General features: G+C 72.9%; 61 protein-coding genes and 1 pseudogene. 24 read left to right on the top strand and 38 right to left on the bottom strand.

From position 1 onward, the window contains the following. Both mobF and ACFVVA_RS37140 read right to left on the bottom strand, forming a co-directional pair. On the bottom strand, positions 1-3,986 hold a 3,986-nt coding region (mobF, locus tag ACFVVA_RS37145; protein WP_387695121.1), incomplete at its 3' end, for a MobF family relaxase. Positions 3,987-4,087: 101 nt separating this feature from the next. Beyond that, entirely contained in the window at positions 4,088-4,447 is a 360-nt protein-coding gene (locus ACFVVA_RS37140; protein ID WP_387695120.1) for a hypothetical protein, read from the bottom strand. 350 nt (positions 4,448-4,797) lie between these two features. On the opposite strand from ACFVVA_RS37140, the gene ACFVVA_RS37135 reads away from it, so the two are divergent. The 3 genes from ACFVVA_RS37135 to ACFVVA_RS37125 all read left to right on the top strand — a co-directional run bounded on the left by ACFVVA_RS37135 (position 4,798) and on the right by ACFVVA_RS37125 (position 6,833). Further along, positions 4,798-5,292, top strand: a complete 495-nt coding sequence (locus ACFVVA_RS37135) for a hypothetical protein (protein ID WP_387695119.1) — start codon at positions 4,798-4,800, stop codon at positions 5,290-5,292. A gap of 105 nt (positions 5,293-5,397) precedes the next feature. Continuing rightward, positions 5,398-5,928: a hypothetical protein gene (locus tag ACFVVA_RS37130; RefSeq protein WP_387695118.1), complete on the top strand. Its 531-nt coding sequence runs from the start codon at positions 5,398-5,400 to the stop codon at positions 5,926-5,928. 92 nt (positions 5,929-6,020) lie between these two features. After that, the gene (locus ACFVVA_RS37125; RefSeq protein ID WP_387695117.1) at positions 6,021-6,833 is read left to right on the top strand and encodes a hypothetical protein; all 813 of its coding nucleotides are present in this window, start codon (positions 6,021-6,023) and stop codon (positions 6,831-6,833) included. A 366-nt stretch (positions 6,834-7,199) separates the two neighbouring features. On the opposite strand, the gene ACFVVA_RS37120 is transcribed toward ACFVVA_RS37125, so the two are convergent. From ACFVVA_RS37120 to ACFVVA_RS37100, 5 genes are all read right to left on the bottom strand, one after another. Further along, positions 7,200-7,796, bottom strand: coding sequence for a hypothetical protein (locus ACFVVA_RS37120; RefSeq protein ID WP_387695116.1), 597 nt, complete (start codon positions 7,794-7,796; stop codon positions 7,200-7,202). A 273-nt stretch (positions 7,797-8,069) separates the two neighbouring features. After that, positions 8,070-8,963, bottom strand: a complete 894-nt coding sequence (locus ACFVVA_RS37115; protein WP_387695115.1) for a CopG family transcriptional regulator — start codon at positions 8,961-8,963, stop codon at positions 8,070-8,072. Positions 8,964-9,296: 333 nt separating this feature from the next. Next, on the bottom strand, positions 9,297-9,482 hold the full coding sequence (locus ACFVVA_RS37110; protein WP_387695114.1) for a hypothetical protein: 186 nt from the start codon (positions 9,480-9,482) through the stop codon (positions 9,297-9,299). A 20-nt stretch (positions 9,483-9,502) separates the two neighbouring features. Further along, positions 9,503-10,066 carry a hypothetical protein gene (locus tag ACFVVA_RS37105; protein ID WP_387695113.1) on the bottom strand — a complete coding sequence of 188 codons (564 nt, stop codon included), beginning with the start codon at positions 10,064-10,066 and terminating at the stop codon, positions 9,503-9,505. A gap of 78 nt (positions 10,067-10,144) precedes the next feature. Next, positions 10,145-10,987, bottom strand: coding sequence for a hypothetical protein (locus ACFVVA_RS37100; RefSeq protein ID WP_387695112.1), 843 nt, complete (start codon positions 10,985-10,987; stop codon positions 10,145-10,147). Positions 10,988-11,146: 159 nt separating this feature from the next. Here ACFVVA_RS37100 and ACFVVA_RS37095 point away from each other — a divergent pair, with 159 nt between their 5' ends. The 13 genes from ACFVVA_RS37095 (at position 11,147) to ACFVVA_RS37035 (ending at position 18,189) form a co-directional block, all read left to right on the top strand. Then, complete coding sequence (locus tag ACFVVA_RS37095; protein ID WP_387695111.1) at positions 11,147-11,806, top strand: hypothetical protein; 660 nt, start codon at positions 11,147-11,149, stop codon at positions 11,804-11,806. An 85-nt stretch (positions 11,807-11,891) separates the two neighbouring features. Then, a complete protein-coding gene (locus ACFVVA_RS37090) occupies positions 11,892-12,125 on the top strand; it encodes a hypothetical protein (RefSeq protein ID WP_387695110.1) in 234 nt (77 codons plus the stop codon). Positions 12,126-12,338: 213 nt separating this feature from the next. Continuing rightward, complete coding sequence (locus tag ACFVVA_RS37085; protein ID WP_387695109.1) at positions 12,339-13,151, top strand: hypothetical protein; 813 nt, start codon at positions 12,339-12,341, stop codon at positions 13,149-13,151. Between the two features lie 156 nt (positions 13,152-13,307). Then, entirely contained in the window at positions 13,308-13,622 is a 315-nt protein-coding gene (locus ACFVVA_RS37080) for a hypothetical protein (protein ID WP_387695108.1), read from the top strand. Between the two features lie 10 nt (positions 13,623-13,632). Next, complete coding sequence (locus ACFVVA_RS37075; RefSeq protein WP_387695107.1) at positions 13,633-13,911, top strand: hypothetical protein; 279 nt, start codon at positions 13,633-13,635, stop codon at positions 13,909-13,911. Further along, positions 13,911-14,246 carry a hypothetical protein gene (locus tag ACFVVA_RS37070; protein WP_387695106.1) on the top strand — a complete coding sequence of 112 codons (336 nt, stop codon included), beginning with the start codon at positions 13,911-13,913 and terminating at the stop codon, positions 14,244-14,246. The genes ACFVVA_RS37075 and ACFVVA_RS37070 overlap by 1 nt, the downstream gene beginning before the upstream one ends. Then, positions 14,239-14,496, top strand: coding sequence for a hypothetical protein (locus ACFVVA_RS37065; RefSeq protein WP_387695105.1), 258 nt, complete (start codon positions 14,239-14,241; stop codon positions 14,494-14,496). The genes ACFVVA_RS37070 and ACFVVA_RS37065 overlap by 8 nt, the downstream gene beginning before the upstream one ends. Then, positions 14,493-15,041 carry a hypothetical protein gene (locus ACFVVA_RS37060; RefSeq protein WP_387695104.1) on the top strand — a complete coding sequence of 183 codons (549 nt, stop codon included), beginning with the start codon at positions 14,493-14,495 and terminating at the stop codon, positions 15,039-15,041. The genes ACFVVA_RS37065 and ACFVVA_RS37060 overlap by 4 nt, the downstream gene beginning before the upstream one ends. Beyond that, positions 15,038-15,907: a hypothetical protein gene (locus tag ACFVVA_RS37055; protein ID WP_387695103.1), complete on the top strand. Its 870-nt coding sequence runs from the start codon at positions 15,038-15,040 to the stop codon at positions 15,905-15,907. The genes ACFVVA_RS37060 and ACFVVA_RS37055 overlap by 4 nt, the downstream gene beginning before the upstream one ends. Next, positions 15,904-16,116, top strand: a complete 213-nt coding sequence (locus tag ACFVVA_RS37050; protein ID WP_387695102.1) for a hypothetical protein — start codon at positions 15,904-15,906, stop codon at positions 16,114-16,116. Before ACFVVA_RS37055 ends, ACFVVA_RS37050 begins: the two co-directional genes overlap by 4 nt. Further along, entirely contained in the window at positions 16,113-16,361 is a 249-nt protein-coding gene (locus ACFVVA_RS37045) for a hypothetical protein (protein WP_387695101.1), read from the top strand. Before ACFVVA_RS37050 ends, ACFVVA_RS37045 begins: the two co-directional genes overlap by 4 nt. Continuing rightward, positions 16,358-16,894: a hypothetical protein gene (locus ACFVVA_RS37040; protein ID WP_387695100.1), complete on the top strand. Its 537-nt coding sequence runs from the start codon at positions 16,358-16,360 to the stop codon at positions 16,892-16,894. The genes ACFVVA_RS37045 and ACFVVA_RS37040 overlap by 4 nt, the downstream gene beginning before the upstream one ends. Continuing rightward, positions 16,891-18,189 (top strand): hypothetical protein, encoded by a 1,299-nt coding sequence (locus ACFVVA_RS37035; RefSeq protein ID WP_387695099.1) that lies wholly within the window; start codon positions 16,891-16,893, stop codon positions 18,187-18,189. Before ACFVVA_RS37040 ends, ACFVVA_RS37035 begins: the two co-directional genes overlap by 4 nt. A 42-nt stretch (positions 18,190-18,231) precedes the next feature. Here ACFVVA_RS37035 and ACFVVA_RS37030 read toward each other — a convergent pair whose 3' ends face one another. Next, positions 18,232-19,989: a hypothetical protein gene (locus ACFVVA_RS37030; protein WP_387695098.1), complete on the bottom strand. Its 1,758-nt coding sequence runs from the start codon at positions 19,987-19,989 to the stop codon at positions 18,232-18,234. Positions 19,990-20,671: 682 nt separating this feature from the next. Here ACFVVA_RS37030 and ACFVVA_RS37025 point away from each other — a divergent pair. Then, on the top strand, positions 20,672-20,866 hold the full coding sequence (locus tag ACFVVA_RS37025; protein WP_387695097.1) for a DnaJ domain-containing protein: 195 nt from the start codon (positions 20,672-20,674) through the stop codon (positions 20,864-20,866). Positions 20,867-20,882: 16 nt separating this feature from the next. Here the strand turns inward: ACFVVA_RS37025 and ACFVVA_RS37020 are convergent, their stop codons facing one another. From ACFVVA_RS37020 to ACFVVA_RS36920, 21 genes are all read right to left on the bottom strand, one after another. Continuing rightward, entirely contained in the window at positions 20,883-21,191 is a 309-nt protein-coding gene (locus ACFVVA_RS37020; RefSeq protein ID WP_387695096.1) for a hypothetical protein, read from the bottom strand. Positions 21,192-21,309: 118 nt separating this feature from the next. Then, positions 21,310-22,932 carry a hypothetical protein gene (locus ACFVVA_RS37015; protein WP_387695095.1) on the bottom strand — a complete coding sequence of 541 codons (1,623 nt, stop codon included), beginning with the start codon at positions 22,930-22,932 and terminating at the stop codon, positions 21,310-21,312. Positions 22,933-23,920: 988 nt separating this feature from the next. Continuing rightward, a complete protein-coding gene (locus tag ACFVVA_RS37010) occupies positions 23,921-25,102 on the bottom strand; it encodes a hypothetical protein (protein WP_387695094.1) in 1,182 nt (393 codons plus the stop codon). A 43-nt stretch (positions 25,103-25,145) separates the two neighbouring features. Beyond that, positions 25,146-26,027, bottom strand: a complete 882-nt coding sequence (locus ACFVVA_RS37005) for a hypothetical protein (RefSeq protein WP_387695093.1) — start codon at positions 26,025-26,027, stop codon at positions 25,146-25,148. Beyond that, positions 26,015-26,329, bottom strand: a complete 315-nt coding sequence (locus ACFVVA_RS37000) for a DUF6211 family protein (protein WP_387695092.1) — start codon at positions 26,327-26,329, stop codon at positions 26,015-26,017. The genes ACFVVA_RS37005 and ACFVVA_RS37000 overlap by 13 nt, the downstream gene beginning before the upstream one ends. 170 nt (positions 26,330-26,499) lie before the next feature. After that, complete coding sequence (locus ACFVVA_RS36995) at positions 26,500-28,548, bottom strand: hypothetical protein (protein WP_387695091.1); 2,049 nt, start codon at positions 28,546-28,548, stop codon at positions 26,500-26,502. 78 nt (positions 28,549-28,626) lie between these two features. Beyond that, positions 28,627-28,794: a hypothetical protein gene (locus ACFVVA_RS36990; protein ID WP_387695090.1), complete on the bottom strand. Its 168-nt coding sequence runs from the start codon at positions 28,792-28,794 to the stop codon at positions 28,627-28,629. Positions 28,795-29,073: 279 nt separating this feature from the next. Next, positions 29,074-29,754 (bottom strand): hypothetical protein, encoded by a 681-nt coding sequence (locus tag ACFVVA_RS36985; RefSeq protein WP_387695089.1) that lies wholly within the window; start codon positions 29,752-29,754, stop codon positions 29,074-29,076. A gap of 221 nt (positions 29,755-29,975) precedes the next feature. After that, complete coding sequence (locus ACFVVA_RS36980) at positions 29,976-30,704, bottom strand: hypothetical protein (protein WP_387695088.1); 729 nt, start codon at positions 30,702-30,704, stop codon at positions 29,976-29,978. A 183-nt stretch (positions 30,705-30,887) separates the two neighbouring features. Then, positions 30,888-31,637, bottom strand: coding sequence for a hypothetical protein (locus ACFVVA_RS36975; protein WP_387695087.1), 750 nt, complete (start codon positions 31,635-31,637; stop codon positions 30,888-30,890). 217 nt (positions 31,638-31,854) lie between these two features. Next, positions 31,855-32,166 carry a hypothetical protein gene (locus ACFVVA_RS36970; RefSeq protein WP_387695086.1) on the bottom strand — a complete coding sequence of 104 codons (312 nt, stop codon included), beginning with the start codon at positions 32,164-32,166 and terminating at the stop codon, positions 31,855-31,857. A gap of 104 nt (positions 32,167-32,270) precedes the next feature. Then, on the bottom strand, positions 32,271-33,320 hold the full coding sequence (locus ACFVVA_RS36965; protein ID WP_387695085.1) for a hypothetical protein: 1,050 nt from the start codon (positions 33,318-33,320) through the stop codon (positions 32,271-32,273). A 657-nt stretch (positions 33,321-33,977) separates the two neighbouring features. Beyond that, positions 33,978-34,727 (bottom strand): hypothetical protein, encoded by a 750-nt coding sequence (locus ACFVVA_RS36960; protein WP_387695084.1) that lies wholly within the window; start codon positions 34,725-34,727, stop codon positions 33,978-33,980. 147 nt (positions 34,728-34,874) lie between these two features. Further along, complete coding sequence (locus ACFVVA_RS36955; protein ID WP_387695083.1) at positions 34,875-35,225, bottom strand: hypothetical protein; 351 nt, start codon at positions 35,223-35,225, stop codon at positions 34,875-34,877. Positions 35,226-35,313: 88 nt separating this feature from the next. Continuing rightward, complete coding sequence (locus ACFVVA_RS36950) at positions 35,314-36,048, bottom strand: hypothetical protein (protein ID WP_387695082.1); 735 nt, start codon at positions 36,046-36,048, stop codon at positions 35,314-35,316. A gap of 223 nt (positions 36,049-36,271) precedes the next feature. After that, positions 36,272-36,967, bottom strand: coding sequence for a hypothetical protein (locus ACFVVA_RS36945; protein WP_387695081.1), 696 nt, complete (start codon positions 36,965-36,967; stop codon positions 36,272-36,274). Between the two features lie 88 nt (positions 36,968-37,055). Then, the gene (locus tag ACFVVA_RS36940; RefSeq protein WP_387695080.1) at positions 37,056-37,265 is read right to left on the bottom strand and encodes a hypothetical protein; all 210 of its coding nucleotides are present in this window, start codon (positions 37,263-37,265) and stop codon (positions 37,056-37,058) included. A 14-nt stretch (positions 37,266-37,279) separates the two neighbouring features. Beyond that, entirely contained in the window at positions 37,280-37,648 is a 369-nt protein-coding gene (locus ACFVVA_RS36935) for a hypothetical protein (protein WP_387695079.1), read from the bottom strand. A 94-nt stretch (positions 37,649-37,742) separates the two neighbouring features. Continuing rightward, the gene (locus ACFVVA_RS36930) at positions 37,743-38,030 is read right to left on the bottom strand and encodes a hypothetical protein (RefSeq protein WP_387695078.1); all 288 of its coding nucleotides are present in this window, start codon (positions 38,028-38,030) and stop codon (positions 37,743-37,745) included. Between the two features lie 130 nt (positions 38,031-38,160). Next, the gene (locus tag ACFVVA_RS36925) at positions 38,161-38,307 is read right to left on the bottom strand and encodes a hypothetical protein (RefSeq protein ID WP_387695077.1); all 147 of its coding nucleotides are present in this window, start codon (positions 38,305-38,307) and stop codon (positions 38,161-38,163) included. A gap of 54 nt (positions 38,308-38,361) precedes the next feature. Next, positions 38,362-40,092 carry a ParB N-terminal domain-containing protein gene (locus ACFVVA_RS36920; RefSeq protein ID WP_387695076.1) on the bottom strand — a complete coding sequence of 577 codons (1,731 nt, stop codon included), beginning with the start codon at positions 40,090-40,092 and terminating at the stop codon, positions 38,362-38,364. 536 nt (positions 40,093-40,628) lie between these two features. Here ACFVVA_RS36920 and ACFVVA_RS36915 point away from each other — a divergent pair. Continuing rightward, positions 40,629-41,042, top strand: coding sequence for a hypothetical protein (locus ACFVVA_RS36915; protein ID WP_387695074.1), 414 nt, complete (start codon positions 40,629-40,631; stop codon positions 41,040-41,042). Positions 41,043-41,213: 171 nt separating this feature from the next. Here ACFVVA_RS36915 and ACFVVA_RS36910 read toward each other — a convergent pair whose 3' ends face one another. Beyond that, the gene (locus ACFVVA_RS36910) at positions 41,214-41,567 is read right to left on the bottom strand and encodes a hypothetical protein (protein ID WP_387695072.1); all 354 of its coding nucleotides are present in this window, start codon (positions 41,565-41,567) and stop codon (positions 41,214-41,216) included. 187 nt (positions 41,568-41,754) lie between these two features. Here ACFVVA_RS36910 and ACFVVA_RS36905 point away from each other — a divergent pair, with 187 nt between their 5' ends. The 4 genes from ACFVVA_RS36905 to ACFVVA_RS36890 all read left to right on the top strand — a co-directional run bounded on the left by ACFVVA_RS36905 (position 41,755) and on the right by ACFVVA_RS36890 (position 44,815). Next, complete coding sequence (locus tag ACFVVA_RS36905; protein WP_387695071.1) at positions 41,755-42,051, top strand: hypothetical protein; 297 nt, start codon at positions 41,755-41,757, stop codon at positions 42,049-42,051. Positions 42,052-42,097: 46 nt separating this feature from the next. Next, positions 42,098-42,691 carry a hypothetical protein gene (locus tag ACFVVA_RS36900; RefSeq protein ID WP_387695070.1) on the top strand — a complete coding sequence of 198 codons (594 nt, stop codon included), beginning with the start codon at positions 42,098-42,100 and terminating at the stop codon, positions 42,689-42,691. Between the two features lie 143 nt (positions 42,692-42,834). Further along, entirely contained in the window at positions 42,835-44,256 is a 1,422-nt protein-coding gene (locus tag ACFVVA_RS36895) for an exonuclease domain-containing protein (RefSeq protein ID WP_387695069.1), read from the top strand. 22 nt (positions 44,257-44,278) lie between these two features. Beyond that, positions 44,279-44,815, top strand: coding sequence for a hypothetical protein (locus tag ACFVVA_RS36890; protein ID WP_387695068.1), 537 nt, complete (start codon positions 44,279-44,281; stop codon positions 44,813-44,815). Between the two features lie 232 nt (positions 44,816-45,047). Here the strand turns inward: ACFVVA_RS36890 and ACFVVA_RS36885 are convergent, their stop codons facing one another. From ACFVVA_RS36885 to ACFVVA_RS36855, 7 genes are all read right to left on the bottom strand, one after another. Next, positions 45,048-45,539 (bottom strand): Pycsar system effector family protein, encoded by a 492-nt coding sequence (locus ACFVVA_RS36885; protein ID WP_387695067.1) that lies wholly within the window; start codon positions 45,537-45,539, stop codon positions 45,048-45,050. Further along, positions 45,536-45,982 (bottom strand): hypothetical protein, encoded by a 447-nt coding sequence (locus ACFVVA_RS36880; RefSeq protein WP_387695066.1) that lies wholly within the window; start codon positions 45,980-45,982, stop codon positions 45,536-45,538. The genes ACFVVA_RS36885 and ACFVVA_RS36880 overlap by 4 nt, the downstream gene beginning before the upstream one ends. Next, positions 45,979-46,263 (bottom strand): hypothetical protein, encoded by a 285-nt coding sequence (locus ACFVVA_RS36875; RefSeq protein WP_387695065.1) that lies wholly within the window; start codon positions 46,261-46,263, stop codon positions 45,979-45,981. The genes ACFVVA_RS36880 and ACFVVA_RS36875 overlap by 4 nt, the downstream gene beginning before the upstream one ends. Then, positions 46,260-47,177 (bottom strand): protein-L-isoaspartate O-methyltransferase, encoded by a 918-nt coding sequence (locus ACFVVA_RS36870; RefSeq protein ID WP_387695064.1) that lies wholly within the window; start codon positions 47,175-47,177, stop codon positions 46,260-46,262. The genes ACFVVA_RS36875 and ACFVVA_RS36870 overlap by 4 nt, the downstream gene beginning before the upstream one ends. Then, entirely contained in the window at positions 47,174-47,626 is a 453-nt protein-coding gene (locus ACFVVA_RS36865; protein ID WP_387695063.1) for a hypothetical protein, read from the bottom strand. Before ACFVVA_RS36865 ends, ACFVVA_RS36870 begins: the two co-directional genes overlap by 4 nt. Beyond that, positions 47,623-48,015 carry a hypothetical protein gene (locus tag ACFVVA_RS36860; RefSeq protein ID WP_387695062.1) on the bottom strand — a complete coding sequence of 131 codons (393 nt, stop codon included), beginning with the start codon at positions 48,013-48,015 and terminating at the stop codon, positions 47,623-47,625. The genes ACFVVA_RS36865 and ACFVVA_RS36860 overlap by 4 nt, the downstream gene beginning before the upstream one ends. A gap of 120 nt (positions 48,016-48,135) precedes the next feature. Further along, complete coding sequence (locus ACFVVA_RS36855; RefSeq protein ID WP_387695061.1) at positions 48,136-48,597, bottom strand: ATP-binding protein; 462 nt, start codon at positions 48,595-48,597, stop codon at positions 48,136-48,138. Between the two features lie 208 nt (positions 48,598-48,805). On the opposite strand from ACFVVA_RS36855, the gene ACFVVA_RS36850 reads away from it, so the two are divergent. Further along, positions 48,806-49,672, top strand: a complete 867-nt coding sequence (locus tag ACFVVA_RS36850; RefSeq protein ID WP_387695060.1) for a helix-turn-helix domain-containing protein — start codon at positions 48,806-48,808, stop codon at positions 49,670-49,672. Next, on the top strand, positions 49,669-49,884 hold the full coding sequence (locus ACFVVA_RS36845) for a DUF397 domain-containing protein (protein ID WP_387695059.1): 216 nt from the start codon (positions 49,669-49,671) through the stop codon (positions 49,882-49,884). The genes ACFVVA_RS36850 and ACFVVA_RS36845 overlap by 4 nt, the downstream gene beginning before the upstream one ends. Before the next feature lie 248 nt (positions 49,885-50,132). Here ACFVVA_RS36845 and ACFVVA_RS36840 read toward each other — a convergent pair. Then, a pseudogene (locus ACFVVA_RS36840) lies at positions 50,133-50,565 on the bottom strand (hypothetical protein); the annotation flags it as partial.

Genomic DNA, 50,565 nt, shown 5'->3' with positions numbered 1-50,565 from the left:
ACGACCGGGGCCGGGTCGACGTCGACGGCGGCGCCGTCCACCACCACCTCGTCCACCTCGGCGCCCGCCTCGGCGAACTCCGCCCCGGCCTCCTGCTCCTGGTCCTCGGCCTCCGCCGCGGCCTGGGCCAGGGCGTGCGCGACCGCCCGCAGATCGTCGTCCGCGAGCTCGACGCCGGGCCGCTCACCACGCACCGGCCGGCGCTCGACCGGGGCCGGGTCGACGTCGACGGCGGCGCCGTCCACCACCACCTCGTCCACCTCGGCGCCCGCCTCGGCGAACTCCGCCCCGGCCTCCTGCCCCTGGTCCTCACCAGCACGGAAGGCGGCGAGCGCGGCGGCTTCCCGCTCGCCCTCCACGATGCGATCCACTCGCCACGCGAGCAGCACGGGCAGGTGCTCGGCGTCCGTCAGGGAGCGGGCGGACACGGCGCGGTCCAGCACCGTGGCCGGGTCCAGCCCGGCCGCGGCGGCGTCTGCCAGGGCCTCGTCCAGCGCCGGGTAAGCGGGGTGTGTCAGCACGGCGTACGCGTCCACCGCGTGCGCGGCCAGGACGTCGCGCACGGCTTCGGCGAACGTCGGCGCGACGGTGGCCACCGGCTCGGTGGGCACCGGCTGACGTGCCCCTGGTACTGGTCGGGTGGCGGCTGTGGGCACCGGCTCGGCTGGGCTTCCGGGCGGCGGGATGAGCGGGTCCAGCGTTTCGCCAAGCTCGGTGACAATCAGTCCTTCCTGACCGTCGTTGGCGTTCAGCTGGGCGGAGTACGCGGCCAGTGCGCGGTCCATCGCCTCGGCGTCCGATGCCGGAGCGCCGAGGGTGAGCCGGGTCTCTTCGTCCTCCATGTCGGCGCGCGGCAGGTACAGCCGGACGGACGCCCGGTCACGGGAGAGGGCGGTGTAGGCGCCGTTCGCGGCCAGGCCCGGCCCGTACACCAGCGCGTCCGAAACCGTGAGTCCCTGGGCCTTGTGCACGGTCATGGCGAGACCGTGGGAGAGGCCTCCGCCGGCGATGTACTCGGGTTCCAGCCACTCGCGGACAAGCCGGTGCCCGCCGCCGTCGGCCTTCTCTCTCCACTCGACCCGCACGCGCCGCTGGTCGTCGATCTCGACCACGACACCGCGGTAGCCGTTGAGGACGTCGGCGGAGTCTCCGCCCCTCCATGCGCGGTAGTCGTTGCTGCGGATCATCACGACGTCGCCGGTGGTCAGAGCGAGCGTGCCGCCTCCGGCCAACCGGTACTCGGTGTCCGGGCCCGTGAGCTCGCCGAGCTCGCGCCGGATCGCGCGCGCCGCCGTGTTGAGTTCCTCCACGGTGGAGTTCGATGCGGCCAGCATCAGGGTGCTGGCAATCTGGTCGTGGATCGCGTCACTGGGGTCGCGGACGTCCTGCCAGGACACCAGCATGGCGGCCAGGGCCTCGCTGCGGGTGTCGGTGACGATGACCCGCCCGCGGTCCGCGTAGGCGCGCAGGGCCTCGCGCCGCTCGCCGTCGCGCCACATCTGCAGCGCGGCCCGCTCGATGACGTCGCGCTGCCTGTAGTTGGTCGACAGGGTGTGTCCGCCGACTACCTGATGCACTGCGGCGAAGGCGCCGCCGACGCCGGGAGACTGCAGCTGCAGCGGGTCGCCGATGCCGACAATTTTCGTACCGGTGGCGCCCGCGTGGACGAGTAGTTCGGCGAGCTGGCGGTCATCGATCATGGCCGCTTCGTCCAGCACCAGCACGTCCACGCCGACCAGTCCGCGGGTGCCATCGCTCTGCCGGATGCGCTGCAGCAGCAGCGCCAGGGTGCTGGACTGGATACCGGCCTCGGCCCGGAGATTGGCGGCCGCCACCGCCGCGGTGGAGGCGCCGAGGACCACTCGGCCCTGAGCCTCCCACGCCATGCGGGCCGTCTCCATAATGGTGGTCTTACCGGCACCGGCGACACCCACCACGGCGTCCACACCGTGACCGTCGACCAGGATGCGCCGCAGCACGGCGAGCTGCTCGGCAGACAGCTCGAACCCCGGCTTGTCGGCCTGCTGGATGGCCTGGTAGGTGGACACGGCCATCTGCAGCGTGGGCTCGTCCACCACTGCGGTGCCGCTGTTGAAGCGGCCCCGGGCCTGCGCGAGGATCGTCCGCTCGGCGGCCACAATGTCGGCGGTGGTGTAGCGCGCCGTGTTGCTGAGGTGGGCCGGCAGTCGGTCGTCCAGCCGGATCGCCAGGCCACGGTGAGCCAGTACCCGGTCCGTCAGCTCTTCGACCTGGGCCAGGCTCTGCACACCGGTCGGGATGGCGTCGGCGACGGCGGACAAAGCCTCGGCGCGGGTGAAGTCCTTCCGGTGAGAGGTCAGTCCCTCGTCGGTGCGGAAGATCCACCGGGCGATGCCGTGGACGTCGGCCGCGTCGCGCGGAAGCCGTACGGCTTCGGCCTCGGCGGGCGGCGGCGCCGGCGGGGCCAGGACGGCGCCGAGGATCGCGGCCGGGTCGTGCCCGGCGGCCTCGGCCTCGGCCTGCCAGTAGGCGCGCAGGGTCTCGTCCGAGGCGGACACCGCGGCCTCGTCCTTGCGCCCGGCGACGGCTGCAGCGGCCGCCTTCTGCTGCTGGGTGGTGGTCTCCTCGAAGGGGATTCCGAGGGCCGCGAACAGCTCGCGGACCTCGGCACTGCGCTTGCTGAACAGCTGCACCGTCTCGTCCGGAATACCGGTGACCTGCCACACGTCGGTATCGGGGTTGCGGTGCCACTCGATGCCCCACCGCTCGCTCGTGACGGCCCGGACGCGGGCCTGCATCAGGCTGTCGATCGCATGCGCGTGCCGGAACAGATCGCGGCCGCCGGCGCCGATCGTCCCCCACTGGCCGTCTTCACCGCGCGCCATGTTGGCGATGGTGACGTGACCGTGCAGGTGCGGGTCACCATAGGGCGCGTTGCCTACAGGGCGGGCACCGCGGTGGAAATTCACCCACCCGATGAGCCCGGACGTTGCCACCCGCTCGCCGCTCTCCCCGTCACCATGGTGGCCGCGCATGCCGTACGCGGTCCAGTCCTCGGCGGCGGTGACGGCCTCCGTCAGTGAAGCGGTGAAGACTTCTTCGAGCTCGGTGGCGAACGGCCCGTCTGCGAACGCCATCATGACCGAGTAAGCCTTGGGCAGGGTGATCGTCAGGTCAAACCCAAGGTTGCCGACCTGGACGCGCTCCTCCTCGTGCTGCAGGGCCCGGTCCATGGCCGCCTGGCCGTACAGCTCGACGGTGCTGATCCTGAGCGCATCGGCGAGCTTGGCGACGTCGCCGAGGCGGACGCGGTGGGCGTCGCCGAGGCGCTCGACCCCCCGTTCCATCCGCCCGTACGCGTCCCGCTTGCGGGCGCTGTTGAACAAGCCCTGCGGCTCGACGCCGCGTTCTGCGGCGACGCGCTGGATCGCCTCGACCAGCGGCCTGGCGGCGAGCTTCCCGCGGGAGGCCACGGCCATTTTGGGCTCCACCAGCCGCTCGCCGGTCACCGGGCTGGCACCCTTCATGACGGCTCGGGCCATGTCGAACTGCTCGCTCGTCAGCTCACTTCCGGGGACGATCCCGAACTCTCGCAACCCGTTGCCGATCCACATCAACGGGCGTTCGTTGATATCCATCCGGTAGGCAACCTGGGGGTCTGCCTCGGCCTCGACGGCGGCCCGGAACTCCTCGCCATAGACGGCTGTCGCCTCGCCGGCCTTCGCGGCCTTCAACAGCACCTCGGCGGTGCTCGCCTTGATCCGATAGGAGTCGCCACGGACGGCGGCCTGGTTGGAGACTCGGCCCCACATCTGGCGCTGCCGGTCGCTGCCGAAAAGCTCGGCCGGGTCCACGCCGAGGGCCTGCGCGTGCGCCCGGATCGCCTCGACAGCCGGGCCCGCCGCAACCAGCGACGCGTCCGCGGTCGCGCACCCGTGGCGGCCCGTCAGCCGGTACTCGACCTTGGCGCCGTCCGCGTCGGCGCCGAACCTGGTCACCCACGCCACGGCGACCACCGTTCGCCTTCGCCACCATGGCGACGGGAGAGCGGCCGCACGGCATCGGCGGCCACTCCCTCGTCAACAGCCATGGCGTCCAGCATGTCCGGTCAGCTCACAGCCAACAGCGCCATGTACCGGGCTGACGCCTGCACGTCCTCCGGCATTACCGGCATCTGAACCCATCCCTCGGGCAAGTCCTCCGCGTGCTCGCACAGCACCAGAAGCGGCGTCGGGTCGCTCGGGTTCTCGATCCACCGAACCATCGTTGCGACGTCGGCACCGGAACGTCCGGCGGCCAGTAGGAACCGAGCGAGAAGCGTGCGCCCGCACGCCTGGTAGAACTCGGGGCCGCTGATCAGAGCGGCGGCCATCCGCTCGGCCTTCGCCGGTTCTGCGCACCCGCGAAGCATCTCGGGCGTCAGAACATCCCCACTCCCCATCGCCCTGCTGTCCCCTTCCTGATCCAAGATCAGTTAGCGAAGCGTATCGTCACAGAGTGACGATACCTTAGCACTGTAGATGATCTTGGTCTTTTCTCGCGGTTACGGGGGTGTGGGGGCAGAGCACCCATGGGTGGGTGCCGGGGGAGGGCGGCAACGTGCCGTAGGCGCGTGGTAGTGACAGGTCATCGCGACACAGTGAGATCTGCCGACAGGAACCGTTAGAAGCGGTGGGTTGACCACCACCACGAACAGTCGGTGCGGCCCCCTTCTGCAGCTGGACTGCCGGGCCGCCAACCACACCCCGGAGAGACAGGCGCCCGACCGGCTGCCGAATCTTCCGCCGCCGGTGCCAACGGGCGGGCTACCATCGGCCCATGGCAGAAACAAACGAAGTGCTGACGGTCGCTGAGCTGCGCCGGCGTCGGCGCGCGCTGGAAGCGGTGGACGGTCGCGTTAAGGACTCGCTGGACGTCCTGCTGGTCAACACCCGGAAGGCGGTCACCGACGCTGCCAAGGCGTTGACAGATGCCGAAACCGCAGCCGATGAAGTGCTGGCCTTGGCGGCCAAGGTTCACGGCTCGCCTAGGACCACGGCAGAGCTCACCGGCGTGCCCCTGGCTGAGGTGGAACGGGCCGTCAAGGTCGTGCCCGCCAAGCGAGTCAAGGCGGTTCAGGACGGGCTGCAGGCCAAGGTGACCACCAAGGCGTCCCGGCGGAGCGGTTCCACGCCCGCCGACGGCGCGTCCTCGGCCGCGGCCGGGGAGGACACGGGGGAGGGCGACAGCGGGGCTGGCGGGACGGTCGTACCGGGGCAGGTCTCCACCGGCCCTGTGGCCGCTGCCGACCCGTCGGCAGCTTCCGTTAGCTGACGCCGTGATCCGATTCGGCAACGGCGTTCGGGGGCGGTCCGCGGGCCTGCGGACCGCCCCCGAACGCCGTGCTTCCTTCGGCCCGTCGCCGCGGGGCGGTGGGCGGTGACCCTGCCACCGTGGGAGCGCCCGCCTTACACCACTCCGCACACCTGGGCGCGGTTCACCAGCAAGGTGATCAGGACGTCGACATGCTGGCTGTGGTGTGGAGCGATCAGCGACGGCTACGGGATGTTCCACGACAGCGGCCACCAGCTCCTCGACTCCGCCTCATCGACGGTGCGCGTCAGCCGGTGGATATGGTCGGCCTACAACGGCCCCATCCGGGCCTCGTACAACATCCTCCACGACTGCGACACTCCTTCATGTTGCCGCTACGAACCGACGGTTCAACACCTCATCGACGGCACACAGTCCGCCAACATCCAGATGGCCGCAGCCCGTGACCGGATCACCAACGGTGCCCGCCTCGGCCGGGCAGACCTCCGCGGCCAGCACCGGCAGTCGGTCGCCATCCGGACTGCCCTCCTGGCGGCCGTCCGCGACGGCGAGCGCGACCCCGACCGCCTGGCGGGAATCCTTGCGGACGTCATCGCCCGAGGCGACCCCTTCGCAACCCAAGGCCGGCTGTTCTGAGCCGACCGCTTCCCTCCTCTGAAAGTGCAGGCTCCGTGAGCGCCGACCAGCCGTCGTCAACCGACCGTCTAACGGATGCTGAACGCCTCCTTGTGGATGACCTTCTCGGCTCCACCTCGCTGCTGCCCGCGCGGCCCGGACACCGGTACGTCAACGCCCTGGCCCTCTTGCTCGACGTCGGCCGGCTCTTCACCCCCGCGCCGGTCTTCGGCAGCGCCCCTGTCGGCACCGCGGCAGCGGGCGGCCGTACCCCCGCCGGCGCCCCGTTCGGCGCGGTCCCGGTGGGGGTGCCAACCCCTCCTCGGCCGCGCCGCCCACCGGTTCCTCCGGCGGCGCCGCCGGAGTCTCGCCCACCGGTCGCGGCCGGGCCGATCCGGCGGCGGGCCGGGCTCCTCTCGCTCGCCCCCGTGCTGGCCGTCCCCTTGGTGCTCCTGGTGGCCGCCGAGGCGGGCGAGCTCGACCGCCCGGACGTGCCGGTGCTGCAGTCAGCGGCGGACCCGTGGCGCCCCCTGGTGGTCGCCCCGGCATCGGCGTCCGCGCCGTCCGCCACCCCTTCCTCGACGGTCACCACCGTGGCGGCCCCCGCGCCCCCGGCCCCGTCCCCTGCAGCCGACCCGACCACCGACCCGGCGGCCGCCGGCGGCGACGCGAGCGAGCCGGACGCCGAGGCGGCGCCCTCGACGCCGGGCAGTCCGTCGAAGCGGCCGCCGGCCGCCCGCCCCACCCGACCCTCCGCCGGCGGTGCTCGGCCGCCCGCGGCGCCGCCCGCGCAGCCGGCTCCGGGCAGCCCAGTGGTTCCGCTGCCGGGCGTCGGCACGGGCGAACTGTGCGCCGCTGCTCGGCAGTCCGGGCAACTGCCCCCGAACCTGCTGCAGCTCTGCCACTCGATGTTCGGCAACATGTGACTCCTCGCGCCCGCCTCCGGCACCTCCGGAGGAACCGTTAGACACTGCGCAACCGTGCCCACGACGGAGGGGCCCGACTCCCAGAACGCGAGTCGGGCCCCTCCGTTTCTCAGCCTCAGTCGACCGCCGCACGGGCGGCCTCGGTCACGCTGCTGCGTCCCCTGCGGGAAGTGCCCGGATTCCGGCCGCCCGGGCCGACTCCAGAGCCGATCGGAACGCGGTCGCCACGGCGGCCGCCTCACCGGTCAGCCCGGCGAGCTCCGCCACCGCCAGATCGTCGGCCGCGGTGCGGGCCGCCAGCGTCAGGGCGTCCTCGTTGGCTCGGGGCAGGGGTCACGCCGCGGTGGCGTGTGTTCCTGACGGCGGCTACCCGGCCAATGCCTGGAGCCGCGGCGCGTAGTGGCGGCGGTCACCCTTCCAGGGGCGCGACTCGAACCATTCTTCACCCGGCAACTCGATGCCGGCCGGAAGCCCCGTCCGGGCCTGCTCCACGAACCGCTCACGCCGCGACTGGAGCCGCTTCACCGCCCGGTCCGCAGCTTCCGGGCGGGTGGCGCCGTCCGCCCAGTCGGCGGCCGACGCGAAACTCTGCAGCACTCCGTCCAGATCTTCCAATGCCTCCTCCGCGCCCAAGTGTCCCGGCCGCTCGTCGGCCTGGCGGAAGTTCGCCAGAGCTTCGCTGACCTCGTCCACTGCGGCTTCGTGCGCGTCGGCGAACGACAAGAGGAGAACCGCGCCCTCCCACGGCTCCATCGCCTCGACCATGCGACGCTGGGCCTGCTCCAAGGCCTCCGCCGTCTCGGTCAGGATGCGGGCTTCCGCGACCGCTCCGCCGCTGTGCGTCTGCAGGTACAGGTACCCGCCGGTGCCGGTGTTGTAGCCGTCACCGTACGGGGTGAGGATTTCGCCGAAGGGGCCGAAGCGGTACCGGCGGGCCAAGTCCCCGGCGCCGTGCTTGATCATGATGCTCTCCCGTGGTCCGGTCGTTTGTCTTTCAGGGGTGAGAATAGGGGTCGGCTGAATCCGGCCTTGACAGGTCAACGGGGCCTAGCCACTAACCTGTTGAGCCCCTGGCCATGGTGACGGCGGCCAGGACGATCGGCACTGCGGTAGCCGAACCCGCCAGGGCCCTCTCCTCGTGTCTCTGGTCCGGCGGTGGAGCGGGGCCCGGCGGCGGTGGCCTTCACGCGGTCAGCTGGCGACCCCCGGGTGTCCGGGGAAGATGCACGCTGCGGCCTAGTCCAAGTCCTCGTTCGGGTCGGCGGAGCCGGCGCGGTGCGTTACGGAGGAGGCGTCCGTGGGCAGCAGGGCCTCCAGGTCGCGGAGGATCCGGTACAGGGCGTCCAGACCCATCGTGCGGCCCCAGGTGATGGCCAGGACGGGGGAGTCGGGGTCCTCGGCGCGCTCGGCCCGGGCGTAGGCCTCGCTGGCCTCGCGGACGGCGGGCAGCATGGTCTCCAGCGCGGCCTTCAAGGTGCCGCGCATCGCGGTGGTGTACGCCTGGTAGGCGGCGGCGTTGAACGTGCGCTCGGCCACGGAGATGTGCGGGTCCGTGGCCCCGTCCTTGCTCTCCCCCAGGAAGTCGTCCGCCTCGCGGACGGCCGCCCACAGTTCATCGGGCTTGCCCAGTGCGCGGTACGCCCCCGCCTGGTGGCCGAGCCGGATAAGCCGACGCAGCATCTCGGCGCGGGTCAGGCCCGCATCGCTGGCCTGCTGGTCGACCGCCGCCAGCAGGGAGTCCGGCAGCTTGACCTCCGTGGGCCGCTTCCTCTCCCCGATCTTGGGGCGGCCGCCCTTGGCCCGCTCGCCGAAGAACTGGCGAATGGCGTCCTCCTCCTCGTTGTGGCGGAGCCAGGTCCGGGCCTGGGTGTCGTCGACGAACTGGTAGCGCGCCCGGTCCTCCGCGTCCTCGCACCAGCTCTGAAGCACCCACTTGCCCCCCGCCGTGCGGTAGAGCGCCTGGTGGTAGCCGTCCACCCCTCCGGCGTTCACGCCCACCTGCCGGTCCAGGCGGTTGTCCCACCGGGTGTTCTCGGTGAACCTCTCAGCTGCGTCGGGGTCGAACTGGCTAACCACCGGCGGTTCGTCAACCTTGGGGTCGTAGTAGTCGTGCACGTCGACGCGGGCCATCGCCGCCTCCTCGGAGAGGGGTCTGTGCAGGGGCTCCCGCACAGCACCAACATACAGGGTTTCCACCCGCGAAAACTCATGATTCAGGTTTTCACGGGTGGAAAACTGGCGTTCGACGGCAGGGTCTCAACCGACCTGCCACGGTGGGCGATTGCCGATCGGAGCGGCCACGGCCCGGCAAAAGAAGGGCCCGGCTTCTGTTGTGGAAGTCGGGCCCTTCATCCGTGGCGTGTCCAGCAACCACTGACGCGCCGCCGGACCGTCGGCCCCGCGCCTCGTCATCAGGTCCGCGGGCGCGGATCTCCACCACGGTGCCGCGCTTGGTAGTGGTGGTCACTCGATCAGGTCGGCAACCCATCGGTGATCGTCGTTCGGTCCTTGATGCCGAAAGCGCGGGCGGGCGATGGCCGAGGCGGAGCGGCCGGCGGCGGCGTCGCGCACGGTCTGCTCGTACGCGCTGGCGCCCCGCTCGCGGGCGGCACGAATCTTCTCGTCCCACACGTCCTCGGGGATGTCCACGGTCGTCTCCTTCTCGCCGGTCACTGGGCGGTCTGGTCTTGGGAGGCGAGCACTGCGTCGATCTCGGCGAGCCGGGCCGCCAAGCGTTCGCGCTCGGCCCGCAGGGCTTCGACGCCCACGTGCTCGTCCACGACAGTCACGTCCGGGTCGTCCAGGTCGACGGCCTTGCGGGGCAGGTCGCGAACCTCCACGACCGTGTTCTTCCTGGCCTCCAGCTCCGGGTACTTCTCGGTGCCGCCGTAGGCGGGGAATCCGCCGGAGATCAGGATCACTCCGACGCCCAGCCGGACCGGCCCCTTCTTCTCGGGACGGCTGGCAATCAGCCGTCCGCCGTAGCGGAGGTCCTGCTGACGCGTGTTGCTGATGTCCAGCCGGATCGTGACGGTATCGCCCTCGGCGGCGGGGCTGCCGTCGGTGCCGAAGATCTCAAGGGCGAGGTCACGGACGAGAGCCTCGTCCCTGGCATCGAAGTACCAGTGCCGGGCGGCGGCATCCCAGCGTCCGCCGATCTCCCTGGCGGCCGAAGGAAGTTCAGGATGGTAGGGCGATTCCAGCGCTACGCGGCCGTTGTCGAGCTTGAACACGCGGACGTTCGACATGGTGTAGAGGCCTTTCTGGTCGGTTCGCTTCGGTTCACTGCACGGTCGGCGGGCGGCGGCTGGTCAGTCGCCAGGACCCCGGAGGTAGGCGTCCAGCGTCGCGCGGGTAATCCCGGCGTAGCCCGCGACCTTGGTCTTCGTGTGCGCGGGCTTGTCGGTGGTCGGGTTGGTGACCGCGCGCGCGTTGCGGGTGAGCTGGGCCAGGCTCCTGCGGGCGTTGGTCAGCTCCTGTTCGAGCAGGTGCACCCGGACGCCTCCGACGGCCATCCGCTGCAGGGGGTCCAAGCGGGGCGGGGTGAGGGTGGTGTGGAGCTCGGCGAGCACCTCGGCGAGCTTGGGCCAGTCGTAGCGGGCGGCGGTGCGGTCGTTCTGGGTCTGGACGACCTGGTGACGCCGCGCGACCTCGGCGGCCTGCTCGGACCCGCCGAGGAACCGGATCTCGGCCTCGCCGAGGTGGGACAGGTCGGGCTCGGGCAGGTTGCCGATCCTCTGGTCCGCCGGGACGATCCTGGCCCGCACCGTCGTGACCGGGGCGACGTCCTCCCACCACGTGTGCGTGAACTCGCCCTCGGCCGGGGCCGGGACCGGGGCGCCCTCGTTCAGGTCATTCCACTGCCGGACGCTCTCGCAGGCCTCGCAGCCGGGCGCGTATCCGCGTTCCTTGTACTGGCAGAGCACCGGCAGCGACCAACGGACCGAGTACACGGCGTGGGTGGTCGGGGGGTTGTAGCCGCACTCGTCGACGTCCGGGTGCGGCACGACCCGCAGGACCGGGGTGCGCGCCGCCACCGCCCACCGGGTCGCTTCCGGGTCACTGCCCGTGCTCTGGCCCGGCAGCAGTTGGGCCAGAACGTCGACAAGGTCACGGGTCGGGGCGGAGTCCGCCGCCATCTCAACGAGAATCATGTACACCACTATACATATCCATTGTACAGCGATGTACAGTTCTGCGGTTCGGGCCCACTCTTCACCAGATCGGGTGAATGCGCGGGGAGTTCGCGCCGACATCGCATCACCTGATGCATAGTTAGGGGCAACCGACCCCACCGAACAGAGAGGCCTGCCATGCCCTACGTCCCGCCCCTGTACGGTGCCGCCTACGGCACGCTCACCCCCGACGACAGCGCGGCCGTCATGGCCACGCTCGCCGCCGCCGGCATCGACACCACCGCGCTGGTATGCGTCGTCAGCCCGTCCGGCAACGCGCACTTCATCCGGACCGACGCGCCCTGGTCCGAGGGCAACGCGGTCACGGACGCCGGCCTGCTCGACCGCATGGCCGAGGCACTCGTGGCGGCGGGCTGGGAGGTGCTCGGCCACGGCGGCCGCCGGCTCGGCTTCCTGGACGTGCTCCACCGTCCGATTCCGGCGGTCGGTGCCCGCGTCACCGTGCCCGCCCACGTCCTGCCCGGCTCCGACCCGTGCGACGGCGAGGTGACCGCCTGCGGCGACGGGACCGTGACCGTCGCCCTGGACGACGGAACCGAACAGGAGGTGCCGGTGGACGCCCTGGTGCCCCGGCTGTGGAGTGTCGACCGGGTCGCCGAGCACCTGGAGATCAGGCCGGACTCCGCCCGCGGCCAGATGAGCCGGTGGGGAGTGCGGGCCAGGACGTACCAGCGAGGGCCGACCGGCCGCCCCTCGGCCCTGTACGAGTCCACGGAGGTCCGCACGGCCACCGCCAACCGGCCCGGCCGCGGCGCCCGCACCGACCTGCGGAAGTGACACCCGCCCCCGGGGCCGGCGCTACGATGGCGCCCATCATCAGCCCCGGAGGGATCCCGTTCGGCAACAACCCCTGGAGTTGACCATGCCCACGATCCACCTGGTGTCGGCCGCGCCCGGCGACACGGTCCCCGGCCACGAACTCGCCGACCCCGACCGCCCCCAGTACCCGGGTCTGCTGGAGCGGCCCGACGTCGCGGCCTGGCTGGACGCCCTCGGCTACGGCCCCGACAACCCGGACGAACTGGTCTACCTCGTGAGCGACGACGACCCCACGGCGATCCCGTCGGGGTTCGCACACCTGAGCCTCACCCTCTAGCACCGCCCGGATCGGGTGGCGGGCGACCACCGCCAACTCCCCTGTGCCCGGCTGCGGGCGGTCGGCCGGGGGCTCCGCGGGACGAGAGTGCCGCGCGAAGCGGCCGAGTCCGTGGCCACCCCCGCCTGAGCGACTCGCTACATGATGCGCTTTGAAATGTAGCGTCCCGGGCGCTACATTTTCCATCGTCAGATGTAGCGTCTGGGAGGTTGCGTGTCCATCCGAACCGAGCACGTCCTGAACGGCCTGGCCTTCCCGCCGGACCCCCATGGTGAGGGCCTGCACGCCGTCACCACCCCCTTCACGGAGATCTCGACGCGCACCGGCCCGCTGGAGTCGGACGTGAGGCACGGCGCCCACGTCTGGCTGTTCGACGGCGCCCACCGCCTCGGAGGCGTGGTCCTGGTCTGCCGCCGCGTCAACTGCGCGGAGGTGCAGCAGGACGCTGTCCGGGAGGTAGAACCCTGGGTCCCGAGCATCGCCCACCTGGCCCGGCGCCAGCGGCTGGCGCTCACCGAATGGGAGCTCCGGTCCCTGCTCGACCACCCGGACAAGGTCCCGGCCCGGGACGACTTCGGGGACTGGGCCACCCGGTCCGACGCCGCCGCCTGGCGCCGCGCCGTCCTGGCCTTCGCGACCGAGCAGGACCCGGTGCCGCCCACGGACCCCGCCGCCTGGTTCCCGGGGGCGGCCGAACGCCTCGGGCACGCCGTCCTGACCCGCCTGGCGGGCGAGCAGGCCGCAGCCCTCGCGGCGGCCGCGGACGCGCTCCCCTCCGCCGGGGCCCCGCTCCCGCCCCTCACGGACCGCTGGAAGCCGTGGCCGGCGGTGATGGACCACGGCTCGTCGACCTGGGTCGACGAGATCGCCCCCCTCCTCTTCGAGCGGTGGAAGGCGGCGCCGGAGCCCGCGGACCGGGATCGGCTCATCGCCTGGGGCCTCGACGCCGGCATCGGCAAACTGGACCTGCACCGCGCAACCGGGATCGCCCGCAGCACGATCGACCGCGTGCTGTCGAAGCTGTAGCACAGGCCGAACAGCCCCGTGCGGGCGTTCGATGGCAAAGTGCCAACTGACCGGTCACGATGGGTGATTGCCGATATGCTGCCCTTATCGGTAATCACCGAACGCTCAACTCCCATGACATGACGTGAGATCGGCTCCGGCCGGTAGGAGGTCCCGTTGAAAAACCTCGTGGTGTCCGCCGAACGCGGCGGACCGGGCAAGTCGGTGCACACCGGCGGCCGGCCCGCCGCGTGGTCCTGGCGTACAGGGCTGATCATGCTGGGACTGCTCGTCCTCGGCTGTGTGACCGGGGTCGTGGTCCTCCACCACACCCTCCACCTGACGGGGTGGCCGATGGAGGCCGCCGATGCCAGGTGGGGGGCGGCCGTCGCCGCCGCGCTGACCACGGAACTTTGGCTGCCCATTTTCGCGCCGCGCCCGCGGTACGTCCCCGTCGACCTCGACGGCCCCGCCGACCCCACCGCCCGCTGAGGAGAACCCCGTGCAGCTCCGCACCACCAGCCCCGGCAAGCCGGATGAGCCGATCGCCGTCGTCGGCCCGGAGCCCGGAACGCCGGTGTGGAAGTACGCCGACGCCGACCTCGACGTCCTGGCCCTCTTCGACGTGCAGATCCCCGGTATCGGCCCCGGCGTCCGGCTGAGGACCGACCCGCACGGCTGCAGCGTGGCGCTGGACGACATCCCGTACCTGATCGACGCCCTCCAGCGCGCCGCCACGCTCGCGCAGTCCGCCGCCCAGCGCTCCGACGCCGAGGCGTGATGACCGATCCGTTCGGCCGGCTGCGGCCGCTGATCGACCCCGACGGGCACATGCCCGGGGACGAGTTCACCGCCCGGGTGCTCGCCGTCCTCACCGGCACCGCCGTCACCGGCGTGCTGCTGTGGCGCTGGGGGCTGGACGACCCGACGGCCGTCCCCGTGATCGGGGACGGCCTGGCACGGACCGGCCCCGTCCTGGGCCGCCTCCTTTTCATCCAGCTCGCGGCCGGCCTCGGCTGGTGGACCCGCGCCACCGTGCTGTTCGGGACAGACCTGGCCCGCAGCCTAGACCCCCGCGCCCGCTGGCGCCTACCCGAAGGACACGACCATGGATGACGACGACGACTTCTGGACCCGGGCGAGCACCACGTGCCAGGACGAGGGCTGCGGGCACTGCGGCGGCCCGGCCGCTGACGGGGACTCGGACGACACCGGCAACCCGGGCCAGACCGGGCTCCGGGCGGCGGTCCGCGACCTGGTGGCGGCCCGGCACGGGCACAGCGCCCACGGGAGCGCGGCCGGCGGCGGCCCCGCCTCCGAACTGCCGCCCGTCCGGCGCCCGCTCGGGACGGGGCCCACCCGGTGATCGCGACCGACTACCTGGAGGCGGTCCGGGCCGAGCTCGGCAACATCCGGCCGGACGGCGGATCCCAGTCGGACGCGGCCTGCGCCTGGCGGTGGACGCCCGGCCACGACGTCGTCAACCGGGAGGTGTGGGAGGGGGACGGGGTCGCCGTCACCTGGACTGCGGTATCCGGCTGGTGGGTCGCCGGGCTCCGGGACGACTCGGTGACCGACCGGTCTCGGCTGGAGCTGGCCACCTGGGCCGAACCCGACTGGGTCGCCGGGGCAGTGTGGGATGCGCTGGTGGGGGACGCGTGCGCCGACAACCGCCCACGGCGGATCTGGGAGGGAGTTCCCGGGCTCCGTGCGCCGGTGGAGCTGCTCTATGCCGGAGGCCCGTTCGACGGCCGGGCGATGACGTGGCAACGGAGCGAATCAGCCGCGGTCAGCCTGCCTGCCGGCTCGTACGACGGGACGTGGTGGCCGTACGGCTGCTACGTCCTCGACCACGGCGACAGGGCCGACCGGCCCCGGTCCCGGTTCCTGTGGCTGGGGCCCACCCGGTGACCGCGGCCGACTACCTGGAGGCGGTCCGCACCGCGCTGGAAGAGGTGGTGTACCGCGCCGACCACCACGATACGGCGGCATGCACCTGGAGGTGGAACCCCGGGCACCCCTTCGTCGAACCGTCGCACTGGCACGGCTACGGTGTGGAGATCAGTTGGAGCCGTCCGGACGGCTGGCAGATCGCCGGGATCCGTCGGGACGGGACTGCGGCCGACCGCTACCGGCTCGCCCTGGCGACCTACGCCGAACCGGACTGGGTGGCCATGAGGGTATGGACCGCGCTGACGACGGACCCCGGCAACGGGGAGCGCGGGCGGCTCTGGGAAGGGCTGCCCGGGTCCGAGACGGAGGAGGTGCCTTATGTCGGCGGGCCGCTGGACGGCCGGAGCGCAACGTGGCAGCGGACCGACCCGGCCGAACTCGGCCTGACCGCCAACATGTACGACGGGACGTTGTGGCCGTCCGGCACGTACGTCCTTGAACACGCAGACGTCACCGACCGGCCGCGGTTCCTGTGGCTGGGTCCGACGCCCCTGCCGGCCACCGGCCGCCCGCACACCCACGTCCTGGCCTGGTTCCCCGGGGACCTGCTGGGCAACGACACGTCGAACTGGCAGCTGTTCGACGTCGAGGACTGGGACGTCGGCACCTGCTACCGGCTGCTGCCCGACGAACTGACGCCCGACTGCGCACGCGCCGACCTGCGAGCCGCCGTGGAGGACGAACTGGGGCACGTCGTCCTGGAGATGCGGGCGGGCACCTACACCGTGGCCCCCGTCACAGAGACCGGCGAGCCGGGCGACTGGCACACCTGCCCCAAATTCGATGTCGTGACGGACCCGACGTCCGACACGCCGCCGTGTTGACCCGCCTCGCCCCGGTCGCGCTCGCCCTGGTCGTCGCCGTGCTCGTCACCGTGACGCTGTACGCGCAGACCGGTGCCGCGGACACCCCGACCATCACCTACCTGGCCGCCTGCGGGACGATGTGGGGCGCGCTCGCCGGATGGCTGCTGCGACGCCTCGTGCCCGCCCTGCGGCCCCGCTCGACCGACGGAAACGGAGCATCAGAATGACCACCGCCGATCAGTCCACCCCGCCGCAGTGCCCCCGCTGTAACGGCCCGCTCGCGCTGTTCGACGGCGATACCGGGGGCCGCTCCCGTGCCACCCCGGGCCGCTCCGTGGAGGTCTGCGGACTCTGCTGCCAGAGTGAGGCCATCCTGGCGGCGGCCGGGGTGGAGCTGGTGCCGCCCGCCGAGTGGCCGGTGCCGGCCAACACCCTGGTGGTCTGGCCGACCGGAGCGGGGTCGGCCGGGTGACCACGGGGCTCCCGCCGGCGGGCCTGTCGCCCGCCGAATCGGTCGTCGTGACGTCGCTCGAACTGGACATCGTGGGGGTGTCCGAGCGTAGGAACGGCTGGCGGTACGGCTCGGCGCTGGAGCTGCTGCTGGACGTCGGCCGGCTGTTCCGCCCGACACCGTGGCACTCGGGCGAACTACAGGGCGACGCCGGCCGCTGCTACATCGAATCGGTGTCCCGGGCGTGCGCCGGGGACGGCCTGGCCTACGTCGAAGGGCTCGCCTGGGACGGGCTGAAGCCGAGGCGGCACGCCTGGTGCGGCGACGCGGCCGGGGCCGCCATCGATCCCACCTGGCGGGATCCGGGGACGGCCTACCTCGGCCTGCCGGTCGACGCCCGGACCGCCTCGGACCTGATGGGCCACCAGGGCGGGCCGCTGCTGCACGACGGCATGCCGCTGCTGGGGGAGTGGCTGCGGCACGGGGTGCCCGGCGAGCTGCTGGTGGACTGCGGCCGGCCGGTCCCGCGCGCCTCGGCAGGGCCCTCGCGGTGAGCGTCGTCGGGGTATCCGACACGGCGGTGCCGCTGCCCCTCGGCGATGGCCTGGCCGCCGCCGAGGGGCTGGCCTACCCGGGGCCGGGGGAGCGGGTGGTCACCTCCTCCGGCCGCGTGATCTCCGCGCGCACCGCCTGGCGGGCGGCCAACTCGGTGCCGGCCGGCACCCGGGCCGCCCGCCGCTCGCGCGTGCGCGGCTACACCGCCTGGTGCGCGGAGCGGGGCCGGGTGCCGACCGACCCCGGCACGCTGCCCGACTACCTGACCCACCTGGCGGACCTGCACCACCCGACCTCGACCCTGGACGCGCACCTGGGCACGCTGTCCACCTGGCTGGAGCTCGCGCGGCACCCGCTGGACGGTGAGGACCGGCGCCTGGCCCACGCGGTGGTCGCGCACCGGGCGGCGGCCGAGGCGCGCGGGGGCACGGAAGCGGCGGGCGCGCTGCAGGCCACCCCGGTCACGCCTCAGGACCTGGCCGCGATGGTCGCCACGTGCGACCGGACCACGGTGCGGGGCCTGCGCGACGCCTACGCCCTGCTGCTGGACTGGTACATGGCCGGCCGGTGCTCGGAGCCGGCCGGGCTCGACCGCGTGCACGTGGTCGAGCTGACGGCCCGCTACCTCGACCCGGTGGCCGGCTGTCAGGTCGTCCGGCCCGCGCTGGAGGTCAGAGTGCCGACCGACAAGGTCAACCCGCACGGCCGGCTCGACCACCGGGTGCGGATCCTCGCTCAGGACACCCCGGAGCTGTGCCCGGTGACCGCGCACCGGGAGTGGACGCGGGTCCTGGACGAACAGCGCGCGGGGCCCGGGCCGCTGCTGCGGCGCGTCGACCGGCACGGCCGCGTCGGCGGCGCCGGCGGGCGCCGTCCGGCCGGGCGCCCCACGGCGGACGCGGAGCGGACCCTGGGGATCAGCGGCCGGACGGTGCGCAACATCATCGCGGCAGCCGCCGCGGGTGCCCGCCTGGTGGAGCCGTGGACGCCCGAACAGCGGCGCGTCCTGAGCACCGCGGCCGAGGCCGCCGCCCTGGCCGCGCTGCCCGCCGCCGACCGGGACGAGTACCGGTCCCGGCTGCGGGTCGAGCGCCGGACCCTGCGCCGCACCCGCCCGCGCTACACCGGGCACTCCATGCGACGGGGCCTGATCCGGGAGATGCAGCAGCGGCGCGTCCTGCGAGCCACGATCGAGCAGCACGCCCGGTACCGTCCGGGCTCCCGCGCGCTGGACCGCTACCTCGCGGACCTGCCGCCCTGGGCGGACAACCCCACCGCCCTGGTGCGGCTGTAGCCCCGGCGAGCACCTCCCGCCGGGGCTACAGGTGGCCGGACGTCAGCTGTCCTCGCCGTCCTTCAACAGCGGGATCTGCTCGCGCCCCGGCTTGATCGGCTTCGTGTCGTCTTTCGACCACCGCATCCGCTGCCCCACGGGCCGGGCGGGCGTGCCGGTGTACGCATCCAGAGCCCGCCGCAGCCGGGTCCCGTCCGCCGTGTCCGGCAGCTTCAGCGAGCTGACGTGGAGCGCTCCGATGTCGCGACGGACCTGCCGGACCTGGTCGGGCTCGCCACCGTGCTGGAGCGCCACCGTGAGGCGGTCCAGCATGCCGTGCACCCGCTGGGAGAGTCCCGTCGCGCGCTCGGTCAGGAACGGCTCGGCGGCGGCCAGTAGCTCCGCCTCGGCGGCGGCGCCGGCCGCGGCGGGCGGCACCGCCGCCTCTGCGGGGTGTTCGGCGGCGTAGGCCTCCAGCGCGGCTCCCAGCCTCCGGCCCTCCGGCGTGTCCGGCATCCTGGGCGGGTTCGCGGCCAGCGCGGCGGCGTCCGCCCGCGCGACCGCCTTCACCCCGGCGGCGCCGTTCGAGACTGCGGCGCCGAGACGGTACAGCACCTCACGGGCGGTCTTGTTGACGCCCTTGGTGGCGCCCCGGACATACGGGTGAGCCGCAGCGATCAGCTCCTCCTCGGCGGCGGCAGTGCCGGCGGAGGTCGGCGCGGCCGCGCCTTCGTGCGGGCCTTCGGCGGCCCCTTCCGCACGGGTGTCGGCGCCGACCGGCAGCAGCGTCCGAGTCAGCTCGCGCCGCAGCTCGTCGGCAGCGGCGTTGGCGTCGGCAGCGCGCTGGACGGCGGCACTCAGCTGCTGCTCGAACTGCGCGCGCTCCTCGGCGTACTCCTGGCGGAGCCTCTGGCGGGCGTCGCGCGCCTCGGCGCGTTCCGTCGCCAGCTCCTCGGTGAGGCCGGCGTGCCGGCGCTGCAGGTCGTCGGCCCGGCTCTTCTCCTTCCGTACGACCCCCTGGAGTTCCTCCCACTGGGCGGTTGCCGTGGCCACCTGCTCGGCGGCCTTCGTGCGCGCGGCCACGAGCGCAGCCTTAGCGTCCTCGACCGTCTCGGAGGCGGCGGCAACGGCCTTGGCGGCCTCGGCGGCCTCGGCGGCGGCCTTCTCCTCGACCTCCAGGATCTTGGCAGCGGCCTCGGCCTGGGCCTCGGTGACCCGCTCGGCGGCCTCGGCCCGGACGGCTTCCTCGCGGCGCAGAGCGTTCAGCGCGACCAGCAGCCACAGCACGTCGGCTGCGGCGGCCTCCTCGGCGGCGGCCTCGGCCTCCTCCCGCAGGGCCACCAACTCGGCTTGCCCTCGCTCGACCTCGGCGAGTTGGGCCTGAATCCGGGTGAGCTCGGCGGCGTGCTCGGCGCGTTCGGTCTGGATCTGGGCGGCGGCCGCCTCGGGGTCGCTGATCGTCTGCAGCTGCTCGATCAGGGCGGCGTAGACGGTGGCCTGCTCGGTGCTGGTCCGCTGCTGCTGGACCAGCAACCGGCCGGCCTCGCGCAGCAGATCCCGGCCGCGGATCTCGCCCATCTCCACGGGCCGCTCGGGGTCGTCGGGCACCGGGGCCTCGGCGGCCAGGCCCGCAATCAGCTTCTTGATCTCCGTACGGCGGCGGTGGGCGCTCGCCTTGCTGTGCTCGGGGTCGTCGCAGAACCCGGGCGGGCGGCCGCCCGCCCCGTCGCCCGAAGCCGTGGGCAGGCTGCAGTCCGGGTAGCGGCAGACGCCGGGCGGCTTGGGGGCAAGCAGGGCTTGCAGATCGGACAGCTGGGTCACGGCAGGGCTCCCTGACTCACTGGGTGGCCGACCCCGGGGGCCGACCAAACGGAGGCAACGCCTCGTTTTGACCATCCTAGCACGGAACCAAACCCAACCAATTTAACCTAACCTAATTACCCAACCAAACCAAACTTAACTAAATTACCTAACGAAACCAAACAACCAAACCAATCGCTTGACATGGTCGGGGCATGTCATCAATTCGGGCTGGACCGGAAGGAAGGTCGACCTGTTGCCGCTCCTGGGTGCGTCACGATTCGAATCGTGACGCGGCCGGGGCCGTTACGATTCGAATCGTGACGGGCTCTCGGGTGAGGGAGCTTCAGGCTCGGCGATCGGATGGGGCTTTATGGCAGGGCGGAACGTCAGGGAGAGGCGGGTACCTCCACCGAGGCCGCCGCGCACGGAGCGATTGAGGTGCGACGGGTGCGGTTACTCCTGGACGCGACCCACGCAAGGCGGGCGGAAGCCCCGGTGGTGCTCGGACGCCTGTAAGGCGCGCGGGTACCGGGAAGCCAAGGCGGCCGCTGCCGAGGAAGAACGCGTCGAACGGGAGGCGCACGAGGCGTGGGAGCGGCTGCGGGAGGAACAGCAGCGCCGGCACGCCGAGTACGAGCGCCGAGCCGAGGAGGAACGGCGGCGCCGCCGTTCCTCCTGGTCCGATTTCCGCCGCGGCAGGTTGTCGACGGCCGAAGCGCGGGTGGTCGTCTTCGACCTGGCCCGGCTGCGGGACGACGGGGTGACAACGCTCAAAACCGCGTACCGGACGGCCGCGCGGCTCCACCACCCCGACCACCACCACGGCATCGGTGACGCCGCGTTCAAGCGGCTCTCGGAAGCTGCCTCCGTGCTGAAGGCGGCCGGCCTGCTGTAGCGGTCCCGCCATCGGTTCACGCGCCGCTCCGGTACTGCCGGGCGGCGCGCTGGCGTTCTTGGAGCTGGCGGGCCTTGGTGCGGCGCCCCTTGTGCGGCCGGACCGCGGTCTGGCCGGTGTCCGTGCGCACGCAGGGCTGCCCGGCGCGGGCGTCGCAGTGCGGGCAGCTCAGCCGCAACGCCAGCTCGTCACCGGCCAGGCCCGGCAGCAGCATCTGCACCGCGCTGCGACGGCGGCGCGGACGCAGCCCCGCCGGCCGACGCCTGGCCCGACGGCGGCGCTTGCCCGGCTCGGGAGCGGGCCGCACGGCCTCCACCGGGACCAACAGGGGAGGGTCGACCAGGGGTTGAGCCAAGGTACGTGCGATCGGGGCCATGGCCCCGATCACAGACTCCTACCAGTGCTGAACCCCTGGTCGGCCCGCCGCCCGGCGGCGGCCGGGCTCATTCGGCGGTCTCCTGTTCGGCCAGCCAGCGGGTGAGCCGGACGTTCCAGCCGGCGCGGGCCCGTTCGGTCTCGGCCTGGCGGTCGGCCTGGGCCCGGGGGCTGGGTGACGGCGGGTTGAGAGGCCGGGTGGCCCGCTCCATCCGGGCCCGCTCGACGGCGGCGGCCTGGGTCTCCGCGATGCTGCGGCGGGGCTCGGCGGCGGTCTCGGCCTGGCTGGCGGCGAGTTCGGCTCGCTTCGCGGCGAGTTCGGCGGCCACTTCGGCGCGCTTGATGCCCCACCGTTCGTACTGCTCGCGGCGCACGGCCTCGTCCTCGGCGGCCTGGCGCTCGGCCCGGGCCTTGGCGGCGGCGTGGGCGGCGTGGGCGGCGGTGGCCCGGTCGTCGCGGGGAATTGGCTCGGCCATGGCCTGCAGGTACAGGTCACCGGCCCGGGAGATTTCCGCGGGTGACAGGTCGTCGCGCTCGGCCCGGATGTGTTCCTTTGGCCGGGGGCCGTGGCCGTGGGCGTTGCGGCGGGTGTTGATCAAGCGCCACAGCCGCCAGGCCGCGAGCCGGCCGAGGTTGTCCGCGCTGCGGATGCCGCCGGTGAGGAGGTGGACCAACTCCTGCTCGGTGGAGCGGTGCAGGGCCATGACGATCACGCGGCGCAGATCGTCCCACTGAGAGCCGGGGCCCTGCAGCCACTCACCATCGGCCCCCCACGTGCCGGAAGGCAAAATCTTCCGGCCGCGGCCCAGTTGGATCCTCCACGACCGCCAGCAGGCTTGTAGGACCCTCTGGGCAACGACCTGGTAGTCGTCCCCGCGACCCCAAGGCGCCCCCGCGCCCCTTTGGCGCGTCCTTTGTGCTTGTCCCATGCCGTTTCGCGACATCAGCCCCCTACTACCGTCAGACAAAAAACCCACATGGGGAAATACACCCCTCGCGTATAGAGGAGACGTTTCGGGTTCTACTGCGGCGAGCTCATGCAGCCGGCTGGTGATGCGGTCGGCGGTACTCTGCGGCGCCCTGGTGGCGATGCATCGCAAGTCCCGGGGCCGGTCCTCCTCGGCGGCCCTGCGCATCGCCTCGGCGAGCCTCACGGCCGCTTCTGCGGCAGGGGTTCCGGTCGGGTGCTCCCATCGGGGGGCGGCCTCAAGGTCGGCGGCCTGGTGGCGGGTCAGCTCGACCACCACGGGCTCGGCGGCCGGCGCGGTCCACGCCGGGGCCTCACCGGCCGTCAGGTGGCCTACAGTGGTGTCCTCGTGCCCGTTGGACTCGACGTCCGGCAGCTGCCAGACCCGGAGCTGCTGCGTCAGGTCTTCGGGCAGCTGCTGGGGGATCGCGGCGGGGGTCAGGCACAGCGCGTACACCGCCTTGCGGCCCGGAGCCGGCGCCACCACCCGCTCGGCCAGGCCGAAGCGCACGACGTCGTGTAGGTCTGCCCAGAACTGCGCCTTGCCGAGGCCGGTGACCTCGGCGTACCGCTCGGACAGCTCGACACCGCCATCACGGTGGTCGTACCCGTAACGGCCAAGGATGCGGCCGTTACGGCGATCGATCTCCTGCTGGCTCATGAACTCGCAGAACCGGAACAGCCGTTCAGGAAGATCGCCGCGGGTATGCCGGAGCGCGACCACTCGGAACCACGTCCTCGGCGAGATCACGGGGACGCGAAGTACGGCCGGACATACGGCGTTCACATGTTCGATTTGCGGGGCGGAATTGTCGACATATCCACCCGGTGATGACACACCGGATGAAGGCATGGGTGTACCGCCGCCGCAGGGGTGTGCCAGAATGGCGCTGCTCCTCGGCGCGTTGCTGAGGGCAAACGAAAACCGGCCCGGTGGCGCCAACCACCACGGCTAAGGGATTCGGACCGTCGCCAAACGGTCCAGGCTGTTTGTTTGGGGCTCCTCCTGGTCGCCACAACTAGGAAGAGGGGCCCTCACGGGTACTGCTCGGTCTTCATTTGTCCGGTGATCAAATCGCCCCCTCTGGGGGCCTTCGTCTTTTTAGCTGGCCTGCGCCACCTCCTCCGGCGGCGTCCAGCCGATCGGCCGGCCGTCCTCGCCAACGGGGAGCGCGTCCAGAGCGTGACGGATCACCTCGACGCCGGAGACACCCATCGCCCGAACCAGACCCTCGTACTTCGGTCGGAGCGGGTCACCTGGGGCCAACCTGAGGTCAGCCCGTGCGGGTTTGTCGGCGTGAAACGTCGCCGACCGCCCCCGCTGCTGTTGTCCTCGTGATGCCATGGTCAAGATCCTAGAGGCTCACGGGTTTGTGCGGCACAAAATCCGGGCGTGGCGCGATCTTTTTTCTGGCTTTCGAGCTGACAGCTCGCCAGATTGCACCCCTTTTTACCTTTTGTCCTATCGGCGGGCCGTGATGGCCACCGTGTCCCCCGGCCTGCCGGGCTCGTTGAGAAAGTGACCTCTTCGTGAGGCCTGTTCGGCATGCCCTCTTGACCCAACCGCAAACGGCTGTTTTCGGCGGCTAGTTGACGTCCCGGCGGTTGGCCGTGGGCTCGACCGCTGGGCCCGGGAACGGCCCGAGGCCGGGCCGCGCGACTTCTCGTCGTCGGCCCGGCCTCGGTGGAGTTCAGCCGGCCTTGGGCTGCGGTCAGCCGGCCGCGGCCCGGTCAGCCTGTTCGCGGGGAGTCAATCGCCGCACCCGCAGGAGGTAGTACCCCCGCACCTCGGCCTGTTCGACGTGCAGGGGCTGTTGGCGGGCGCCCTTCGGGTGGGTCAGCACTTCTTTGATCTCGTCCAGGATGGCGCGCCGCTGCTGCCGGTCCGCGTCGTTCTCGCGCCCGTGTACCTCGGGCCACCATGTCACCTGTACCTGGCGGCCGATCAGCTCTCCCAGGTGCAGGCCCGGTACGGTCCGGCCTAGGCGGCCCTCGATGGCCTGACGGAGGTGGGCGGGAGCGAGGGGTTCGGGCCGGTCCTCGTCGGCCACCGGTACCGGCAGCAGCCACCGGGCCGGAGGCGCCGCCGGCTTGAGGTCGCTGTCCGGGAGGGCCTGCCCCTCGTGCGGCTGGTCGCAGGGCCGGATGCCCTTGAGCTGTCGGCGCCGCTCGACCCCGCAGCGGGTGCACTGGATGAGCCGTTTCTCGGTCAGCGTGCCGAGCCACGGTTCACGCAGGACCCAGCCGGCGGCGGCGAGCGTCACCAGCATCTCCTGTTCCTGGTCCGGGGTGGGGTGCGGGCAGTCCTGGACCCCGGCGGTCGTGGACGGTCCGGACACGACGAATCCGCAGGCCACGCAGCGACGTTCCCACGAGAGCTTCGGGTCGCCGGGCCAACCCTCCGTCGGCTCCCAGCCGTACTCCCAGAACCGTTCCCAGGACCTGCGCTGCGGAAGGTCCATCTCGTGCCGCGGCGGGATGGGCACCAGCCGGAGCGGCTCCTGGCGCTCCAGGGGCTTCGGCTTCTTCGCCTTCGGGGCGGTGTTGTGGAAGCGGTGCACCAGTAGCGCCTTGAGCTGTCGAAGGTCGTCCGGCGTGGCCACCTCGGTGCCGGGGCTGGCCACATCGATGCCTCGCACGGTCACCTGCAGGTCGGTCACGCCCGGGGTGAGGAGGTGGTGCCACACCTGTCGCAGCAGGTGGTCCCGCTCGGCCCGGTAGGCGTCGGGGTCTGCCGCGTAGCCCGGCGCCAGCCGGGTGATGATCACGTCTCCCGGGCCGGGACCCTCTCGCCAGGCGGTCACGCCCTGCTGCTGGGCGTCGTCGCCGATCCAGGTGAGAACCCGTTCGGGGGCGAGCGGCAGGTGGCGACCGCCGCGCGGGTTGGTGGTCATGGGCGATGCTCCTGGTCGCGTGGCGCGGTCGGGGTGTTGGGGTTCACGCGTCGGGGTTGGCGCGCGCGGCGTCGAAGATCAGCCGCCAGGCGGACGGTCCCGGGCTGTCCTTGGTCTGCGCGGTGGCCGCGCGGATGAGGTCGGCGGTGGTCCAGTCGGGATGCAGGGAGATCAGGCGGCGGGCCAGGTCCAGTTTGAGCTCTCCGGCCATTGGGTGGGCCCCGGCCTTGCGTCCGGCACCCCGTCCAGCGCCGCCGCGGCCGCGTACCGGCACCTTCGCGGCGAGGTCCCACAGCCGGGCCCGGCGGTAGGCCGGCTGCAGCACTTTGCGGTAGAGGATTTCGCCGTCCGGCTTTTCGTCGCGCAGGAACTTGCCGACAGGTCCGGCGGGGGGCTCTGCTCGCCAGTGGGCGACGGTGGTACCGCTCTTGTGGCCGAGGATGCGGCCGAGTTCCCGCCACGGTACGAGCTCGTCGGGGTCGCCGTCGCGGTTGATGCCGCCGGCGTCGACGTGTTGCTGACGGGTGCGGTCTGCGGTCATGCCGGCGTACCACCGCTGCCAGTGCCGGGGGTGCCAGTGCATGATGCCGCAGACGGTGACGGCGGGCGGGTGGTTGTTGGTGTCCCGGCCGGCCCAGAGACGTTCGATGGTCGCGCGGCTGAGGCCGGTGGCCTTGATGAGGCCGTGGCGGTCGGTCAGCTCGGCACGGACCTGGGTGATGAGGCGGCGCCACGTGGATTCGGCGCCGCCGTGCAGTTGGTGCGCGGTGCTGGCGAGGGCCGCGGTGTCGGCGTCGGGGTGTTCGGCGAGCAGGCGCACGGCCTGGTCGAGCCGGACGTCGGCGGCGGTGAGTTCGGGGGTCACGCGGGTCTCCTCGGGGGCGGCCCGTTGCGCCGGCAGGAACGCGGCGGTCAGGGTCGCCATGTCTGTACCCCGTCCTCGGTGTGACGCACGACGCTGGCGATCTGCTCGCGGGTGGCGCTCATCGCCCAATCCTGGTGCTGGGGGTGGTCCTCGGGGAGCCACAGCACGTACATCACCGGCCGGGCCTCGGGGTCGGCGACGGTGTGCACGCCGCTGTCGGGGTGGTCGGTGAGGTCGACGATCACGTAGTGATCGGCGGCGGGGGCGCCGTGGGCGGCCGCCGGGGTGAGGGTGACCAGATCGCTGTACGTCGGCTCGACGTCCGCGGGCCGTTCGTCGCGGGGGTACGGGTCGGTTAGCATGGAGTCTCCTGCAGTGGTGGTTTCGGCCGTTGCTGTTGGTGGAGTAGACGGGGCCCGGACTGGTTGCCCAACTATCGTCCGCCCGTCTCACGGAGGCCCGCCGCTTGCGGCGGGCCTCCGTGTTTGTCCCGGGGACGGTCCGGACGGACCACCCCAGGGAATCACCTCAATTAAAGCACACTTTTGGTGGTGGCGCGTTCGGCTTCGAGCCGCTGCCAGTGCTCGTGTCGCTGCTGGCGGATGCGCTCTTCGGCCCAGCCGTCGGGGACGTGGGGGAGTTTTTCGGGGGCTCGACGGGCGGGCCAGGTGGCGGGCAGGGCGGTGTCGGCGAGGGCCTCGACGGCAACGCGGCCGTCGGGGGTCGGGGCGATCGGGCCGTTGTTGCCCGGGCGGCGGTAGTGGAGGTAGCCGGCGCGCTGGAGCAGGGTGACGAGTTCGCGGCGGACGGGGCGGCCGGCGCGGCGGGCGGTCTGGGGGGTGCCCGCGGGGATGAGGCGGTAGCGGGTGCGGCCGTCGTAGGTGATGCCGTCGACGCGGTCGACGGCGGCGGCGAGCAGGGCGTACAGCTCGCCGGTGAAGTGGGGGCCGAGTGCGGCCCTGGCCTCCTCCCGGTGCATCCTCTCCATCTCGGTGCGGATCACCTGCTCGTGGTGGCGGGCGTGCTGGATGGCGGCCTGGTGGGCGGCGGGTTCGCTGTCGTGCTCGCCGAGGCCGGGCGCGCGGTCCTCAGGGTCGGTCCAGCGCGCGCAGTCCGTGCACTCGACCTCGCGCCAGCGGTGGCCGACCTGGTGGATCGTCACCGGGCAGGGGATCACGAGTCCCCACGGAATCGCGGGGCGGGGGCCGAGCTGGTCGCGGCCGCCGTCGCCGCCGGCCTCGGCGTGGGCGGTGACGGCCTGCTCGATCTGGTGCCACCACTGCAGGCCGGTGGCGAGGGCCGGCCCGCCGTCGGTGCGGAACAGTTCGGCGGGCTGGTCCTCGGCGGGGCGGTGCAGGCGGTAGAGGTGGGGGCCGTAGTGGACGATGCGGTCCTGTTCGGTGTCGGTGGTGGCGCCGTAGGGCCGGAACCAGCCGTCCGCGTGGACGACGGGGCGCCGCTCGGGCCGGCCGGCCTTCGCGCGCTCGTTGGCGGCCGCGCGCTCGGCGGGGAACTCGTCCCGCAGCATCAGGTGCTGCTCGCGCTGCTGGTCGGTGACGTGGTGCTCGGCGTCGGCGTCGGCGGGGGTGATGAGCTCGCACCGGCGGGCGTGCACCCACCTGGTGAGGAGGGTTCGGCCGGTGGGGGTGAGGGGGAGGGTGCGGCGGTAGCCGGTGCTGTCGGGGGTCCAGTGGAGGTGGCCGAGCGCGATGAAGGTCCGCACCCGCCGGGCGCCGTACGACTTCGGGTGCCAGTTGCCGGCGTCGGGGGTGTAGTAGCCGTTGAGGTCCTCGGTCAGCTCGCCGCGGGCGGCCGCGCCGAGGATTTCGGCCTGGGCGGCGGAGAGGCCGGCCGCGCGGGCGGCGGCGAGCTCGGAGACGGTGACGAGGTTGTTGTAGGGGAGGTGGTGCTGGGCGTGGTCGAGCGCCCAGTAGGCGGCGGTGTCGTCGTCGCCGTCGACCGTGCGCACGGTGCGCCATCCGCCGTCGGCGGCGGGGTCGGTGCACTCGCCGTCGCCGTGGCCGGTGCGGCGGCACTGGATGTGCCAACGGCGCCGGGGGGCGGTGTCGGCGGTGTCGGCGGCCGCGGGGACGGCGCGCACGAAGCCGGGCACCACCAGAACGTCGCCGTCCGGGTCGGCGTGGGTGTCGGCGGCCGGGGCGGTGCCGGCGTCGGGGACGGCGGTCCACAGGGCCTGTTGCCGGGGCTGGGCTCGGCGGCGCGGGCGGGGTGCGGGCTTCGGCGGGGTGGTCGGGGGCTGGGGGATGTAGGCGGGGAGGTCGCCGAACTGCGGTTGGAGGGTGGTCGGGTAGAGGGCGGCGGGGCGGTAGGGCCAGGTGCGGGCGATGACGGGGTCGGGGCGGCGGCCGCGGGTGGTGCGGACGCCGTGCTCGGTCCACTGGGCGGCGAGGGCCTGGGCGTGGGCGGCGCACGCGAGTTGGTGGTGGCCGGCGGCGAGGTCGGGGGTGGTGAGGCGGTAGCCGACGACGCGGTGGGTGGCGTCGGCGCGGCAGGTGGCGGTGGTGAGGAGGTGGGGCTGGTCGGGGTCGACGGCCTGGCACAGCGGCGGGAGGTTGAACACGGTGGCGGTCCTGGTGGTGAGGGGCGGGGCCCGGCGCAGTGCGCGCGCCGGGCTCCGGCGGGGTCGGGGGGGTAGGGGCTACTGGCCGTTGCTGGCGGTGCGCGGGCGGGGGATGGGGGCGGTACCGGGGCGCGGGCCGAAGGGGCGGCCGCCGCCGGTGCGGGTGCTGCCGCGGCGCTGGCCGGGGATGGTGGCGGCGAACTGCGGGATGGCGCGGTCGTTGTGGTCGTCGGTGTGCTCGGGCATGGGGGTTCCTCGCTGGTGGCGGTGCTGGTGGAGTGCGGGCGGTTGCCTCGCCCGGGGGGTGCGGCGGGGCCCGGTGAGGGGCTGGGCCGGGGTGGTGCGGTAGGTCGGTAGGCGGTAGGCGGGGGGCGGGCGGGTACCGGCTCCGGCGCCCGGCCGGGGCCGGCCACGGCCCCGGGCGGTGAACGCGCCGGAGTCGAGGGGGCCGCCCCGGAGGGGCGTCGACTGGTCGGCGGCCGCGGCCGGCTGCCGGCGCCCGCCGCGGCGGGCGCCGGCGGGCGGTCAGCCGACGGCGGGGCGGTGGTCGCCGTGGTAGACGCTGGTGGCCTGGGCGTGGGTCTGGCCGTGGGTGCGGCGGTGGGCGTACTCGATGGCGAGGTGGGCGCCGTGGAGCGGGAAGAGGTCGGAGACGGTGTGCCAGCGGTCGAGCTGGGTGTCGGCCCAGCGCACCCGCGCGTAGGAACGGCGGGCGAACCGGCGGGTCTCCATGACGGTGCCGCTCGCGACGGTGTCGAACCGCCGGATGGTCTCGGCGCGGTCGCCGACGGCGAAGCCGCCGCCCTGGCAGCGCTCGGCGTGCAGGACGTTGGGGTCGACGGCGATCAGGTCGGCGGCGGCCTCGGTCTGCGGCTGGGTGGTGCCGTCCCACAGGACGGTGTACCGGGTGGCGCCGTCGTGGCCGGTGCAGGTGCCGCGCCGGACGGGGCTGTGCGGGCCGGTGTGCTCGACCCGGACGTGGGGCTGGAGCTCGGGCAGGGCCTGGAGCTGGGGTCGGGCGGGGGCAGGGGCGAGGGCGTACGGCGAGCAGGGGTGGGTGAGGCCCTGGGAGATGTCCCACTCGACCTGGTAGGTGGGGTGGGGGTTGGTCGGGTCGTTGAGGGGGGCGAGCCGGACGGTTCCGTGGTGGGTGCCGCCGGTGGGGTGGGTGAGGGTGACGCGGGCGCCGACGCTGTGGGTGGTCACGGTGGTGTCCTTCGGTGTTGGTGGTGCCGGGCCCGTGGTCGGGGCCGGGGTCGCGCGGGTTGCCCTCCGCGCGGGTTTCGGGTGGTGCGGTAGGTGGGGGCGGTCGGCCGGCGGCGCGTCAGTCCCGGGTCGGGGCGGCTCGATGCCGCCTCGGCGCGGCCTGCCGTCCGGGGCCTGGGGGCCGGTCCCCGGGCGGTGGTGCCCGGGGACCGGCGGGGCGGTCAGCTGCCGGGCTGGACGTCCGGGGCGTGGTGGTCGCCGTAGTAGACCTGTCCGGCCTGCCTGCGGCTCTGTCCGGCGGCACGGCGGCGGAAGTACTCGATGGAGAGCTGGTGGCCGTGCATCGGGTGGAGGTCCAGGACGTCACGCCACGGGTTCACGGGCTCGCAGGTGGCGCCGTCCAGCCGGACCCGGGCCTGGCGCTGGTCGCCGTGGCGGCGGAATTCCAGCACGCGGCCCGCGCGCACGGTGGTGGCGCCCCGGTAGTCGGGGACGTCGACGCGGTCGCCGATCGCGTACCGCCATTCGTCGCGCTCGATCTGGAGGTGGTTCGGGTCGACGGGGTGGAACTCGGGCTCGCCGCAGGTGAGCTCGGGGCGGGCCGACGCGTCCCACTGGACGGCGTGGTCTGCTCCGCCCCGGGGGCGCCCCACGTAGGTGCCGCGCTCGATGATGGTGCGGGGGTTGCAGCTGCCGTAGGGCGTCCGGTAGCTGATGGTGCGCTGGACGCGGACGCCCGGTGCGAGGTCGGGCACGGCCTGGCGGGTCTCGGCGCCGATGACCGGGGTGAGTTCGTCGGCCTCGCGCGACTCGGTGCGGCCCTGGGCGCGGTCGAACTCGACGTGCAGCCGGATCGTGCCGTCGTCGGCGGGGGTGATCAGCCGGATCGTGCCGTGGTCGGGGGCGGCGTCGTGGGTGACGCGGATGCCGACGCGGTAGGTGGTCTGCACGGGTGCTCCTGGGTGGTGTTGGTGGGGCCGGGCTCCGTGGTCGGGGCCGGGGTCGCGCGGGTTGCCCTCCGCGCGGGTGTGGGTGGTGCGGTGGGTGGGGGCCGGTCGGCTGCGGGCGCGAGGGCCCGGGCCGGGCGCCCGCCGGGCCGCGCGGGTTGCCCTCCCGCGCGGCCCGGGGTCGGGCTACTGGCGGAGCGGGCTGCAGGCCAGGAAGGTGCGGGCGGTGGCCTGGAGATCGCTACCGAACGCGTCCCTCAGCCGGTCGACGGCCCCGGGTCCGTACCAGTGGGCGAGGCGGACGCCGAGCACGAGAGCGGCGGGCTCGTCGTCCTGGTGGTCCTCGTGGTCCTCGACCACCTGGCCGTCGGCCAGCCATCGGAGGAGTTGGATGGCGACGTCCCATCCGCCCTCGGCCGCGAGGTCGTAGCGGCGGCTCAGCTCGGGGTACAGGGCGGCCAGGTCTCCGGGGGTGCTGGCGTCGTCGGCCCGGCCGTCCGCGATGGCCTCGGCGTAGTGGTGGGTGAGGGTGGTGTGCCACTCGGGCCAGGTGCTGACCTCCTCGCCGAGGAGGTCCTGAATCGTCCCGGGGCCGGGGCGGCCGGGGACGGCGTTCCAGCGCGCGAGTTCGCGCCGGAGGCGGGTGGCGACGCGGTGGTGGTGGAGCCAGGTGCCGACCAGTGGCGCGCCGTAGGTGGGGGCCGCCCATTCGCCCTGTCCGGTGATGTCGCCGTAGGCGCTGAGTGCGGTCCAGCGGACGGCGCCGGACAGGCTCTGCAGCGCCAGCACCTCGTAGGCGCCCTCCGTCGTGATCTCGATTGCGGTCAGCGTGGTGTGCTGCATGGTGACCGGGCGGGCGGGGATGCCGTGGTGGGTGAGCGCGGTCGCGAGGGCTCGCGCGGCGCTCTCCTCGGGGGCGGTGATGGTGCTGGTCATGGTCGGTTGGTCCTCTCGCTGGTGGAGTTCGGCCCGGTGGGGCCGGGGTCGCGCGGGTTGCCCTCCGCGCGGGTTTCGGGTGGTGCGGTAGGTGGGGGCGGTCGGCCGGGGGAGCGTCAGTCCCGGGTCGGGGCGGCTCGATGCCGTCCCGGCCCGGCCTGCCGTCCGGGGCCGGGGGCCGGTCCCCGGGCGGTGATGCCCGGGGACCGGCGGCCGGTCAGCTGCCGGGCTGGCCGGGGAACTGCTCCATGGCCCGGGTGAGGCGGGGGAGATCCGGGTCGTGGACCTGCTCGCCGTCGATCATGAGGTACGGCGGCCTGTGGTCCAGCGTCCACGGGCCTGCGCCGGTGGTGTGCCAGTCGACGCAGAGCCACGCGCCGGTGCTCAGGTCGTAGGCGTTGTTGGCGGCCTGGAGGCGGTAGTGCCGGGTGCGGCCGTCGGGGGCGGCGGTGGCCGTGACGAGGGTCGTCCAGCTCGCGGCTGCGGCGGCCGTGATCAGGTGCCCGGCCTCGGCGGGGGTCGTGGTCATCGCGCTGTCCTTCGGGTTGGTGGAGGCGGGCGCGCGGGTTGCCCTCCGCGCGCGGGGTCTTGGGGCCGGGCCCCGGGCGCCACCGCCCGGGGCCCGGCGGCCGGTCAGCTGCCGGTCACCGCGCGGGTGGCGTGGGTGCGGGCGGCACAGGCGGCGGCGTGCATGCTCGCCCAGCCACCGCCGTTGGGGATGACGACCATGCCGCTCGGGGTGGCGTGGCGGGTGGTGTAGTTGTAGGGGCCCTCGTGGGTGATGCTGTACAGCTCGCCCCTGACGGTGTACTCCCACATCCCGGCGGCGACACGGGCGTACATGCACAGGCCCTTGGCCCACGCGGCGGCGACACGGGTGGTGGTGGGGACGGTGAAGGGGATGTCGATGTCGTCGGCGGGCTCCTCGGTCCGGGGCTCGGCGGGGGCGGTGAGGCCGATGACGGGGTACTCGTCGGCGGTGAGGGGGCGGCCCTGCTCCTCGCGCCAGCGGGCGTACGCGGTGGCGGGGTTGATGTGGTCGGTGTGCGCGTACCACTCGTCGAAGTCGGGGTCGACGTCGTAGGGGTCCTCCTGGTCACTGTTGTTGGTCACGTCGCTGGCCCACTCCCAAGCGGCGTACCGGCGGGCGTCCTGGATGTGCTCGGCGAGGGTGTCGACGACGGCCTGCCGGTCCTCGACGGTCAGCGCCCACGCGGGGAAGTCGGCGACGGGGCGGTGGGCGCGGACGGCGGCGCACTGCGCGCAGATCCCGGCCGTCTCGGCCGGGGTGCCGTCGTAGACGTAGTAGAGGCGGACGCCGATGGCGGCGGCGGGCGCCTGGCCGTGGGCCTGCTCGGCGGCGTCGCACCGGCCGATGTGGGCGGGGCGGCTCGGGAGGGGGGTCTGGTCCTCGGTGGCCTCCTCCTGGATCACCTCGGTGAGGCGCTTGAGGGTGAGGGTCTCGGTGGTGCGGCCGATTCGGGCGCTCACGGTGGAGGGGGCCCAGCGGCGGTCACCGCGCACGTACCACACGATGTCGAACTGGTCGGTGCCGCGCGTGGCGTGGATGATGTGAATCCGCTTGCAGCCCTCGTCCAGGTCGTCGGCGTGGCCGACGGTCCAGCCGTTGGCCTCGGCGATCTTGGTGATGCGGACTGCGGTGGCGGGGGTTTCGCTGGCCATGTCCTGCTCCTCGTGGTGCTGGTGGAGTTCCTCGGGCTGTTGGCCCGGGGCCGGTCGGGGGGTTGCCCTCCCCCGACCTGACACCTCAATTAAAGCATGCTTTTGGTGGGGAGTCCAATTGATCTTGGCGTGTCGGGGTGGTGTTTTGGCTGGTCAGGTGGGGTGTTTGGTTGGGGGGTTGGCTGGTGTGCGGTCGGCCTGCCATCGTCCGTGACATCAGGGCGGGGGCCTCGGTGGGGGCTCCCCGGTGGGCGGCAGGGCTTGCCCCAGAGCGCGCCGTCGCCGGGGGCGCCAGGGCTGCCTCCGGCACGCTTGCGCTTGGCCCTGGCGCCCCTGGTGGCGGTGTGCTGGCCTCCGGTGCCGTCCGCTGGGGAGCCCCCGCCGTGAGGTCCGCGCCTCCGCCCCGACGCACGCCGCACCCGCGCACCGGGCCCCCGGTTCCCCGGAGGTGGCCCGCCGGAGGCATGTTTTGACGGCTGCTGACGCTCCCTCGGCAGCCGTGGCCGGCGGCCCCGGGGCGGGGAACGGGTGGGTGGCCGGAGCGGGCGTCGCGCCGAGGGGCGGATCTGGCTCGGGGCGGTGGGGGGGTCGGCCGGCTGGGTCCGGGGCCGCCGCCGGGGGTTGCCCTGCGTGCGGCCCCGGTGAGGGGTGGGAGGGTCAGTCCTGGGGCCAGGTGAGGTGGGGGAGCAGGCGGCGGACCTGCTGCTCGGCCCACGGGCCGACGGTGTCGTAGGCCTCCCGGCCGGGCTCGGCCTGCCAGTGGTGCCAGCCGTCGGCGCATCCGGCCGCCTCGTCGGCGAGTGTCTGCATGAGGTCGGCGAGGGTGAGGACGGCGGGCAGCGGGTCCCCGCTCTCGAAGGGCTTGGAGTAGGCGGCGTACAGCTTGGCGGCGATGGCTTCGGCGTCCATGACGGCGGTGGTGGTGACGGTGAGGGTGGTGGTGCCGTCGGCGGCGCGGCGGTGGCGGTGGGTGGCGGGGGGCGGGGTGTGGTGGAAGCGCTCGGCGGCCTGGGCGGCGAGGTGGCGGCGGGCCCGGTCGCCGGAGCCGACCAGGGCGACGACCGTGGTGACGGCGGAGAGCAGGACGGGGAGTTCGGCGGCGAAGACGGCGGGGCCGAGGGCGGCGCCGAGGTCGGCGGAGCGGAAGATGGGCACGCCGTCGTCGCCGGAGCGGTGGCCGGTGGGGTGGTAGTAGGCGTGCATGCCGGTGTACGTGGCGATGGTGCCGCTGAGCTCGCTGTCGGCGTCGGCGGCGGTGATCTCGCCGGGGCCGTCGCCGACGGGGATGACGAGGTACTCGTTCCCGGGGCGGCCGTGGCTCTCGTGATCGATGTCGCGCTCGTACAGGGCGGTTTTGACGACGTCGGCGAGCGGGTCGCCGGGGGTCCAGGTGGTCATGGTGGTCATGGGGTTGCCTCTCGTGCTGGTGGAGTGCGCCCGGGGGCCGGCTGGCTCCCGGGTCGGGTCGGGGGGTTGCCCTCCCCCGGGTCGTGGCTGGTCGGGTGGTCCGGCCGCCGCTCGGCTTGGGCGTCGCGCGGCGGCCGGTGGGGTGGGTCAGTCGGTGGTGCGGGCGGTGCGCCGGTGGAGTTCGGCCGTGATGGCCTGCCGGAGGGTGTGGGTGTAGGGGCAGGTGCGGGTGCCGGTGGCGAGGGTGCGGAGCGTGCGGTCGGAGGTGTCGGCGAGGGTGTGGAGCGTGGTGGTCTGGCGGTGGTGGACGGTGGAGATGGTGGAGTCGGGGCCGCCGAGCGTGGCGGGGCCGGTGCGGTAGTACCAGACGCGGTAGGTGCCGGTGGGGCTGGAGTCGAGCACGACGGCGTGGGCGTGGTGGGGGGTGCGCTGGCCGGTGAGGGGGTAGCGGGGGCAGCGGACGATGGTGCCGGTGGTCGGCGCGGCGGCGGTGGTCACGGTGGTGCTCCCGGGTGTTGGCGGGGTGGCCGGCTGGGCCGGGGGCCGCGCGGGGGTTGCCCTGCCCGCGCGGCGGCCGGTGGGCTGGTCAGTAGGTGATGGTGTGGGCGAGGTAGGCGCGGGCGGCGGCGAGCACGTCGCCGCCGAACGCGTCCCGCAGGCGCTGGACGTCGTCGGGGCTGGTGTACTGCACGTCCACGTAGCACGGCGCGTCGTAGGCGCTCTGGTCCTCGTCGGACGCGAGGTCGGCGATCCATCCGTTGGCGAGGGCCCGGAGGTTGTTGATCCCTGCGGTCCATCCGTCGGGGCCCGTCAGTCCGTACTCGTCGGTGAGTTCGGGGTGGAGGGCGGCGAGGGCGTCGACCATGGCGGCGGTGTCGTCGGTGAGGGTGAGGGCGCCGGTGGTGATGGACTCGGCGACGGCGGCGGTGACCTCGCCGTACGGCGCCTCCCACAGCCCGGCCTCGCGGTCGATCAGGCTCTCGATCGACGGCACCGGCGGGGTGGGGTGGCCGAGGGTGGCGGCGTTCCGCCGGAGCCAGGTGCGCAGGTGGCGGACCGTGTGGCGGTGGGGGCCGCGCCACCGGCTGGGCGCGCTGGTCCAGGTGCCGTAGCCGGTGAACGCGCGCTCGCTCTCGCTGTGCAGCTGCCAGACCACGGTGCGGTCGAGCGGCTCAAGGTAGAGGGTGTGGGCCTCGCCGCCGATGGTGAGGTGGATGCGGGCGGCGAACCACTCGCGGGGAAGTCGGACGGCCTGGGCGGGGATGCCGGTGCGGGTGAGGACGACGGCGAGGGCTCGGGCGGTCTCGATCGTGTTGGCCATGGGTGGTGGTGTCCTTCGGTGTTGGTGGTGCCGGGCCCGTGGTCGGGGCCGGGGGCGCGCGGGTTGCCCTCCGCGCGGGTTTCGGGTGGTGCGGTAGGTGGGGGCGGTCGGCCGGCGGCGCGTCAGTCCCGGGTCGGGCGGCTCGATGCCGCCTCGGCGCGGCCTGCCGCCCGGGGCCGGGGGCCGGTCCCCGGGCGGTGGTGCCCGGGGACCGGCGGGGCGGTCAGCTGCCGGTGGTGTACTTCCAGCGGCAGTTGGTCAGATCGGTCTGCAGCGTGAATCCGTAGCGGCTGTGCGCGGTGACCTTGCCGGACAGGGTGACGGCGCGGCCGACGGCGGGCAGTTGGGCGCTGGTGCTGGTCCAGGTGAGGGTGTCGAGCGTGGCCGGATCGCGCAGGAGGATCCAGGTGCGGGGCTGGACGTGGTAGGCGTACCGGCGGGGCTCCTGGCGGACGGTGCGGACCACACGGAGGGTGAGGCCGGTGAGGCGCTGGCCGATCACGCCGAGGTGGCGGGAGCGGCGGGCGGCCTCGCGGGTCTCGGCGGCGGCGCGGGCGCGCTCCATGGCGGCCGGGACGGACGCGAGGAGCGGGAGCGCGGTCCACGGGGCGAGGGGCTGGCGGGCGACGGCGGCCAGGCGGCGCCGGAACGTGTCGGTGCTGCGGGCGCCGTTCAAGCACCACTGGAGGGCGTTCTCGGCCTGGTCGGCGGCGTCGTGCACGCCGTCGATCTCGGCCCTCAGCTGCGGCCGGTCGTAGCCGTGCAGGTAGGCCTCCGCCTCGTGGGCGGTGGGCGGGCGCTCCTCCCACGCCCTGCTGACGGGCTGGAAGTGCGCGCGCACGGTGTACAGCGCGCACACGACGCGCAGAGCCTCGATGACGTCGAGTCGGTCGGCGGCGGGGGTGGTGATGGTGAACACGGTTGGTCCTCGGGTTGTGGTGGTGGAGTGGGGCCCGGCGGGGGCGGGTTGCCCTCCGCGTCCCGCCGGGCTGCGGGGTGGCGGCCGGTCAGTCGGCCGGGCGGGGCTGGACGGCAGAGATCACGTCCTCGAACGCGGTCTCGGCGGCGTCGCGGTAGGCCTCGGCAAGCGCGGTGGGCTCGGCGCGGCGGCCGTGGAGGTCGAGCAGCTTGATGAACTCGCGCCCGGCTTTCCACGCCTCGTAACCGGCGGCGGAGATCTCGATCGGGATGGTGGGGGCGAAACGGGCGGTGGTCACGGTGTCTTCTCCTCTCAGAGCGCGGCGCGGTCGCGCAGGAACGCCGCGAGGTGGGTCGCGATGCTGGAGTCGCTGTTGGCGGGGATGCGGCGCACGTTCAGGGCTCCGATCCGGCGGGCGTTGTGCATGACCGGGAACGCCCGGCCGACGGGCGGGATGATCAGCCCGAACAGGCCGTGGCGGGAGTCGACGCGCACGACGGCGGCCCGGGCGTCCGCATCGACGGCGGCGGCGATGCGGTCCCCGATGATGCCGAGGGCGGGCAGGTGCTGGGCGATGGAGCGGGCCTGGAGGAGATCCGTGATCTGGGTGGGGGTGGCGGTGGCCGGGGCGGCGACGCAGCATCCGGGGTCGGTCGGCTTCTTGGTGCGGGTGGTGCTCATGCGGCTCGGGTCCTCGGGGGTTGTGGTGGTGGAGTGGGGCCCGGCGGGGACGGGTTGCCCTCCGCGTCCCGCCGGGCTGCGGGGTGGTGGCCGGTCAGGCGGTGAGCCGGTCGGCGAGTCGGGAGACGCTGGCGGCCGCGCGCTGGCGGATGATGCGCTCGGGCTCGGCGGTGGCGGCGGCGGCCTGGTAGCGGGTGTGGTCGGCGTAGGCGCGCACGTGCTCGGGGGTGCTGAACGGGCGGGCGGGGCCGCCGGGGGTGCGGGTGGCGGTCCAGCCGGTGGGCCCGGAGGAGATCGCGGTGATCTGGCCGGACATCAGCAGATCGACAAGGTCGAGACCGGCGGCGGCGGGGGCGCACAGCCTGTAGGCGTTGGCGTTCAACTCTGGCTCCTGGTGGTGGAGTTGGGTCCTTCGGGCCGGTCGGCCCGGGGGTCTCGGCGGGGGTTGCCCTCCCCGCCTTGACCCCTCAATTAAAGCACGTTTTTGGTGCTGGGTCCAATCGGTTCGCGGGTCACCACGCCGCGTCGGAGGGGTATTCGTCGGGGTCGTAGGCCTCGCGCTGGGCGGCGCTCTCGGCCTCGGTGACGTAGCCGCAGCCGGGTCGGCCGTCGTCGCGGGGGCAGCGGTAGCGGCCGTCTTCGCAGGTGGTGCAGTCCATGGGGTTCTCCGTGTCGGGTGGGGCCGGGGCGGGCGGGTGCCCGCCCCGGGGTGGTCAGCGCTTGTAGGGCTTGCCCTGGATGACGGCGCGCTCGATGGGGGTCGGCTTGTAGCCGAGCAGGGCGAGGAGGGCGAGGTGGGCGCGGGCCTTGGCGCGGCGGCTGCCCTCGGCATCCTCGGTGCCGCCGGTGCCGTCGGTGCGCCACGCCTCCTTGGTGGAGTCCATCTCCCCGCAGGCGAGGACGGGGGCGAGGGAGAGAGCGAGCATGCGGGCGGCGCTGGCACGCTTCATCAGCGCGGCGGGGTCGTAGTCGGTGGCGAGCTTGAGGCCGAGGATTTCGCAGAGCACGGGGCGGGTGCGGTGGTCGCCGAACCGGCCACTGATGCTGGGGCAGGTGGTGAGCATGGCGGTCGTGAGGGCCTGCTGCATCGCGCGCACGTCGGCGGCGGTGTACTTGCGGCCCTTGGCGAGGTAGTCGGTCAGCCAGGCTCGGCGGGTGTCGGTGGCGGCCTGCCAGTCGCTGTTGCCGCTCTTGAGGGCGGCGTTCTCGGCGGCGGTGCGGCGGGGCCTGCCCTCGTTGGGCTGGACGATGCGGTGCCCGTAGAGGTCGGGGTTCGCGCAGAGCTGGGTGTAGCCGTCGTTCTCTCCGAACCTGATCCACAGCGCACCCCGGCAGTGGGTGGCGTGCCACTCGTTGCTGAACGACTTGCCCTTCGCGTCGCGCAGGCAGTGCAGGCGCGCGGACTTCTCGGGCCGCTCGTCCTCGTCGCGGATGCGGGCGTTGGCGGCCTCCAGCGTCGCGCGGTGCTCGGCGGCGGAGCGGTCGGCGCTCTGGCGGTTCTTGGCGCGCTTGATCATCCACGTGATGTCGTTGGGGTTGTCCTGGCCGCGCTGGGTGATGTCCTGGATGGCGGCCCGCTCGTACTCGCTGTCCAGCTCGCCGAGCTCGGCCATCTGGTCCAGGGTCAGGGTGAGGCCCGGGGCGGCCTTGCGCAGGCTCTGGACAGGCGCGGACCGGTAGGCCTCGGCGGTGGCGCGGATCTCTTTCTGGGTGCGGCCCGACGCTGCGGCCACCACTTCGACGGCCACACCGAGGTCAGCGAGGGCAAACAGCCCTTCCATCTGCTCGTTCTTGGTGAGGGGCTCGCGGTGAACGGCGGTACTCAGCATGGTGAGCACCTGCGCGGCGGCGTCCTGCTCGGTGAGCTGGTAGGGCACGTGGGTACGACCGGCCTCGACGGCGCCCCCGAGTCGGCGGTGGCCGTCGACCACGACCAGGCTGCCGTCCTCACCCGGAACGATGATGAGCGCGATGTCCACGCCACGCTCGGCGATGCTGCCCACGAACGCCTCGGTCAGTCGCAGGTTCTCGCGCAGGTTGTCGGCGTGGGCGGTCAGTGCGCTGACGCGGATCTGGGGGAGCGGGGAGTAGGGGACGCTCTCCAGCCCGGCGGCCTGGGCGGCGGCAAGTCGCCGGAGGCCGTCCTGGACGCGGAACACGCCGTCGGAGCGGCGGGTGATGTGGAGGGGGTCCTGGATGCCGTGCTCGGCGATGTCGGCGGTGAGCTCGGGATCGGCGGCACCGAGCCGGTTGACCGGGTGCGCGAGCAGCTCGGCAACGGGCAGGGTCGGCCAAGGGCTGGGGACGTCGGCCTGCTCGACGGCGGGGGCCTGCTCGACGGCGGGGGCCTGCTCGACGGCGGGGGCCTGCTCGGGGGCGGTCTTCTTGCGGGTGGTGCGGGCCGGGCTGGCCTTCTTGCGGGCGGTGGTCTTCGTGGTGTTCACGTGGCGCCTCGTGGTGCTGGTGGAGTTCCTCGGGCCGGTTGGCTCCGGGGCCGGATCGGGGGGTTGCCCTCCCCCGACCTGACACCTCAATTAAAGCACGCTTTGGGGTGGGGAGTCCAATTGATCTTGGTGTGTCGGGGGTGGTGTTTTGGCTGGTCGGACGGCGGGTTGGCCGACGGTTCGGCCTTCGGCAGGTGGCTGGTTGGTGGTCGGTGGGCTCCCCCGTCGCTCGGGCGGGCCTGTCCCTACCGCCGGGGCCCCGGGCCGTCAACCCGGGGTGCTTTTCCCCGGGTTGACGGCCCGGGGGTTCGGTGGTTGCCTCCGGCGTCCCTGAGCGGCGGGGGAGCGTGCCGACCACCCGGGACAGCAACCACCCACCCCGCTGCAGGCCCGGCACGGATCCGGGCCCCGGACGGCGCCCGGGCGGGGCTCCCTCGGCCGCCTTGGCGCCCCCCGGAGGGCCCCCGGAGGGTGCCGGCCCCGCGGCCCGCCGCGGGGGGCCGTGTCCCCGGCGGGGGTCGGGGGGTTGGGCTGGTATGGCAAAAAATCTGACTGGTGTGGTCCGCCGGGGTGCGGCGGTTGTGGGTGCGGTGCTGCTGGTGGTTGTGGCGGCTCCGCCGGCGTCGGCTGCGGTGCGTTCCTCCGACGCGTGCACGCACCACTGGAGCGGGCCGAAGGTGTGTATCGAGATTCATGGTGAGGGGGTGATTCTGCGGGAGGTCGTGGCGCGGTGGACGAATCCTCCGAAGGGTGCGCAGTCGGCGACGGCTCACATGCGGGAGGGGTCGGAGGAGTACATGGGGACTCAGCAGGCCCACCGGGAGGGTGACGCACTGGTGGCTACCTGGCGTCCGCTGCGGGAGAGCGCGAACCGGTCCAGTGAGACGGTGTGCGTGACGATGGACGGTGCTGAGGGCCGGTGGGCCTGTCAGGACGTGATCGCGCGCTGAGGTCGCGGAAGCCGGAGGGCTTGGTTCAGGCTCTAACGCGCAACGGATCTTGCATGATATGGAAGTTCCACCGGCCCTGAGGGAAGCCGGCCCCTGCGGAGGGGTCCGGGCCGCGCGGTGCGACGGCCGCCCCCGAGCAGTGGGGGCGGCCGTGTGCGGGACCCTGATCGGTTACGGCCGGCTCCCGTCGGTCGGCTGGTCAGGGTCTTGCTGCTGGGCTTGGCACTGGGCGATGCGGTGGTTGAGGTAGGCGCGCATCACCTCGCTGGTGTCGTCGCTGGCGGGCAACGCGATGGCCTCACGGTCGGCGCGGCCGGCCATGTAGTCGAGGAGCCGCCAGTCGGGGGTGCGGTGCCACTGCTCCTGGTCGATCGCGTTATCACCGGGCCAGTCCATCTCGACCACGGCGTCCTCCCATGCCGTGAGGTGGCCGATGGCCCAGCGGTAGCGGGTGGTGCGGCTGGCCGGCGGGGTGGCCTCGGCGAAGAGCGGGTGCTCGGCAAGGACGTCGGCGGCGTAGGTCAACGGGATGCCGCCGTGCTGGACGGCCCAGCCCCCACACGGCCAGGGCCTCCATGTAGGGCGGTGGTTCGGACGGCAGTGCTGGCATCGGACTGTCTCCCTGGTGCGGGGCCGGGTGTGACGTCAGGGTACGGCTGAGGGTCCCGCGCGTTGAACGTCCACGGATTTCTCGGTCTGTAGGCTGGGAGTTGTGCACGTCGAGCGGTTCGTTCCCGGTCTGCTGGCCCGGTTGCAGGCGGCGGGCGGGGGGTGGCTGACTCCGGTCTCCGGGGAGGACCTGGTCCTGCTGGACCTGGTGCCGTTGTTGGAGCGGGCCGCGGCTGCGACCAGTGGGCGGGCGTCGGGGCTGTGGGCGGATGCCGCCCGGATGGCTGCGGCGAAACTGTGGGTGGCGTGCGAGGTGGACAGCGACCGTGAGGTGTGGGAGCGGGTCCTGGAGGCGGTGGCGCGGGCGGCGGCCGAACGGCCGGCGCCGGGGGTGAACTGACTGTCGGCTCAGTCGGCGGCGGAGCCGGGGATTTAATGGATCTCCATTGATTGAACGTTTGGAGGAAATGGTGGAGAAGGCAAAGGTGACGGTGTGCATTACGGTCGCTCAGGCTGGTCGTCTGGCGTTTCTTGAGAAGCGGAATCGGGCCGAGAAAGCGGCGTACGTGCTGGATTTGGAAAGCGAGGGGATGGGTCGGCGGGAGGCGCGGTTGGAGGTGGCGCGGGTTCAGGCGGACTGGTGGCCTCCGGTGGAGCGGTTGGTGGCGGCCTCGCTGCGTCGGCGGCTGGGGGAGGAGGACCTGGCGGGGCCGTGGGAGCCGCTGACGGAGGAGGAGGAACTGCAGATGCGGCTGTCGGGGAGGTGGCCGGGGCCGGCCATCGGCAATCTGCGGCAGCGGAACTACAGTTTGCCGCTTGACCTGGCGGTTCAGCTGCGGACGGCGTCGTGGCGGGTGAGCGAGGAGCCGTTCCGGGAGTTGGAGCGGTTGGGCATCCGCCTGGCGGTGGAGACGCCGGAGGATCTGTGGGGGGAGCGTGAGCGCCTGGTCGAGCTGCTGGTCTCGCCGGCCCGGATCGTGCGGGAGGCCCTGGACCGGTATCCGCGGGGTGCGAGCGGCGAGCCGGTGGAGCCTATTTAATGGATCTCCATTAAGTCACCGGCTGGTCGGCAAATTCTGGAAGGGTACGTTTCGATTTTTGGTTCGACTTTCCGGCATTGCTTGCATCGGGGGCTTTTTCGCGCTATTTATGACGTGTCGAATTTGCCCGTGGAAAGGGGTTCATGGTGAGTGGCGATGGTCTGGTGCCGCGGGGTGAGCCGTTGCGGTTTGACGGTGGGGTGCCGGTGTTCGACTCGGGGCGGGCGCCGGCGGGGTTGCGGACGAAGACGCAGTTGGGGCGGCAGCGGCGGTTGAAGCCGGCGCCGGGTCAGGTGCCGGTGGCGTACGTGGTGACGCAGTTCTACGCGGGTCAGGGCGGGCACCGGTACGAGCAGCGGGCGTTGTTCGACCCGGCGGGGGCGGTGCGGATGCGGCCGCTGCCGTCGCGGTTGAAAGCGGAGATGGAGGCCCGGCGGACGTGTCCGGTGTGCTCGGTGGTTGGGGAGTCGATTGTTCGGGGTGGCCGGTGTGATGGGTGCCGGCGGCGGGCGGAGGAGTCGGCGCGGCGGTTGCGGGTGCGGACGTGTGAGGGGTGCCGGCGGCAGCGGCGCAAGGGCCGGCCGTTCCCGTCGGTGCGGGAGCGGCACTGGTCGCGGCGGTTGTGCGCGGAGTGCCGGAGGGCGGCGGCGGCGAAGCGGCGGGAGGAAGAGGCGCGGTGGCTGGAGCGGGTGGTGGTGTGCAACGGGGGGTGCGGCGTGCGGCTGGTGACGCTGCGGGAGGCGCGGGCGTGGTTGCGGGCCCACGGTCTGGGCGCGTACTGGCAGCCGCGGGTGTGTGCGCCGTGTGGTGAACGGCGGGAGGCCGAGCGGGCGGTGCAGGACGCGGAGCTGAGGGCTCGGTGGGCTGAGGAGGACGCGCGGCGGGAGGAGCGGGAGCAGGAGCGCCTGCGGGCCCGGTTGCGGGAGGTGGAGGGGTTGGAGGCGTGGGCGGCCGGTGTGCTGGCTGATCCGCGGTGTGCGGTGCTGGATTGCGAGTCGACGGGGCTGGGGTCGGATGCCCGGATCGTGGACCTGGCGGTGGTGTCGGTGGTGGGCCGGGAGGTGCTGCTGGATTCGCTGGTGGATCCGGGGGTGCCGATTCCGTCGGATGCCGAGCGGGTCCACGGGATCAACGACGTGATGGTGGCGGGGGCGCCGGCCTTCGGGGACCTGGTCGAGCGGTTGGGCCGGGTCGTCGCCGGGCGCCGGATTCTGATCTTCAACAGGTCCTACGACGTCGGGCTGCTGCGGCACGAGCTGGGGCTGTATTTCCTGGATCAGGTGGCGCGGGAGGCTGCGGACGGGGTGTTCGCGGCGGGGGAGGTGCCGGAGGGTTTGCGGGAGCGGGCGTTGGCGGAGGCTTCGGCGCGGGTTGAGGCGTGGATGGGGGCGGCGTCGTGGGAGGACGTGATGTTGCCGTACTCGGACTGGGTGGGGGAGGAGCGGTACGACGGCACGTATCGGTGGCAGCGGCTGAACGGTGGTCACCGGGCGTTGGGGGACTGCCTGGCGGTGACCCGGCGCCTTGAGGAGATGGCCCATGGGACCGTGGACGAGAGGGTGTGATCAGGCGATGCAGGCGCGGTTGATGTGTGACAGCGCGGAGCGGGTGGAGCGGGTCCTGGCGCTGGTGCTGCCGGCGTTGCAGGCCTGCCCGGACCTGGTGGTGAGCGGCGCCACGTGGCTGACCCACCGCGGGGGCGGGGGCCGGGCGGTCCTCGACGTGTCGCCGGTGGCCGGGCGGGTCGTCGGCGGGTCGGCGGGCGCCGTCGACCTGGTGGCGCGGGGCGCGCGGGCGGATCTGCTGCCGCCGGTGCAGGTTCGGCTGATGGACGACAGCGTGGAGCGGGTGGAGCGGGTCCTGGCGCTGGTGCTGCCGGCGCTGCGGGCTTGCCCGGACCTGGTGGTGCACGACAGCGCGTGGCTGACGCACCGGGGGGGCGGGGGCCGGGTCGTCTTCACCGTGTCGCTGGCGGCCGGGTCGGCCGTCGGCGACTCGGCGGTGGGCGGCCCGGGGCGGGTGTGGGTGCGGGCGGAGCGGGCGGACGGTGGGGCGCGTGCTGCCCGGTCAGGGCGGGTTGCCGGTGGTGGTCGGCGGGCTCTGCCGCCGGGTGGCGCCCGCTGACCGGCCCGGGTGTTTCGGTGGAAGTCCGGGACATTGTCCCGGACTTCCACTGAAGGGGGCGGTCCTGCGAGGTGTCAGCGCGCGAGCCAGGCCGGGGGGGTGGGGAGGTGTCGAGCGGGACGGGCAGGGGGCGTCGGCGCTGCAGAGGGATCGTCCGGCGGGTGTCGGCGGGGGCTTCGGACGTGCCGGTGGGCCGGCCCCGGATCCGGGGCCGGCCCACCGGCACGTGCTGTCAGACGAAAACGGCTACTAGAGCTGCGATCAGGGCGATGAACCCGATGGCGGCGGCGTCCACGGCCGCCCGCAACCGCCGGAATTTGGTGCGGGTGAGTTGGGACAGGTCGATGACGTGCTTGGCCGGGTGGCCGGTGGTGAGGTCGGCGTGCACCTGTGACGGGGTGCATTTGGCCCAGTAGACCCAGTTGCCGCGGGTGTCGTCGGGGAGGTGGGGGCGGAGGACCTGGAGGGCGAGCAGGGCGGCCGTCCCGCTGGCAAGTCCACCGAGCACCACCAGGGTGATGGTCACCGGTCCCGGATTGTGAGAGGGCAGGGCGACGATCAGAATGCCGAGCGGCAGCGCGAGGGAGGCCAGCAGGGCGGCCGCCTTGCTGTCGGCGCGCTGGAGCTCGGTCGAGACCAGCGCCAGTTTCCGGGCGTACTGCTCGCACTGCTCGGCGGTGGGCTCTTCGAGCTCCGCGCCGGGAGGGGGTGGGGGTGGGGTCATTGGGGTTCCTCGCCGATGCCGCTGACGACGACGTGTGCCATGGGGCCGGCTGCGTGGTGGGTGTCGCCGGTGTACTCCCCGGTCTGTTCGTCCGGGAAACTGACGGTCAGGGTGACGCAGAACTCCGCGACGTCCTCGCGGTGGCCGGGGACGCGTGCCAGGCTGAGGCTGTGCACCTCGGCGTGGGGCGCCTGCAGCGTCCAGTCCGCGGCGGCCTGCAGTGCCGTCGCCGGGGTCGCCCCGGTGCAGACCACGGCCGTGTAGACGACCACGGCCACGTCCGCCCCGTCGTCGGGCCCGTCCGGATCCCGCATCGCTCTGAGGGCGCCGACCGCGTGGGTGACGTCGGTCTGCAGCGCGCGTGCCACGGGGGTCCGGGGCACCGGGTCGGAGGCCCGGATCTGTACCACGTCGGGCAGCGACGCAGGCGCGGTCTCGCTCAACTTCGTTTCCTTTCATTGGAGTTGTCGCGTTGGTGTTCTTCTCGGGGTTCGCAGACCTGGCACAGAGGGGTCCGGCGGTGGCCGGCGGGGTGGTGCTGGTGGGGGATGCCCCGGGCCCGGCGGGCGGCGTGCTCCTCGATCCGGCCCATGGCCCGGATGGGGTCGCCGTAGTAGTGCCACCGCCAGGCCGCGGTCCGGAGCGGGTCGTAGACCAGGCGGCCCGGCCGGCTCAGCAGCAGGTGCGAGCAGGTGGCGGTCCACCACGTCCGGGCAGTGTTCACCGGGGCAGGTCGACCGGCCGGCTGGTCGTCCAGCCCGCGGCCACCAGCAGATCGTCCGCGCGGGCGGTGGGCGGGCGGTCGACGCGGCACGTCATCTCGGTGATGGCCGGCTGGTCCTGGATCAGCCACCGCTGCACGTGCTCCGCCACGATCTCGGCCACGGTCAGCGTCACGGCCTCGGTGTCGGTGACCCACAGGCCGGTCGGCCTCACGTGCACCGCGCTGGTGCCGACCACCAGCGCACACCCCGGCACGTACGCGGTGCCGGTGACCGTGGCGGCGGTGATCCGGTCGTCCTGCCCGGCCAGCCATGCCCACAGGTCTCCGTAGCGCTCGGGGCGGAAGCGGGGCGGCAGCGGCCTCAGCCACCGGGGCGGCGCCGTTTCGGTGACCGGGGGCTCGTCGTCGGTGGCGGCCGGCCACGTCTCGTACAGCCGTCCGTCGGCCGGTGGCGGGCCGGCGTCCGGCGGGTCGACGGCCAGCACGCGCCCGTACAGCAGGCCGTCGCCGGCGTGCGGGCCGATCAGCAGCCACGGGTGGAGGCCGCCGAGGGCGACGGGTGCTACGACCGCGCCGCCGGGGGCGAGCTGGTCCAGCCACCTGGGGGAGAGACCGCGCACGCCTGCGGTCACGACGATCAGATCGTAGGGGGCTGCGTCGGGCCGGCCCTCGAACAGGTCACCCACCTGGGCGTCCACCGCGCGCGGGCCGAGGGGCGCGCGGACGGCGTCGGCGTCGGCCGGCGTGCGGTGCACGCTGGTGACCGGCCGGCGGGTTCGCTCGGCGAGCCCGATTGCGCTGGTCCCGGGGCCGATCTGCAGGACCCGGTCCCCGGGGCGGACGACGGCCGCCAGGGCCTCGGGGAGCTCGGTGGGCGCCTCCGCGGCCTGGGCGTGGTCCTTCTTGGACGTCATCGGGGGTCGTCCTCTCCGTGCTGGGGGGTGAACTCGGCTGTGGGGTGGGCTCGTTGGGTGCGGGCGGCGGCCGCGGGCACCAGCGCCACGGTGATCACGTCCCCGTTACGCAGTATCCAACTCCGGTGGTATGGGTGGGAGTTGGACAGTTCGGCCAGGGCGGTGTGCAGCTCTCTCATGTCGGCGGCCCACCGCCGGACGGCGGCCTGGCTGCGGGGTGCCATCACCATGCCGTAGGCCTGCGTCACGCGTCGCATCGCCCGCATGGCCTGGCCGGGGGTCCGCACCGGGGGGCACTGCTCGGTCTCGATCGCGTGCCCGTCCTGGCGGCGGCGGGTGAAGCAGAGCGTGATGCCGCCGGGCACGGCCGGCGGGTAGAGGGTCTGTTGCATCTCCAGCGGCCACGGCATCGGGTGGGTGACCGGGGGCGGGGCGGTCAGGGTGCTCACCTGCGCTGCACCTCCACGGTGACCTCGCCGCGGGGCTGCCAGAGCGTCACGGCCAGCCGGTGTTCGGCGCCGACGCCGGTCACGGTCAGGGTGTAGGGCTCGTGGACGGCGAGCAGGCGGCGGACGTGGTCCTGCTCGTCCTCGTCGGCCAGCCAGGTCAGGACCGGCGCGGCCAGTGCGGGCGGCAGTTGGGCCGCCAGTTGCCGGGCCTGGATCTGCAGCCACCACGCGGCGAGCCAGCTGGTCTGTGCGCGGGTGCGGCTCAGCAGGGTGGGGGTGGGGTGGGTGCCGTGCTCGTCAACGGTGCACTCGTACGGGCCGTCCACCACGGTGGACAGCGGCGGGGCCGGCCGGGAGGCCGGGGGGAGCGGGTGTAAAAGCTGCAGCATGGGGGCTCCTGGCGGTTTGGGGGGCCGCCCCGTCGCGGTGTTGTGGACACGGGCGACGGGGCGGCCGGCGGCGCGAGGGGGACGCGCCGCAGTTGGCCGGACCGGGGCTGAGTACGGGGCTCAGCCGCGCCGGTCCGGCGGTCCGGAGAGATGCCCGGCCCGGGGTGGGGGCGGCGACGTGCGCAGGTCGGTGATGCAGAACTCGACCCACACGATCTTGCCGATGACCTGGGGTTCGACGCCCCATCGGCGGGTCAGGGCGTCGACGATTGCGAGACCTCGGCCGTGCTCGCGCTCGGGGTCCGCCGGGTCCTCGTGCTGCACGGGGGCCTCGTCGCTCGGGTCGCGGACCTCGACGCGGAGGCGCCTGGCGCTGAGCGTGTAGGCCACGGTGACCTGCCCGCGGTCCGGGGTGCCCGCGTGCTGCACCGCGTTGCCGACCAACTCGGAAACGGTCAGCAGCAGGTCGTACGGATTGTCGAGCCCCCAGTCCTGTGCGAGGTCCCTGGCCCCGCGACGGGCGGTCTTGACCGCAGACAGGTGGAGTTGGTAGCGGGCGCGATGGTGCAGGACATGCGACATGAGAGCCCCCTGCGCAAATCAGGGATCTGACGTGCCATCAAGATCAGCACGCCGTGAGGTCTTGGTCACAGGACGTTGTGACGGTACATACTCTGCACCCTGCATGCACTACGGTGTCAAGTCCCTACTCTGAAGACTCCATACGCTCGTTGTGCCCACTGTCCGGTACCGGGCAGACTGGGCCTCACCAGCCATGCGGAGGCAGCCTGTGCCGATCAACCCGAACCCGACGATTCGTCAGAGACGGCTTGCCCGCGCCTTGAGAGAACTTCGGGTGGCCGCCGGCCTCAAGCACTCTGACGCGGCCACCGCATTGGGTTGCAACAGCTCGAAGATGACCAGGCTGGAGAACGCACAGTCAGGAATCAGGTCGGTCGATCTCCGAATCCTCCTGGACCTCTACGGCGTCACGGATGAGGGCAAGCGGACCGAGCTGGAGGCGCTGGCGAAGGTCGGTAACCAAAAGGGGTGGTGGACCCGCTACGGCAGCAGGGTCGATTCCGCGTACGCGGCGTACGGCGCGCTCGAACAGGATGCCTCGGACATTTACAACGTCGAGACGAATCTGATCCCGGGCCTGCTGCAGACGCCGGCGTACACCGAGGCGCTGATTCGGTTGCAGGTGCCAGACGCATCGGATGACGACGTGCAAACACAGGTTCAGGTTCGCGCGGAGCGCCGAAAGCTGCTGGCCAGAGCGGTTCCACTGCAGTTGTGGGTTGTCGTCGCGGAGTCCGTCCTGCGCACGCGGGTGGGGACGGCAGAGACGATGCATGCACAGCTGGAATTCCTGCTCGCGGCGAGCCTGGAGCCCAATATTGAGCTGCAGGTACTCAGGGGAGACGACCCGATAAACGCGTGCCTGTACGGCCCGTTTGTCATCATGAGTTTCCCGAACCCGGGCGAGTCTGACGTGGTGTACACGGATTCAAACACCAGCACGGCCTACTACGAAGAGCCCGACGATGTGGAAACCTATACGCGACTCTTCCGGCGGCTAAATTTGGCAGCGTGTGGTGTTGATGAATCCCGTCGTGTGATTTCTATGGCAATGACAGAAATGGTGCAACAGTGAAGTTTATTCAGTCCGCATCAGCCGCCGGCTTGGCGTGGCACAAGTCGAGCTATTCCGGCAACAATAACAATTGCGTGGAAGTGGCGACTGTGTCCGTCGGGCTGCGGGCGGTTCGTGATTCGAAGGATCCGGAGGGCCCGGCTCTGCTGTTCTCTGCTGAGGCGTGGGGCGCATTCCTGGAAGAGGTCGAGAGCTTCGAGGTTGAGGTTTGATCAGAAGCTGACGGATGGGGTGGGGATGCGACGGCATCCCCACCCCATCCGTGTTTCACCTGCGACGTGCTGCTACCGCCGTCGCGCGCTCGGCGCGCTCCTGCCGGGTCTACTCGGCGGTGGCTTGGTGCTCAGCGACAGTGGCAGCGCCAGCCTCCGCAACCTAAAGCACTGAGGCCAGCCCCTGGCCGGGGTCAGCCTCAGTGCTGATCCAGTTACCGGAGGTATGCACCAGCTCCTCTCCCGGTTTACTCAGCTGCTCGACCGCTCCTCGGCGTACTGGTCCGCTTCGTGGCGGTCTTCTTGGCGGTCGTCTTCTTGGCAGCGGCGGTCGGCGGCTTCGCCGGCGCGGTGGTCCTGGTCCGCTTCCTTGCCGGGGGTGCCTGAGCGTCCACCAGTTCCTCAACCGGCACCGGCTTGCTGGCCGTGTGCTGCATCTGGGCAAGCCGGGTATTCAAGGCGCTGACCACTGCGGCCTCGACCGGCCGTCGGGCTGCAACGAGCTCCGCGTGGGCCTGCTCGGCCGCGGCCTGGTGGGCCTTGCCCTCTTCGACGGCAGCAGCACGGCCCTGCTCGACCTGGGCAAGCTCGGCCGCGGCCTCGGCGGCAATGCCGGCGGCCGTCTGCTGGGCCTGCTCGGCGAGCTGCAGCGCTGCGGCCCTGCCGCCGTTCGCCTCCGCC

It is taken from the genome of Kitasatospora sp. NPDC058048, from assembly GCF_042885555.1.
In the GTDB taxonomy this organism is placed as follows: Bacteria; Actinomycetota; Actinomycetes; order Streptomycetales; family Streptomycetaceae; genus Kitasatospora; species Kitasatospora lactacystinica.
The sequence above is the reverse complement of the archived record's forward strand: the minus strand, read 5'-3'. Positions and strand labels throughout refer to the sequence as shown.

Excerpts from the sequence above, each read along its gene's own strand:
- ACFVVA_RS37070 (WP_387695106.1), top strand. The coding sequence starts at position 13,911 with ATGACCGATCCGTTCGGCCGGCTGCGGCCGCTGATCGACCCCGACGGG.
- ACFVVA_RS36860 (WP_387695062.1), bottom strand. The coding sequence starts at position 48,015 with ATGCTGCAGCTTTTACACCCGCTCCCCCCGGCCTCCCGGCCGGCCCCG.
- ACFVVA_RS36990 (WP_387695090.1), bottom strand. The coding sequence starts at position 28,794 with ATGCCCGAGCACACCGACGACCACAACGACCGCGCCATCCCGCAGTTC.
- ACFVVA_RS37065 (WP_387695105.1), top strand. The coding sequence starts at position 14,239 with ATGGATGACGACGACGACTTCTGGACCCGGGCGAGCACCACGTGCCAG.
- ACFVVA_RS36960 (WP_387695084.1), bottom strand. The coding sequence starts at position 34,727 with ATGACCACCATGACCACCTGGACCCCCGGCGACCCGCTCGCCGACGTC.
- ACFVVA_RS37010 (WP_387695094.1), bottom strand. The coding sequence starts at position 25,102 with ATGACCACCAACCCGCGCGGCGGTCGCCACCTGCCGCTCGCCCCCGAA.
- ACFVVA_RS37135 (WP_387695119.1), top strand. The coding sequence starts at position 4,798 with ATGGCAGAAACAAACGAAGTGCTGACGGTCGCTGAGCTGCGCCGGCGT.
- ACFVVA_RS36890 (WP_387695068.1), top strand. The coding sequence starts at position 44,279 with ATGTGTGACAGCGCGGAGCGGGTGGAGCGGGTCCTGGCGCTGGTGCTG.
- ACFVVA_RS37090 (WP_387695110.1), top strand. The coding sequence starts at position 11,892 with ATGCCCACGATCCACCTGGTGTCGGCCGCGCCCGGCGACACGGTCCCC.
- ACFVVA_RS37000 (WP_387695092.1), bottom strand. The coding sequence starts at position 26,329 with ATGCTAACCGACCCGTACCCCCGCGACGAACGGCCCGCGGACGTCGAG.
- ACFVVA_RS36855 (WP_387695061.1), bottom strand. The coding sequence starts at position 48,597 with ATGTCGCATGTCCTGCACCATCGCGCCCGCTACCAACTCCACCTGTCT.
- ACFVVA_RS36915 (WP_387695074.1), top strand. The coding sequence starts at position 40,629 with ATGGCAAAAAATCTGACTGGTGTGGTCCGCCGGGGTGCGGCGGTTGTG.
- ACFVVA_RS36895 (WP_387695069.1), top strand. The coding sequence starts at position 42,835 with ATGGTGAGTGGCGATGGTCTGGTGCCGCGGGGTGAGCCGTTGCGGTTT.
- ACFVVA_RS36975 (WP_387695087.1), bottom strand. The coding sequence starts at position 31,637 with ATGACCAGCACCATCACCGCCCCCGAGGAGAGCGCCGCGCGAGCCCTC.
- ACFVVA_RS36925 (WP_387695077.1), bottom strand. The coding sequence starts at position 38,307 with ATGGACTGCACCACCTGCGAAGACGGCCGCTACCGCTGCCCCCGCGAC.
- ACFVVA_RS36935 (WP_387695079.1), bottom strand. The coding sequence starts at position 37,648 with ATGAGCACCACCCGCACCAAGAAGCCGACCGACCCCGGATGCTGCGTC.
- ACFVVA_RS36950 (WP_387695082.1), bottom strand. The coding sequence starts at position 36,048 with ATGGCCAACACGATCGAGACCGCCCGAGCCCTCGCCGTCGTCCTCACC.
- ACFVVA_RS36965 (WP_387695085.1), bottom strand. The coding sequence starts at position 33,320 with ATGGCCAGCGAAACCCCCGCCACCGCAGTCCGCATCACCAAGATCGCC.
- ACFVVA_RS37005 (WP_387695093.1), bottom strand. The coding sequence starts at position 26,027 with ATGGCGACCCTGACCGCCGCGTTCCTGCCGGCGCAACGGGCCGCCCCC.
- ACFVVA_RS36970 (WP_387695086.1), bottom strand. The coding sequence starts at position 32,166 with ATGACCACGACCCCCGCCGAGGCCGGGCACCTGATCACGGCCGCCGCA.
- ACFVVA_RS37100 (WP_387695112.1), bottom strand. The coding sequence starts at position 10,987 with ATGATTCTCGTTGAGATGGCGGCGGACTCCGCCCCGACCCGTGACCTT.
- ACFVVA_RS37045 (WP_387695101.1), top strand. The coding sequence starts at position 16,113 with ATGACCACCGCCGATCAGTCCACCCCGCCGCAGTGCCCCCGCTGTAAC.
- ACFVVA_RS37120 (WP_387695116.1), bottom strand. The coding sequence starts at position 7,796 with ATGATCAAGCACGGCGCCGGGGACTTGGCCCGCCGGTACCGCTTCGGC.
- ACFVVA_RS36885 (WP_387695067.1), bottom strand. The coding sequence starts at position 45,539 with ATGACCCCACCCCCACCCCCTCCCGGCGCGGAGCTCGAAGAGCCCACC.
- ACFVVA_RS37095 (WP_387695111.1), top strand. The coding sequence starts at position 11,147 with ATGCCCTACGTCCCGCCCCTGTACGGTGCCGCCTACGGCACGCTCACC.
- ACFVVA_RS37115 (WP_387695115.1), bottom strand. The coding sequence starts at position 8,963 with ATGGCCCGCGTCGACGTGCACGACTACTACGACCCCAAGGTTGACGAA.
- ACFVVA_RS36870 (WP_387695064.1), bottom strand. The coding sequence starts at position 47,177 with ATGACGTCCAAGAAGGACCACGCCCAGGCCGCGGAGGCGCCCACCGAG.